Below are 45,246 nucleotides of genomic sequence, written 5' to 3' on the forward strand. Positions count from 1 at the left end.
AATCCTTTCCGGCTATGCTCCTGCCGGGCAATACCAGTCCATGTCATTGATCACTCCATCTCTCGCAGGACGGACTGAATCACAACATACTGGTATTGCTCAACAACTTTTGGGGCAGGCTCTGAGACTGCCGTTTGACCAAGCGGCAGGTGGGGCCGGAAGAGCGCTCTGCCCACGACCTCCCAGTCAACCGAAGGGGAGACAAAGCCAGTATCCACCAAGAGGGCCGCTTCTGAAGCAAAGGCAGTTAGATGGCCGCCCCTCCCGTAATAGCAGGGTGCGCCTCCGGATGGATCGCGCAAAACGTGGCATTTACCCGCAGCGCTGACTGCCGCCACGTAGCTTCCCCAGAACCGTTCAATCAGGTGGCGGCCTTCAGTTTTGAGAACGAGCGACGAATCTCCGTTTTCAAGCTGCCGGACCTGTGCGGGATTACCGTGACGATGAAATAACTTTCCGACAACAATGCTGTTACCGTCGGGCGATATCAGGACGTCGCTGGAGACGTTCGCAAACAGCACGAACCGGTTATGCTCGTATTCAATGCCCAGCTCACTGCTTTGCTTTACTCGCTGGACAAGGCCGTCGCCGATGCGATGGCCGTCTGAGACAAGAAGCAAGTATCTCAAGCTCATCATGCCACCAAAATTGGCGTGAACATTAGGGCGCGATCCGGCGTCTCATTCAAGACGCTTGATTCATTCTGTGCCCAGCAATGTGCAGCAAATGGGTTCGGCTGAACTCCAATGACCAATTTGCAGTGCAGGCCCCGCTTGCGACAGGTCGCCACCAGCGCCAACGAACGCACCAAGCATTGATCATGGCTGCCTAGAACTAAATCAGAAATTCTGAACGCTCGGACCATTTGCTTCAACGCCGCCTCGTTGCGAGGCGAATCGTTCAACGTAGCCGAAGTGGCCGACGGCCCAAGCACGTCGAGCAATCGGCTCAGCGGCCACCTCTTTACTCTCCGAGACCAGATGAAGCGGGCGACGATCGCATGCACTATGGGCGCTATCATCGGACGAAGTTTGCTTACATCGATTTTGGAGCGCGGGACCTGAACATCGGGCATGGACTGTGAAGCAGGCCGCGAGTTTTGCGGCTGTCGCGTGAGGATATTGTTGCGTTCTAGCCACAGCAGTTGGCTCGGGTCCCCATCGGTCGGCAAATTTCCGAGCGCCCAGCGGCGAAAAGCTTCTGCTTGAGGGGTTCGCAATGCAAAGTACCGGTTATCGGCGAGGTCAAGAAACACCACCCGGTCGCCGGCAGCGCAGAAGCTCAGTCCATCGCGAAGTGCGAAACCCATAGTCCATCTCACAGAGATAGGACACGCGCGCGACAGGCGCGCGCGTGTCCGGTTTGCTCACTCGTCGGAAATGCCGCCGCGCAATTGCTGCGGACCGAGGGTATCGAAGCCCTGCGGGCCGGGCCCCTTGGTTTCCTCGGTGACGGCGCCGAGATCGATGAGACCATCATTCTGTTCGTGGTTCATGAGATTCTCTCCATTCGCTTTCGATCGCTGCGGAGCGCAGCATTACGAATGTTAGTGAGGCGCTCCCTGATCAGCGACGCGATAAGGCCCCGGATATGGAAGCGCTTTCGGGCGGCCCGCTCGGATTACGTGGAACTGCTCACAGGCGCGGCTTCATTATTATTGCGAAATCAACACGAAAGATCGTCGCAGTGAGGACTCCCGACGGCCGCGGCAATTTCAATTACGCGTCGCTGACGCCGGCGATGATAGGCCCAAATCGACCGTACGAGGTCTGACCATCGACCCCGTACGGTCAAGGCCTGCACCGCCCTAAGCTCGTCCGCCACGCCGTTGAGAACCGCGGGCTCCCTCAACCTCGCTACGCTGAGTCGCTCCCCAGCTGAGGCGACGGCGCACGCAAGTTCGCTACTTGAAGAAACGGCCGCGATTGCTGAAAACAATCGAGCCGTGGCCGTCGCAATGCTGATCGGCGTCGTCAGCTCCGGAAGAGGATCGATGATCAAATGCACGGCTGGTTTGGCATCGATGCGTTTCGGATTCAGGGCGCTGCGAACGAGCTGGCCATGCCAAAAGTACAGGTCCCGCAGTTCGGCCACACCGACATTTGGTATTTCGTAGCCGCCCCCGGCGTGCAGTGAGAGCAGGCGCTCGCCAACAAGCTGGGAAGCGGCATTCCGGATCGGCGTTACGCTCGTACCATAGTCATCGGCCAGCGATCGCTCGATCAGCGTGGTTCGCGGCGCGAAGCGGCCACGAAGGATATCGTCCTTCAGGAGCGCGTATACGCGAGACGATGTGGCAGGGCTGGAAAGCATCATCGCGGAAACGCAATCTTGCCGAGACGATCGTTTGAAAACTCGATGCGAGCGCGAAAGGAGGCGGGTTGGACAGGCATCCTATTCAGTTTCGCGATTCTTCTCATGGTATGTTGACCGCTCTTCTCCGAATAAATCAGCGGAAGCCGCGAGGTCAAAAGAAACAGTCCTCAATTCTGGAGCAATTTCCTCCGTTGAACTGCACTCTCCGACCAATTTCTATTCGGGCATTTCCCTGGCTTGCGCGACCGCCTCGTCCAGTCGGGCCAGCGCGAGTCCTATCTGCAATTGCACTTGCGCAACATCTACATGCAGCTGCTCGGCGATTGCTTCATATGGAAGCCCGTCCAGCGCATGGGCGAGAAATATCTGACGCATCTCCTCCGGCATGTCAGCTACCGCAGCTTCGAAGCTTCGACGATCCCGCGTATCTGCTCGGGCGGGAAATACAGTCGAAATTTTCACCCAGGCACGAACCCAAGTCGTTCCGTCCGGGTTGACCTCGATTACCCGCTCATCCTGATCAATTCGGAGGAACGATGTCGTCGCCCATCGTTCCCGAGCTTCCCGTATTGCTGGATGCGCGGGTGCCGTCAGGCGCTTTAGTTCCTCTGTCACGCGTGCGGCGAGTTCTCGCCTTCGTGCCCGGCGCTGGAATCCCATCCCGACGAGTTCGCCGTTTTGCAGAGAATGGAGGAGTTGCTGGAGAAGCTCGATTATTTGGCGGGTGATCATGATATGGGCCCTTCGGAACGACAGACCGTTGGCAAAGCTGTACGGGTCAGCCTGGGATATGACGCGCGGTCACCGGAACGCCGGGCTCAAACTCGCTCGACATTCCACTGACCCCGCCTTTCGCTTCCCTCTCCCCTCCTTCGCGTCCATATGGACGCTGAAATCCTTGGGAGCCTGGCTCATCCGATGAGTCCCAGGCAGGGCGCATTGGGGCCTGCATGACTGACGAATTTTCGCTCGATCGCTTTGTGGAGGTTCAGGGGCTCGCCTATGCTCCTGCGCTCGCCGAAATACGGCGAGGTGCGAAGCGGACCCATTGGATGTGGTGGATATTTCCTCAGCTTGCGAAGCTAGGCCGCAGCTCGACAGCGCAGCAATTTGCGATTCACTCGGTGAGGGAAGCTCAGGCCTATCTGGACCATCCGATTCTAGGGCCACGTTATCTGGAATGCGTGACGGCTCTGCAGGACCTCAATACCAGCGATGCGGATGCAGTCTTCGGAGAGATTGACGCCAAGAAGCTTCGCTCATCGCTCACCCTGTTCGAGCTAGCCTATCCACATCCGCTATTCAGCGCTGCGCTTGATCGTTGGTTTAGCGGTGCGCGCGACCCGATGACGTTGCAGTTGCTCGGTAAAGCATGAACAGGCCAATGCTTGGGGTTGATCCTGTAATCCCGGGCATCGGCTCCCCTTCACCCGCCCCTTTCCGCGAGCCCGCTTGATCGATGGTCGCGCGGGCAGAAATTGTTGCGCGACGCGCGGAACTTAGTTTCACTTGATCAAAGGGGGAATCCGGTGTGGAAATATATTTCAGCGGCTTGCGTCGGGCTGTCAGCGGCGCTCTCAGGCCTAATCTGGTTGGCACGCACGTCGCCCGCCGCGTTCCTGCGGGACGCTGATCAAAACTTGGCCGAGTGGTTAAGGCGGGCAGGCGGGGATAGCCCGCCTCTGCACATTGCTTCCGGACTCGTCGATCACGCAGGCTGGATCATTATGGCGCTGATCGCGGTCGGCGGCATCGCTGCCTATATAGGCCTCCGCTCGCCATTAATGATCAGAGCGCTCGAAGTGGCCATCGACACCCCCAGTCAGGGCAGCAGCGCCCTTTGGCTGGCCGTGAAGAACCGGTCGCGCACAAAGATCGAGGGCGTCCAGACACACTTGACGCGGGTCGAACCTGAGGTCCCGGCATTCCCGGCCCAAGCGCTTCCGCCTTTCGAACTTTCGACAAAAAGTGCCCTCGAAGCACACCGGTCGCAGACCCAAGCGCCTCTATCAGTTGATTTCGTGCTGGCTGCCGGTGCTACCGATAAATTTGAAATCGCGTCGCTGGCAAGCGATGGCGCGTTGGAATGGTGCGTGACGCATCCCGCAGGGGATGCAACCTTCCTCCTCGACAAGACCTACATCCTGACTGTCGAGGTCACGGGCGGGCACCCGACCGCCAAGGCTCGGATTGAGTTGGCGCTCATCGACAACGAGAAAGGGAAATGGACCGCCGCATTGTTGAGAAACAACTGCATCGCTCGTGCCTGGCAGTGGCTGCAGGCGCAGCAACGGCAAGCGGAAGGTCAAGTCGCGTGGGGACAAGTGCATGATGAATTTGGCTGACATGTCCGAGATGGACACTTGCTTATACCGCACCGTCGCCCTCTGGAGATGCACGACCCGGTTGTGAGCCGCCCCTTTGACCTGGCAGGGTTTCGAGCCGCCTGCACGGCCGCGTCAATTTGGTTCAGACTCCGTGACGGAGCATGTGGACCTTCCGATCACGAAGCCAGCATGTCGATGTCGAGACCCCGTTTATTATTCGCTCTCCGGTCCTCAGCATAGTAGAAGATCAGGATCACCTGCAGCGCGTGGTGGCCAACAAGTCACGGTGCGTTGCTAGATCGGCGTAATGTCGCTTGCGCCTGCGAGAGGGGATTCATCGAGTTCGCTCTTCCCACCAGACCGCCTTAAGGCCTCACTTTTTTGGCGCGAAATTCGCGGCAAAATAGTCGATCACTTGGGCCGCTTGGGTGCCACGCCGAAACTGTTTCTGCGCCGCGAAGTCGACGCTTGGAATCAGGTGAATGAATTGATCCTCGGCATAGAGCGGCATCAGCTTCTCCGGGTCCAAGCCCTCGCTTCGCAAGCCTGTCATGACATTGGCCGCCTCGAGTGCCGCACCGATCATGACATCTGCCAATTGGACGGCCGGGCTCGTCTTTGAGTCGACCTGGACGACTTCTGTCAGCTTCAGCGGGAATTTGAAGCTGGCGATCTCGGATTGGCGAAGCTCGATCTCGCCCTCATGGTCAATGAAGCTGCACAGGAGATCATGATAGGTTGCGAGATTCTTCGACTGATCATGCTCGACGCGATAGGGACCATCGCTCATCACCTCCATGCGGGTGATGAGCGATTGCAGGACAACCAATGCCGCATCGGTCGTTACACCTTCGGTCGCGATCGCCGACAGGCATTCCGGGGCGGCATATTGGGCGAGCGGACCGATGGCTTCGGAAAATTCCTGCCACTTCGTCTTGCGCGCTGCTTGGACAAGGTCCGTAAGAGCCGCACGCGTCTTTTCCTTCGTGGCTCGCTGGAATGCGGCGAGCATCGCTTCGAACTCCGGCTTGCCGAGCAGCGTGGGACCTGCCGTCGCCAGCAGCGAGGCCATCCCATAATTCTGGCCGTCTTCATAGAAATTGCAGCCCCGCTCATAATACCATGGCTCGACGGCATAGTCGCAGAACATGAGGATCAGCAGGAACCGCTTGTCGCAGACATAGGTCACAGATTTATATGTGCGCAGCAGCTCGGCGAGGAGCGCAAGCAGGCGTGGATGGTTGCCGGCACGGCGCGAAAGTGCGCGATATTTCAGCTCGCCAGCCTGTAATCGCGGGAAATATTCCCTGATCAGCCGGGCGGCCTCCTCATCTTCGATTGCGATGGCGGCGGCACCCTGGAACCGCTGGTCACGGTTCAGGAGATCGAACCCGGTGTAGCCGCTTTCGTCGATCCGGAAGCATTCCATGGCTCAGAAGGGAATAACGTCAGTGCGATGAAGAGCAAGCACCTGTTTGGCGCCCGTATAATCTTGGCTTGCAAGCTCGGCGTGGATGCGCTCGGCGATGTCGTAGACCTTGTACCAAGGCGCATCGTCGATCAGCCGATGGACCTCATGCTCGATATTGCCCGGCGAACAATTATTGGAATCGGGTCGCTTGAGCAGCGCCTAGCAGCCATGCCGCGCATGCCGCCTGGTCCAATGCCAGCGGCACAACCGTGCATCAGAACAGCAGCTCGAACCTCCTCCGGGGCATCTCCTCTGGTAGTGATTTCAACATCGGCGCCGTGATAGCCGTGGCGTTCCGAGAATGAAGCTGAGCCCATCATGCGGAAGCGATAGCATCGCACTCGCAACCGCGATACAAATCCTTGGTCATTGCGCATAAATACCAAGGAACTATATCACTGCTATGGAAGCAGTGAGTCACCGCGATCGGGCCCTTGAGGTGGCACGTCAGTGCGGCATCGCACGCGGCCGCGATTTCGACGCGGCTGGTGTCACGCGCGCAACCGTGAAACGGCTGTGCGACCAAGGGGTTCTTCAGCAGATCGGGCGTGGACTTTATAAACTCGCCGACGCGCCGGTTGATAGCGGCACCAGCTTGGCAGAGGCTGCCCGGATCCAGCCGAGGGGCGTCATCTGCCTCCTCTCGGCGCTGCAGTTCCATGAGCTGACTACCCAGACGCCACATATGGTCTGGATGATGCTAGGGCAGAAAGATTGGGCTCCCGTGAACGCATCGGTCGCGCTCAAGATCGTGCGCGCGAGCGGTGAAGCGCTTACTGCCGGTGTCGAGACCCACATGATCGATGGTGTGCCGGTTCCGATCACCGACCCGGCAAAAACGGTCGCCGACTGCTTCAAGCATCGGAACAAGATCGGTATCGACGTGGCGGTCGAGGCGCTGCGCGACTTCATGAAGATCCGTTCCCGCCGCGACCTCAACCAGATTTACCGCTATGCGCAGCTCGATCGCGTTCAATCGGTGATGCGGCCGTATCTTGAGGCGATCGTGTGAGCGCAGTACCCAAGAATGTCGCGATCTCGGTCCGCGACCGGCTCGTCGCGCGGGCGCGCAGCCGGCGGGAAAATGCGCAGCTCCTGATGACACGCTATGCCATCGAGCGGCTGCTCTATCGGCTGAGTCGTTCTCAGCACCGCGACCGCTTCATCCTGAAGGGTGCGATGCTTTTCAGCCTGTGGGCCGACGCGCCGTATCGCGCGACCGGCGATCTTGATCTGCTCGGCGCTGGCGAGAACGCGCCAGACAAGCTCGCCTCAATATTTCAGGAAATCTTCGCCGTGGATGTTGAGGATGATGGAATCCTATTCCAGCCGGACACGCTAAGGGCCGCTGCCGCGCGCGCGGAGGATGAATATGCGGGCGTCCGGATCGACTTTCTGGCCGAACTCGCGGGTGCGCGGTTGCCGATGCACATCGACATCGGCTTTGGCGATGCAGTTACCCCAGCGCCGGTCGACATCCGCTATCCATCGATGCTCGTCCAGCCGATGGCGGAACTGCGCGCCTATCCGCCAGAAACGGTCGTGGCGGAGAAATTCCAGGCGATGGTAGCGCTCGACATGATCAACACCCGCCTGAAGGACTTCTATGACCTCTGGGTCATCGCGAATGCTTTCGAGTTTGACGGCACGGTGCTGGCGCGCGCGATTGCCGCGACGTTCGAGCGGCGCCAGACGAAAGTCCCGGCGCAGATTCCGGCCGCACTCACTGCGGCCTATGCCGACGAGAGGCAAGGCCAGTGGGCGGCCTTTCTCAGGCGCACCGAGATAGCGCTCGCGCCAGATCCGTTTCCGGATGTTCAGGCGCAGATCGAGCATTTGGTGATGCCGCCAGCAGTAGCCCTCGCCAGCGGCGCGGGCTTTGAGGGGCGCTGGCATCCCGGTGGTCCGTGGGATACCTGATTCATGGACGTGGTCAAGGCAACGCCAGCCGATCTCGCCGCAGTTCTCGCTTGGCTCGAACGAGAGTATGCGGAGGATGGCGAGGGCTTCTGGTGCAATCGGCGGATCATCGAGAATGCCCTCGAGCATGGCGACCTTTGGGTCATTCGCCGCGGCGTTGAAGCCGTAGCCGTGCAAGTGGGCGACTATGCGGCCGACATTGTTAGCGTCCGCAAGGATTGCCGCCGTCAGGGGCTCGGCGACGCGTTGTTTGCGGCGTCGTTGCAGCGGGCAATGAACGACAATGTGAATGTCTTGTCGATTGAATGTTCGCCGCGAAGCTCGTGGACCTTCTGGCAGCGTCACGGTTTTGAGCGGTACGGCGACCTGAGCGAGTGGGGCAAGATCACCGCGCGGCGAATCCTCCGGCGATCGTTCGGCCTGCCTGCCAACCTGCTCACCGCAGATATCGTGATCGGCTTCTATCCGGAGACAGCAACGTACGGACGCGGCCCAGTTCCACCGATAGCGTCCCATCGTATTCGCGGCAGCCGTCTCGATGATGGCACGATCATGCTGGAGCGCCGGGTCATCGGTCTTTGCGATGACGAACCGGAGGGAAAAGATCTTGCCGTCAAGATCGAGGTTGACGGTGAGGTTCGCTGCTTCTGCAAGGCGAAATATGAGGAAGCCGAGGAAGCCGGTGTCACGCGCGACTGGAAAGGCGGGGCATTCTATCTCGACGTGGTGGAGCCCACCGATAAGTAATTGGCCGACGCCCGCCGGCTCAATGAAAGTTACGGCTCTTGACGAGCTCGGGAGCGGGCATCTCCACCCTCCCCTTCTCCGCTCGCGGATCGGGTCCGCCGCCGCTCATTACCCCGTCGGCGCGTCCCAGGGCCAGGCGGAACGATGCGTCGCGCTGGGTGAGTGTGTCGAGCACGTCCGAAAGGTTCATGAGCTTCTTCACGATGACATGGACGACCTCACCTTCGCGCTGGACCTGCCCATAAATGCCGAGCAGCCGCGCCCCCATGACGACGCGTCGGTTTTCCTCGAACATGCGAGGCCAGACGATCAGATTGGCGATGCCCGTCTCGTCCTCGATGGTGATGAACATGACGCCCTTCGCCGATCCGGGCCGCTGGCGGACGAGGATTAGCCCGGCGAGCCAGACATAGCGGCCATCGCGAATCCCATCGAGCGTGCTGCAGGGAACCATCTTGCGGGCGGCAAGCTCGCTCCGCAGAAATGCCACCGGATGTTGCCGGAGGGTCAGGCCGACATGGCCATAATCCTCAACGACCTCCCTGCCCTCCTGCATCGGCTTGAGCAGCACCGGCTGCTCGACGATTTCATGGACGAAGCCATTCTCGCGAGCATCGGCTGCGGCGAACAAGGGAAGTTGCTCGTCGCGCAGCGCCTTGATCGCCCACAGCGCGTCGCGGCGCGCAAGGCGCATCGCGGCGCGGAAAGCGTCGGCTTCCGCCAGCCGGTTGAACGCACCCATGCCGACATCGGCGCGGCGCCATAGCTCCTCGATGCTCGCGAAGGGCTCGTCAGCGCGCACGGCGATGACCCGCGCGGCGTCCTGTTCATTTAGGCCGCGCACCATCCGCATGCCGAGGCGCACCGCGAAACGGTCCTCGCCTATCGATTCGAGCGTACAGTCCCAGCGCGAGGCATTGATGCAAACCGGCCGTATCTCGACCCCGTGCGCCCGCGCGTCCTGGACGATCTGCGCCGGGGCGTAGAATCCCATCGGCTGCGCATTGAGGAGGCTGGCGCAAAAAATCTCCGGGTGCCAGCATTTGAGCCAACAGGACGCATAGGCGATGAGGGCGAAGCTCGCCGCATGGCTTTCGGGAAAGCCGTAGCTTCCGAAACCCTCGAGCTGGCTGAAGGTCTTCTCCGCGAATTCGGCGGTGTAGCCGCGCTCGACCATGCCGGTGATCAGCTTCTCCTTGAACTTCGAGACCCCGCCGGTGTGCTTGAAGGTCGCCATGGCTCGGCGGAGTTGATCGGCTTCAGAGGGCGTGAAGCCGGCACATTCGATCGCAACGCGCATCGCCTGTTCCTGGAAGAGGGGGACACCCAGCGTCTTGCCGAGCATCCGTTCCAGCTCGGGCTTCGGATATTCGACCTTCTCGGTGCCGGCGCGGCGGCGAAGATAGGGATGGACCATGTCGCCCTGGATCGGACCGGGCCGCACGATCGCGACCTCGATGACGAGATCATAGAAGGTGCGCGGCTTGATATGCGGCAGCATCGCCATTTGCGCCCGGCTCTCGATCTGGAAGGCGCCCAGCGTGTCGGCCGCGCGGATCATCGCATAGGTGCGCGGATCTTCGGGCGGAATCGACGCGAGATCCATCGCGATGCCCTTATGCTCGGCGAGCAGATCAAAGCCGCACTTCATCGCGGTGAGCATGCCGAGCGCGAGGCAGTCGACCTTCATGAATTTGAGCGCGTCGATATCGTCCTTGTCCCATTCGATCACCTGGCGATCCGGCATGGCGGCGGGCTCGATGGGGACGAGCTCGTCGAGCCGGTCATGGGTCAGGACGAAGCCGCCGGGATGTTGCGAGAGATGGCGTGGTGTGCCGATCAGCTGGCGCGCGAGATCGAGCGCGAGCCGCAGCCGGCGATCGCCCAGATTGAGATTGAGCTCGGCCGCCTGCTTCTCGTCGACGCCCTCGTCGCTCCACCCCCAGACCTGACTCGACAAGGCCTTGATGAGATCCTCGGACAGGCCGAGCGCTTTACCGACATCGCGGATGGCGCCCTTCGTGCGATAGCGGATGACCGTGGAGCAGAGCGCGGCATGGTCGCGGCCATAGGTGTCGAACACCCACTGCATGACGGTCTCGCGCCGCGCATGCTCAAAGTCGACGTCGATGTCGGGCGGCTCCTTGCGCTCCTGGCTGACGAAGCGCTCGAAGAGGAGGTCGGACCGTTCGGGGTCGATCGAGGTGATGCCGAGGACATAGCAGACCGCGCTGTTCGCCGCCGATCCCCGGCCCTGGCAGAGGATGTCGCGGCTGCGCGCGAAGCGAACGATCGAGTTTACCGTCAGAAAATAGGGTGCGTAATCGAGTTCACCGATTAATCGGAGCTCGTGGACAAGTAGCCGCCGAACCTTGTCGGGCACGCCTTCGGGATAGCGGTCTTCGGCCGCCTCCCATGTCATGCGTTCGAGTGCCTGCTGGGCGGTGACGCCCTCGATGCCGGCTTCTTCGGGATATTGATATTTGAGCTCGTCGAGCGAGAAGCGGCAGCGATCGGCGATGTCGAGGGTTCGCGCGAGCGCTCCGGGATAGCGCTGGTAGAGCCGGTGCATTTCGGCCGCGGGCATCAAGAAACGGTCGGCATAGCGTTCGCGCCGTGCGCCGAGCGCGTCGATCGTGCAGCGGTGGCGGGTGCAGGTCATCACCTCCTGGAGCACGCGGCGATGCGGATGATGATAGAGGACGTCGCCCGTGACGACCGTCGGCACCCCATGGCGGGCGGCGAGGTTCGTCAGATCATGGAGTCGAAGCTGATCGCCCGGGCGGCGGCGCAGGGTCAGGGCCAGATAGCCCCTCCCCTCGAAGATCCGCGCGAAACGGCCCATCACGGCTTCAGTGTCAGCCATCTCTTCGGGCAGGAAGATCGCGAGCAGGTCTTCCGCGAACGCCTCGACATCCGCCCACCCGATTACACACTTGCCCTTCCCTCCCCGCGTCTTTCCCCGGCTGAGGAGTCGGCAAAGACGGGCATAGCCGGCGCGGTTCATCGGATAGACGAGCAGCGACTGGCCTTCGGAGAGGTCGAGGCGGCAGCCGACGATCAGCCGGACCCTGGCGAGCTTGGCCGCTTCATGGGCGCGCACGATGCCGGCGAGCGTATTTCGGTCGGTGATCGCAAGCGCGTCGAGACCGCAGGCTTCGGCCTGGGCGAACAGCTCGTCGGGCGACGACGCCCCGCGCAGGAACGAGAAATGCGACGCGCATTGGAGTTCGGCATATCTCATGCGAACAGCCCATGAAGGAACCAGCCCTGGCCCCCCGTGGCGCTGTCCATACCGTCGCCGTTCCGGAAGAGCCAATAGCGCGCGCCGGTTTCGTCCTCGACCTGGAAATAATCGCGAACGCCGAGAAATTCGGCGTCGCTCAAATGCCATTCGCCATAGATGCGCTCAGGACCGTCGGCGCGCGTCACCCGGCGCCGGACGCCGCGCCAGACAAAATGCACGGGCGGATGGTCGGGCAGCAGGGCCATGGTATCGACAGGCTCCGGGCGCGCGAAAAGCCGCGTCGGGCGCGGCCAGGCCGCCGGCCAACGGATCTCGGTGGATTCGGACATCGGCGCGATGCGGGCGACCGAACGTTCGGGAATATCGCTCTCGCGCGCGGCGACCCGGAAGAGTCGCCCTTCCCCTATCCGGTTCCCGAGCAGGTCGACGAGGGCCGCGACGTCGGGGACGGGAGCCTCGCCGAGATTTGAAACCATGTGGTAGGTCAGCGGTTCAGCCGCGGGGACGGTCAGCTGCATTCGCTCGACACCGAAACCCGGATCGATGGTCTCAAGCCGGGCGCAGAGTAGCCGTGTCATCTGCCTGCGATCGCGGCTCGGCTTGGCAAGTCCGGCCCGAATAGCCTCGATGCGGTTATCGACCCGGTGGAAGCTGAGGTCGAGCCGGCGCGCACCGACGCCTTCCTCCTCCAGACGCCGGGCAAGTTCGTCGACCAGCTTGCCCGTGTAGCGCGCGAGCGTTTCGGGCGCGCCGATCGGCTCGGCGAACCGCCGCTCGACGGTGATCGGCTCAGGCGGCTGGATCGGCTCGAAGGGTTCGGCGGCGCGGCCGAAGGCCTGGTCGAGGCGCTGGCCGGGCGCAGACCCGAAGCGCAGGGCCAGCGACGCGCGCGGCATCGCCTCGAGGTCGGCGATCGTCTCAAGGCCGAGGCGCCCGAGAGTGAGCACCATGTTGACGTCGAGGCGCAGCGCCGCGATGGGGAGCGCGCCGATCGCCGCCTTAAGGTCGAGCGGATCGACGACGCGCGCGGGATCGGCCCCATAGCGCGCAAGCGCGTGCGCCGCGCCATAGGTCGGCGCGCAAACCGCGCGCGCGGCCGTCCCCACCTCCGCAAGGCGTTGGACGAGATCGCGAAGGACGCCTTCAGGTCCGCCAAAGGCGTGCGCGGCGCCAGTGATGTCCAGCATGAGGCCATCGGGCGGATCGGGTGAGATGGTGGGCGCGTAGCGACGCAGCGACCAGCAGGCGAGCTTCTCCAGCGCAGCGCGATCGGCGTCCGGTTCGGCATCGAGGATCTGGAGATCGGGAACGAGCGCCTGTGCCTGCGCGACCGTCATACCGGGGACAAGACCGATTGCGCGCGCCGCCGCATTCGCCGCGGTCAGGAGACGGCGCTGCCCTTCCATCGCCGCCAGCACCAACGGCGCGTCAGGAGGCGGCGCGCTGGAGCCAAGCCTGCGACGCAGCCGATCGGTCGGCCAGGTCGGCAGGAAGAGCGAGATGACCTGTCGCATCGCAGCCTTCCACGAGAAAATCGGCGCTCTCGCCAGCCCGGCACCGGATGAGCTCGACAAACCAGCGCGGCCGCCCGACCCCGGGAACCGGGAGGGGCGCGGTCGGCACGCTGGTCACGCGCCAGCGGGTCGCGGCCGCGGTCGGTTGTCCAAAATCGGAGGCTTCGGCCGTCCGGCGCCAGCGGCGGATGGCGATGCCGATGGTGCCGGTGCTTTCGGCCGCCAGTTGCAGACGGCGCGACGCCGTCATCGAAAGCCGGGCCGCTTCGGCGACGACTCCGCCGAGGCCGCCATGACGAAGCCCCTCCTCGAAGCAACTCAAGAGCGAAGTCTCGTCGCGGGCTTCGACATAGATAACCCGGTCGGGATCGAGACCCGCGAGCGCGAGCGCCGGCGCGAACAGGTCGGACTGCGTCATGCACCAGAGTATTTTGCCTTTGACGCGCGCGAGAATGCCGGCGGTGAACAAGGCGGCGGCGGCCGCATCGGTCGCGCCTTGCGCGCCGCCGGCGACTTCATGGAGAGCGCCGAGCGCCAGCCCGCCACCGGGCAAGCGCCTGTCGATCGCGTCGAGCCCGAACGGCAAGGTGCCAGACGAGCGCCGTTCGGCGCCCTCGATCCTGGCGATCCGGGCGCGTAGCGTCGTCAGATGAGGGCGCGGCCCTCTCTCCGTCATGAAGGGCCTCCATGGCTTTGGCGGTTGGTTGTGTTCTATTTTTGTTCTATAAAGGCCGAGAGTCAACGGGCCGGAGTCGCCGCGACTGCGGCGACCCAGCCAAAGACAGGAAAGATCAAGGAAAATCGGGATGGAGAAGCGCAAGCCACTCAAGCTTCGCCTGTCGGGCGAGACACCTTCGGAGGCTGTTGGCACGGCGGAGAGCGCCATGCGAGACCGCGACTCGGGCGAATCGGCAGCGGTCCAGACACCGGATCTGGAGCCGATCACCGATAACGAGATTCCGTGGTGAGTTGAGGCCATGTCGCGGCTTCATGTCATCACGGCGAGCGCGAGCGATGTGGCGGCTTATTTCGAAGCCGAGCCGCCATCCGGCCTCACGACGCCCGAAGGGGACATCAAGGAAGGACTGACCGGACTCGTCATTTTCGAGAAGGACGGCCGCCGATTGCTGCGGCCCGTCACCTGGGGCTTTCCGCGCCTGACCCGCGAAATGCGCGAGCGCGGCGAGCCGCCGGGGCGCATCGGGCTTGTCGCTGACCTCACCAATCCGATGTGGGAAGAGATGGTGGTGGAGCCGCGCTATCGCTGTCTCATCGCGCTGACCCATTTCGGAAATCCCGACGGGACCCCCGGCGCGAAGACCCGGACCTGGTTTTCGGTGAAGGATCAGCCGATCATGTCGTGGGCGGGTTTCTGCCGGAACCTCCCGGACCAAGGGCCTGTCTATGGCGGCATGACGATGAGTGCGAATGCGGCGGTCATGCCGACTAACGACCGGATGCCGGTGCTCCTTGAGCGCGCCGAGTGGGATCAGTGGTTTCGTGGCTCCGTTCGCGAAGTAATTGGGTTCCAGTTCCGCCCGCCGTTCGCCGCCGAACGAATGATCGTCGAGCCGACCGATGATCGCTGGAACAGCGGCAAAGGGCCACCCGAGCCGCAACTCGCTTTGCAATGAGACGGGGATTGTATGGCACGTTGGATGCTCGCGCAGGAGGCTTCTCGCCGCTATGAGCATGACAATGGCCGATAGAGACATGCTGCCGCGCACGTTCCAGGCGAACGTTGACCGCTTTTATCAGCGCGTCATCCTGAAGACGCTTGGCGACCTTCCGACGCACGAAACGCTGGTTGTGGGCGAAGCGTCAGATATGGATGAATTCCTTGATCGGTGCGCCGCGCAAATCGATAACTACACGGCCAACGAGGCCGCCAAGGCCTTTGTCCTCACGCTCGACGGGCTGTTCGAACGCCAGCTCGCGCGGTGGGCTCGGGCGCACGGCGTGAAGTTCTCTGGCGCAACCGATCTGTCACGAGCAGCGCGGGAAATCGCTGCGATCGATGTGGGTGCGATCGGCGTGGCAAGCGATCTCCACGAAATGCACCTCGCCGCCAATGTCGCTAGGCATGGCGATGGCAGCGCCTGCACGAAATTGCTCGCGAAGGCCCCGCAACTCTGGACTCGGATATCCTTCGATTATGGCGATATCGCCCCCGCGCCGGTGCCGACGAGTGAGGAGCTGCGGATCGGTCAGGACGAACTTCGGCGCTATGCACGCGCCGTTGTTCAATTCTGGGGTCACGCCGATCCCCTGCCCGGTGCCGTGCTTGTTGCGCCTTATTGAAGTGCCACGCTAGCCCACAGCGCGAGCACCTTTGGCGTTCCCTCGCCAGCGCTTTGACGCTACGCACCTTCCCATGCACCGCTCCCAGCTCGGAAAGGGCCGCAAGCATGTGTAATCTCTATACGGAGCGCCTCAGCGCCGCTGAAGTCGCAGCACACTTTGGCGTAGACGTTCCGGACATCGTTGCAACGAATGCACCCTCGACGGTTCACCCCGGCGCGCCCGGCATGGTGGTCCGGGTCGAAAACGGTCGCAGAATTCTTCAATCGATGGGTTGGGGATTTCCGTTGAAGCTAGCCTCGATGAAACCCGGTTCAAAGCCCAAGGCGGTTAATAATATCGCGGATTTGCGCAAGCCAATGTGGGTGGGTCTCGCCCGTAAACCGCAGTGGCGCTGCCTGATTCCGCTAACGGCCTGGGCGGAACCCGCGGGGATAAAGGGAAGCAAGACCCGAATCTGGCTGAGCTTGAAAGACCGTCCGATTTTTGCATGGGGCGGCTTGTGGCGCGACAGTGCCGAATGGGGCCCAGTATATTCGGGCGCTATGACCGATGCGAACGAAGTCGCCGCGACAGTCCATAATCGGATGCCTGTCCTCCTCCACGAGGACGAATATGACCGTTGGCTTCACGGTAGCTTTGATGAGCTAATCGCATTCCAGGATCGCGTGTTTCCGAGCGGACTAATTGAGATCGAGCCGACCGATGAACCCTGGCTCGGTTGGCCGTCGGGCGCGAAGCCGGCCACTCTTCTTTAGTCGGATAATCCGATCCGGGTCTCTTCCGCGAGGCGTGTGACTGCAATCACCGACTGCTCATTCGAGCGCCGAGCCTTTGGGCAACACCCATTCGTAACCCGTTTTCTCCCTTAGTCTTTCCACCACCTTGTCCAGCCGATCGGCGATCAAGGCATCGAGGACCTTCACCAGCTCGTGCCACTCGTTCGCGCCTCCGATATAGTAGCCGAGCGAAAAGCCGAGCTTGATGTGAAAGCGATTGTCACCGAAGCCGATCTCGAGCGCGTCCGATGCCGAATGGTGACCGGCGCTATGCGCAAACCGCTTGTTTCTGAGCTCGATAATCTGGTCGTGACTTTCCCGAAGATGGGGCGGGAGCGCGTCGCGCGAGAAGCCGCTGCCGCTTCCCCCCTGGTGGAGGCGCACGTAGGTCACGACGAATGCCGTTGTAAGCATGTCGAGCTCCAGGAACGCGTCCATATCCGCGGCAAACTCATAGGCGGCGAGGCGCTTCTGAATGTGTTTCAGGACCACCATGGCTACCGAAGAGGCCGAAATCCGGGACAGCTGCGCCAGCTCGTTGTCGACCGACTTCAGGATTGCGCGGCCATTGTCGGCCATCGCCTGATAGTGGGTCCGCAACTCCTCGGGAAGGAACTGGAGCGCCTCTTCGGGAACCACATAATATTCTTCGGCCGCATCTTCCGGGTCGATCGCTTCGCCCTGCATTCCGCCCCTCCCCGTTCGCACAATCCGCCTTGATCGCTCCTGCCCGCGCGGCGCGCGAGCTGGTGCAGAAACGTCGCTCCTCATCCCTCGCGAATGACGGTCACCACTTCGACGAGAGGCAGCCGGGGACACGAAAGGTCCCGCTCGATCCCACGCGGATTTTCGATATGACGGCCCGGATCGTAGACGAAGGCGAAGAGCCGATGCCCGTCATGATCCTGCCCATAAAGCACGAAATCATCGGCCAATTCCTTGCGCAGATTGGCCGCCTTATATCCCGGTCGCGTCATCTTGAACTCGATGAGGATCTTGCGGTCCTTGAGATGGCAATCGACGCGCCCGGACCCGCCGGCCACGCTCGGCACGGCATCCTCGGGACGAATGTCATCGAACTCGAGTCGTAGCAGCGCCAGGAAAAGATACTGGACATCATATTCGTCGGTCATGTCGAGCGCCGGCTTGCCGCTCCGCCGTTTGGCCAGCTGCGCCACCACATCGGGAAAGCGCCGCGCAATGCGTTTCAGTATCTCCATGTCACTGGCAGGCGGGGAAGCCGAACTTGGCGGCACCAGCAAGCGGATGGCCTCGTCGACCGCAGCGAGACATTTCTCATACTCGCGGTAGATCGTGCTGACGGGGAAAGGGATCGTCTGCGAGGCCGCGCTGGCCTGTGTCATATGCTCCTCTACCCCCTTCAGGTAAAAATCGACCTGAGCGCGGAACAACCGGAGCCCTTTGAGCAGGTCTGCCCCCGAGGCAAAGTCTTTCGGCATCTCGAAGTCGAGAAACTGCTCGTCGGTAGCAGTGTAGAGAAACATAGCCGCGTCATGGGCATAGGAGACGTCATCTCCATCCCCCCAGCCCTGCTTGGGCGACAACTCCCGCATCAGCTCGGCCCAGTGCGCGATGTTTTCGCGCACGAATGTACGGAAATAATCCGCCGCGCGTTTAGTCAGTTTCCGCGATATCATTCACCCGCCCCTTCTTCGCCATCATCTCTAGATCGAGTCGAAGCCAAGATCGAGATTGGTGTCACGGGTCGAGGCTTGAATTACGACCCAATATCCTGCGAGAGCGGAGAAGTGGAGATCGGCATTCTCAGATCTATCGGAATGGCAATTGGCGAAACCGCTCCGACTTCAGCGGTCAATCACCGGAGCGTTTGCGCCGTTCGGCGTAGCGGACCACGAAGGCTTCCCATACCCTCAGCCACTCCGCGTCCGTCCGGAGCTTTTTTATATCCGGGAATCCGGCCCGGAACGCTTCGGCCATGGTATCGACGGCCCAAGGGCTGCCCTTATCGAGACCGATTGCCCGGAAGGCTGCTTCCCGGCTCCCATAGGTCAACGATCCGCAAGGAAATGGCAGCAGCTGTTCGGCTGAGTCGAGCTTAGCTTTCGCCGCTGCATTAGACACCGATGATCTCGGTGCCGTTTTGGCTGGGCGCGAATCCACAAGTCGCAGATGGGGACCGACCAGCTTGCGCTCCATCGGTGCGTGCGAGGGGTGCAGCACCACCTTCCGTCCGGATAGATCCACATTCGCGTTCGGATACACAGCCGAGACAATCTGCATTGTTTCACGAACAGTTTGCCGGAAACGCTTGCTATCCGCTTCATTGCCGAGGTGCTTGGCGAGCTGATCCCAAGAGATGATTTGTCCCTTCTCGCTGGTGATCCGCGGCAGACGGTAGGCGAGATAGGTGTAGAGATCGAGCGCGGTTGGGATACCCTTGAGCTCGCGAATTGCCACCTCGTTCAAAGGGACGGCATGATCTACCAAATGGCTGTAGAATGCCTCCGACATGCGAATTTCGCGCGCGAAGGCGCCATTCTTGTCGAGCGAACCTGCATATTCGTTTGAAATCTTGACGTCTCGGACGGCAAATGCGTTGTCGCCGGCATCCTGACCGTCCCACCGGATCTGCCATTCGCAAGCAAGTAGCCTGTCGACCTGCTCTCGCATGAGGTTGGCCGTACCGCGCGGACCATAGGAAATTGTTTGATAGCCAAGACGCCGCATCCACTCGGTAAAGTTGCGCCCAAGATAAACATCACGAGACTGTTTTGAGACGGCCTGTGAAAGGAGATAAATCAGGGCCACGCGCGGATAAGCACCGTATGGCACGCCCAGGCTTCGCATGACGGATTTACCTTCCACCGTTTGGAGAACCGGACGCGGGTTGATAGCCAAAGCGTAGCGACCATCTTCGCGCACGATCGGCAGCGTGTCATCCTTTGGTCGCTTGGTTGGAAGCGACATCGCGCAAAGCGCTGAGTGGAGGAAGGCCGGAACCGGCTCCTCGTCGTGGACACGGAGGAAGGCGTCCATGGTAAGCTGGGATCCGGCAGCGAGCGCCACCGAACGGACTTTATCCTCGCCGCCATCCAGCATGGCGAGCGCGTATTGGTGTCCGATCGGCTTCGAGCTATCCCCATTCATTGTGCGCCGCCCTTCCCCGAATCCGGGGCCTTTCCATGTCCCCGGTATCAACAGGTTTGGTGATGGAAAGCAAGCACGTTGGCAGTTTTGGTGGTAATCTGGGGCTAAAACCTCCAATTTGACCGATGAACTCGGAGCAGTTTGTGCAGGCGAGCCCCCTTCCCTACTGAAAATTGAAAAAAGCGATTCGCGAATCGGATTTCTATAGGGATTCAGTGAGTATAGGTATGCGCTCCGACATCATCGGTCCCCACGCACCGAGATCATCGGAAAAACGCACCGTAATCATCGGCTTGCACCGAGATCATCGGCACCCATTCACTCGCGTTACTGTTCAATGGGCTAGCCCAAGGCGACAGCGTCGCCCACGCCCAGTTCTCCACCGGGCAAGTGTTCAAAACGGCTCCCACATCATCGGTCTTGAATCGATTGACGGGGGAGAGCGATTCTGATGCGCCGAAAACGGCTCGGAGATCATCGGTCGAGTTGTAAGATTGGTGGTCAATTATTGCTCGAAACTGCCAACAGCGCTAATGTGGGGCACCAATCTCACAAGAAATGGCAGAAATGGCGACAGAACCCACCTTCGACGCGCAGACTGATGATCTCATGAGCGATGATCTCGGTACCCTCCACCGGAAAGCACTTACGATCCTTAAACGCATTCGCGACGGCGCGCTCGACCCGGAAACGGGCGCCAAGAAGGGGCCGACATTCCCGATTTCGAAAGCCGCGGCGCTGGTCGGTCGCACGGCGTCTGCCATCAGGGAAGCTGAACGGGATGGCCGCCTGCCCGAGCGGGGCCGTACGGGATCGGGTCATCGGGTGCATTACTCGCTCGAGGAACTCGACCAGATGCGCGAGGTCTTCGGAACGCGGCCTTGGAGAGCGGCGACCGACACGCCAGCGATCATCTCGATCTCGAACTTCAAGGGGGGTGTCGCAAAGACGACCTTGGCGCTGCACGCGGCTCAGCACTTTGCAATTCGGGGATACCGCGTGCTGCTCGTCGACTGTGACAGCCAGGCAAGCACGACAATGATGTTCGGCTATCGGCCCGACGTGGATCTTGGTGAGGACGATACGCTTTATGGGCATTTCCATAACCCGGAGCTGCTCGGCGTTCGGAAGATTATCCGGAAGACGCACTTCCACGGTCTGGATTTGATCCCGGCCAATCTGAAGCTGTACAATCTCGAATATGAGATTGCAGGCTATCTCGCCCAGAATCAGAGCTTCGATATCATCGATATGATTGCACAGGCGATCGAAGAGGTGGTCGACGACTATGACGTCGTGATCATGGATCCGCCGCCGGCGCTTGGCATGGTGTCGATGGCGGTGCTCCAGGCTGCCAACGCCATGGTCATTCCAATGCCGCCGAGCGTGATCGACTTTGCGTCGACTGTCTCCTTCATCGACATGGCACGGACGACCATGGCGCAGCTTGAGCGCCTCGGGGGGAGGGCGAAGCCAGCCTATAACTTCATCAAAATCGTCGCGAGCCGCGTGGATGACAGCAAGTCGATGCACCGAGAAATTCTCTCGATGATGCGGCAAGTGTTCGGCGGATCGATGATCAATTCGGTTCTTCGGACTAGCGCGGAAATCGACAATGCAAGCTCGCGCATGAAGACGGTTTTTGAACTTGATCGGCCCGTCACATCGCACGAAGTTCACACGCGCAGCGTCCGCCTTTTGACCGAAGTTTGTCAGGACATCGAAGCCGAGGTCCTGAGGACTTGGGAGAGCAGGGCAGGAGGCGATCGACGGTGAGTTGCCACGTGGCAACTGGAGACAAGCCAGGACGAAATACCGTTATAAACCAACCCGATAAGCTGGTTTACTAGGATGGTGTCGTTTCGGAAATTGGCGGTTGGTTTCTAAGCTGGCTGATCGTTCAATGGGTTGTCCGCCAGCTCGTGACGGGCGGAATTGAGCACGAGTTGCCACGTGGCAACAAGCGTCAATTCAGGGCGATCGGTAAAGGGTTTGAGCGTCCAGTTGCCACGTGGCAACTTGGCTCGCTTGAGAAGAGAAACTAGGAAGATGAATAATGGCAAAGGGTAACAAAGGGTTCGGCAGCAGCCTCACAGAAGGTCTGGACGATGAGGCGGAGTTGGACGTTGCCGCGCCCGCTGAAAGCATCATGGCCAGCAGGAGCCAGACGCTTGCCCGGATTGCTTCAGGAAAGATGGTCACCGACCGAACCGAATGGGTCGATCCCGCTAGGTGCCGCCCTTGGCGCCTTCACAATCGTGACCTCGATCATCTGACGGAGGAGAGTTGCCGGGACCTGATCGACGCATTCCTCGCGGCTAAGAAACAGCGTATCCCGGCGATCGTCCGGCGTCTGCAAGGCAACCCGGACTTCGATTTCGAAATCATCGCCGGCGTCAGGCGTTGGTGGACGGTAAAGTGGCTTCGTGAGCATCACCACCCGGAATATGATTATCTAGTCACGATCCAGAGCGTGACCGACGAAGAGGCGTTCCGAGTTTCAGACGTCGAGAACAGATCTCGGAAGGACATCACTGACTGGGAGCGCGGCATTGAATACTCACGGGCTCTGGCAGAATTCTACAACGGCTCCCAGAATGAGATGGCCGAGCATCTCAAAATCTCGCGATCCTGGCTCAGTCGTCTACTCGATGTCGTTCGACTACCTGAGGCTATCATCGCTGCGTTCGCAGATCGTCATGATATCACCGTACGCGTTGCGCGGGACATCAAGCCACTTTGCGGTGAGGATCGCTCGATGAAGCTGATGGTGAAAGAGGCTGCGGCAATAGTCGCCGAACGCGATGATCTCGGCATTCGCTTGACTGGTCCCGAAGTCGCAAAGCGATTGATCAGGGCGACCGTCAGCCAGCGTCAGAAGACCGGTGGCGAGATCGAGGTGAAAGGGAAGGGCGACAAGGCGATCTTGCGTTACAGCCATAGCCCGAGGGGCGGAATGACGCTGAAGATCCTTCCGAAGTCGGGAGCGTCGCGGGAGGAATTGCTACGGGCTATCGAGGGAATACTCGAAGCACGCTGACGCCAGCGGGCAATTCGGCTGGTGATCTCGGCCAGCGGGCCGGGCCTCGAGCTCGCTCACCCCGGGGTCCGGGTCCCGAACCGATCTGCGAATGATTGTGAGGCGGGGGATGCCGCCGGGCCAGCACCAGCAGCGCCGGGAGCGCGACAAGGCGCTACCCGGCGACTGTGACCGAAATAGAAGGCTCTCGGTTCATGGATTGACGCATAGGACTATCGCGGCGCGGCGAGATAAGAAACGGGGCTGCGCGCCTGTCATTATCGAGGCGACTGCATTATTTGGGCCGCCGTGCTACAAGCAGCCCGAAATTGTGATTGGCGATGGACTAGTAATCCACGGAGAAGCGCAAATTGCAGACGTATGGTTCATATCTCCCGTGCGTAACGGCGAAGCTTTGGCCTGCGAGTTGGCGAAGGAGTTTTGCAGCGCCGGCCTTCGTGCAGGGTAGTGCTCTCGCTAGCTGAGCAGGTGTTATAGAGCCGTAGGCGAAAAGCAGCATCCAAACGGAATGCAGCCGTGACTGCTCTCTCAATACAGGGAACGCCCCGGCGAACGCCGCCGCAGCGCGCGGCACCCGCGCCACGTCGCAGAGCGTCTCATACAGCGCATCGAGAATGAGTTCGCTGATGTCGTCGCGGTCGGGATCGCGATCGGCACGAAACAGCCGCCGCCGGACGAGACCGGGGAAGGGCAGGGGGTGCGCCGAAAGGCCGAACAGCGCGGGCTCGGCGACGGCGAACAGATTGACCGCCCAGCAGGGCGACGAGGCGGTGGCGGACAGCGGATCGCCGTCGACGTCGGCCGATCGCCGTAGACTGCGAACGATGGTGAGCAGACGGGCCGCTGGGTCGGCAGGCAGGTTCGGGCTCGCGGCGACGAGGCGCACGGCCTCGAGTTCTTCAAGCCCGGCGTCGACGATGACCGCGGTCGCCGCGGCCTCCGCGGCAAGGGGCCTAATGGCGGTATGTCGAACGCGCTGGTGTCAGCCGACAAAATAGGCTACATTTCAATAATATCATGTAATATCAATATATTACATCGGATGCTCTGCGAGTAATTCTGTCTAGGGCAATATACACGTCGCGGTGTTCGACAAAATAAGCTACATTTCGCGGACAGCAAAAATCATTGGGGAGCCCGTTCCGTGATTGAGCGCAAGCCGTCTCCAGCGCCCCGGCGGAGCCTCAAATCGCTTGAGGCGGGATTGGCTCTCTACCCCCATTTCCGGCGACATATATCGCTTTCCGGCCCGGTGACAGCGGCTCAGGTTCAGGCGATTTCCGAGGCAACCGGCCTTAAAGAGCGGCAGATACGGACACTGGCCGCGCGCTTCCGGGTGCATCCGGTCGCGGAAACGCTGGCTCCAAAACCGCGTGGACCCGCTGTTGGATCGCACAGGATCGATCCCGAGGTGAGGGCCGCCATCGAGACGTTGATCGACGAAATTGCGCTCAAGATGGTGCCGCCATCGCGTGCGGAAGCGGCGCGGCAGATTTGGGGCCTGTTGCACGCGGACAACGGAGATCATCGCTTTCCCGCCGATCTGATCCCAAGCGAGAAGACGATCGAGCGGCTTCTGGCTGAGATTCCGAGCCGTGTTTGGGCGAAAGCGACGATGGGATCGAAGACGCGGAGCGCCCATGAACCGCACCCCGGCGAATATGCAAGCGAGGGATTTCTCGACCTGGTTCAGATGGATCACACCAAGGGCGATGTCATCCTGGTCGATAGTCTGCGGCGCGAACAGCTCGGAAGACCGTGGATCACCTTCCTCATCGAAATCTGGACCCGGTCCATTCTTGGTTACTATGTCAGCTTCGGCGACCCCTCGATATTCCGGTGCGGACGGGCGGTTGCGAGCGCTGTGTTGCCCAAAGAGCCGGCCCTCGCCCACCTGGGCGTCGATGTCAGCTATCCGATGCACGGTTTGTTCCGGCGCTTGCATGCCGATCAGGCCAAACCGCATCGCTCCGAAGCCTTCCGGCGCGCCTGCGTCCGCAATGGGATTGGCCCCGATGTGCGGAGGCCCGGGCCGGCCCATCTTGGCGGGCATATCGAGCGGCTGATCGGCACGATGGTTGGAAAACTGCGGCTTTTGCCCGGTGCGACCGGATCGAACGTGGCGGCGCGCGACGGCTATGATGCCGAGGCGGACGCGGCGATGACGCTTGTGGAATTCGAGCGCTGGCTGCTGTGCCAGATCGCGATCTATCATCACGCGCCGCATAGCGCGCTGGGCGGCCTGTGTCCGGCCCAGATGTGGGAGCGCGAGGCGGCGAAGCACAGCCCGCTGCTGCCCGTGTCGGTCGATGCGGGCGAACTGTTCCGCCAGTTTCTGCCGTCGAAGTCGCTCACGGTCCATGCCAAGGGTATCCAGATCAGATATCGCCATTACTGGCACCCGATGCTTGCCGCCAGGATCGGCCAAAGGGTCGAGATCAGCTGGGATGAGCGGACGATCCAGCATATCTACGCCGACCTCGACGGCCGCTATGTCGAATTGCCGGTTGTCGGCGACTATCCCGACGTCTGGGAGGCGGATTGGGAGGCCGCCAGGGCAGGAGTGCGGGCGCTAGGCCGGGCCTACCAGGCCGATGGCGGTCGCGCGGCGACGGCGCGGGCGGTGGCCGCCGCCAATCAGGAAATCCACCGCGCCCGCGTTCGCACGAAGGCGGCGCGGCGCCAGGCAAAGCGCCGCGAAGGCGAGGGGACGACGCTCGCGGACCTCCGGTATGGCGAAGCGCCGGAAAAGCCGCCCATTGACTGGAAACCGGTCGCCGAGCTCAGCGAAGACGACTGGTTGCAGGAGCGGACATGAGCGCCGCTGCGACCGCGCCATCGCTGGCGCCCTCCTTCTGGATCGATTTCGAAGAAGCGCGGAACGCGGTCGAGACGATCGTCGATGTCGCGCATGACGATCCCGAGGAACGCCCGACCTGCATCGTGCTCACCGGACAGTCCGGCATGGGCAAAACCTCGATCCTGCGCGAAGCGCAGCGCCGCCTTGCCGAAGCCTTTCCCGAGCCCGCCGATTGGGGCGAGGCGCGCTATCAGCCCGTGCTGCGCACGGTCATTCCCTCGAGTCCGACCTCGCTCAAGATCAACCTCGCCCTGCTCTGGAAACAGGGCTGGCCGATCCGCACGAACACGCACAAAACCGCCGATTTGAAGGTCGTCGACCTGCTGGCCGAACAGGGCACGCGGCTGGTCGCGATCGACAATGTCCATGTGATCCTGACCGCGAGCGGCGTTGCGCGGCGCGATACGCTCGATGCGTTCCGCTTCCTGATGAGCGCGGGCAATGTGCCGCTGGTCGTGGCGGGCCTCGATGTCGCCCGGCAGATCTTCGCCGACGATGTCGAGCTGGCGTACCGCTCAATCATCCTCAAATTGCCGTTATGGGAGCCGGGCGAGCCCGCGCAGCGCCTGATCCGCGCGCTGGCCCGCGGCATGGGGATGGAGGAGCCCGACCATCTCGCCGAACCCGCGTTCGCCGAGCGCATCTGGCGGACCAGCGGCGGGGTCACCGGGAACTTCAAGCGCATCCTGCACTGGTCGGGAAAGGTCGCGCGGCGGCATGACCGCCGGTTCGTGACCCAGGACGATATCACCGAGGCGCTGCAATTGTTTACGCCTTATAGCCCGGAATGAGCGGGCGGGAGATCGAGCCGCTGGCGTTTCGGGTGAGGCCGCTGCCCGAGGAATGTTTCGAATCCTGGCTGCGCCGCCTGGCCGCGCGTCATGAGACCACGCCCAAAGCGCTGTTTCGCCATCTCGGCATCGACGCGGCGCTCGCCGATCGCGACCTGGCCGTGTCGCCCGTACCGGCCACGTCGCGCGTACCGGCCACGTCGCGCGCATCGGCTTGGTTGGCCGCGCCGGCGCCGGCGGTCGCTGGCGTGCCGGACCGCCGCCAGGTGATGGTAGAACGGCTCGCGTGGGCGACGATGGTGCCCGCGAAGGCGATTTCTAGGACGTTCGTCGGCTGTGGGCGCGGCGATCTGTTGCCGCTGACGCTGCGGTCAATCGGCTGCGCCCAGTGCTGGCTTGACTGGCTGGTGTCCGGCGCGCCGTGGCGGATCGAGCGGAGCTGGATCTTGCGCGTGACGACCTTCTGCGACCGTCATGCGCTGTTGCTGACCGATCTTGCGGGGATCAGGGCCCTGGGGCGGACGCAGGCCGCCGAGCGGGCGCTCGCGGCCCGGGTCGCGCGCACGCGCGCGCAAATGGCGCGGTTTGCCTTCGTCAAAACCCGAGTGCTGTGGAACGGGATGATTGCGCGGGAGCAAATCCGCGGCGCCCGCCCCGGTGACCGGGTAGGTTGGGAGCGGTACCGGGCGGCGCTGGTCGGCAACCGCTTCCACTACGCTCCGGTGCGTCATCTGCTGCTGGCGGCGTTCCACAGCAGTGACGGGCTGAAAGCCGGGCGATGGGAGCAAATCTTCCGCTTCGATGCGCAGCCGGCACGCCTGCCGCGAAAGGCGGCTTCCGGCGTCGGACCCCAATTATCGGATCTGGCGGAGGCGATCGCCAGGGTCGGCCTGCGGCAGCTCGACCGCGAGCGTCGCCGGCTCACCATGGTCTGCGAGCAGCTCGAGCAGGCCAAGCGCAATTATCCCCGTGCCCATTTGATGCAGGGGCTGAAGGCTCGCCGCGCGGCGCTGGCGCGCGCGGTACGAGACGCCGCCGCGACGGAGAGCGCGGCGATGTCAGCGCAGCGCCGTGGTTTCCAGGAGGCGCTGTTTTACCTGCAAGCATCGGGGATGGTGGGCGCGGCGATGTCCGCCGGCTGCGCCGAGCCGGCTTGCAGCGCGAATGGCGATCTGTGGCGGGCGCGGCTCGCCGCCTGCTTCGCCGCTCCCAGGTTTCGCATCCTGCTCGATCTGCCGGGTCATGGGCGCGGATGGTAAAGCCGGACGGCGACGGTCGCCCATTGGGCATTTCGCGCGAATTTGCCCTCAGGAGGCCCGTAGGGCGTGGTGGCGGCCTCTGGGCGCCCCCTCCTATCCGAGACCGCCTTTTTGCGCTCCCAGGGGCTTTTGCGCGAACTTTCCTTTGATCGTTCAAAGACAGGTCATGGCCTGAAACGGCGGCGCGAGTCCCGTATCGGGCGCGTCGATTTGAAGTTTCTGCCGGGGTTTCCTATCTTGCCGTGTTGCCGGGGTCATTCGCGCGCCGTCTCCATACGGGCGAGCACGCGCTCGACATCGGCCATGGCCGCGTCGAACGCGGCGAACGTCGCGCCGGAGCTGGTTTCAACGGATCTGCTTTCACCCTCGGCCGCCAGCGTGGCACGGCGCGCGCGGGGCAGGGCGCGGATGATCGTGTGATGTTCGTACGCCGCCCGCTCGGCGAGGCCCGCTTTGACGAGGGCGGCGACGAGATCGCGCACGCCGTTTTTCGAAACGCCAAGGGCCTTCTCGATCTGGAGCGGGCGCAGCGGTCCGAAGCCCGCGAGCAGCCGGTAGAGCAGCGGCGCGCGCGAGGTCGAACGCAGGACGGTCATCGCCTCATGCACTTCGCGCACGCTCGCATGGGCTGCATCGAGCTGGTCGCTCAGCCGCTGCGCAGCTTCGCCGGCGGCCTCGGCCGTGATAATGGCGCGCTCGCGGGACCAGAGCTCGGGTCTGAGCGCCTCGGCGCGCACGGCTCCGGGCAGGGGCAGCGGCCTGGTCGCTGGCGCGCTCCGCGCGATCAGGGCGCCGGCGAGGAGATCGAGCGCCCACAGCGGCGTGGCCGTCCGCGTCTGCTCGAAGGAGACCGGCCCGGCGGGCAGGGGGAGCAGCTGGTAGCTGCGCTCGGTGGGCGCGAAATGCGGCGAGGCGGCCGCGGCCCGATGCAGGCGATCGAGCGCGGCGAGGGGCCAGTCGTCCGCGCGATCGTCGGCGGGCGGCTCGGCGAGCCGCGCCGCTTCCGCTACGGCGAACGCGGGGGCATCGCCGCGCTCGCCTTGCGGGGCGCCCTCGCCGCGATGGAAATGCGCTGCGGCGCGGATTTGGATGGCCGTGTCGGCGAGCGGCGCCCAGGCCGACAGCGAGAGCTCGGCGAGCAGCGTGTCGGCGACCAGCGAGGGCGGGGCTGCGACATGGGCGGTGGCGTCGGGCACGGGCTGGAGGCCGGAAAACCATGCGGAAAACCAGCTGTTCGCGCCGGAAAAGCCGCTACCCGTGAGCGCTTCGACGAGGAGCAGGCGGGCGAGCGCGGCGCAGAATTGATGCGCAACTTGCGCGGGCACATGCGCTAAACGGCCTTGCAGCTGGCCCCAGGTGAGCGCCGCGCGCACCCTTGCCGTCATCAGGTCTTCGATCGGCGCATCTTCGTCCGATCGGAGCGGATGGAATCGGGTCGATGGATCGCAAAAATCGGGCATGTCGCAAGGGTAACCTAAACTGCCTTAACTGCACCATCCCTAGCACGCCCTTTTTTGCACTATCGATAATAGAGTGTTATCGATAGTGACTTCGGCGAAATCGGGGTTATAGTCCCCCGGTATGCGCGCCAAATCCGTCCTGTCGATCGCTGCACAGACAGAGCGTCTGCCCATGCCCAAGCGCTCGGTTTCCGCGGAGATCGTGACGATCCTGGCACCCGGCGAGGCGCCGCTGCCCCAGCGGCGGTCGGGCGCCGCGCAAGATCGCGCGGTCCAGCTCGTCGAGTTGCTTCAGGAGCTGACAGGCGAAGGCGCCAGCCTGGTCGAACTCAACTTCCAGAAGAGCATCGAGGCGCGGGCGCCCGCCAGCATCAAGGCGCTCGCGGTCGATCTCGATTGCTACGCGCGCTTCGCGGCCGAGCGCGGCGGGATCGGCCTGCCCGCCGACGAAGCGCGGCTTGTCGCCTATATTGACTATTGCGAGGCGCGGCGGCTCAAGCCGGCGACCGTGTCCCGGCGCCTGTCCTCGCTGGCGGTGGCCCATCACCTTCTCGACGTTCCATGCCCCGTCGGTGCCGTCGTGGTCCGCGATGCGCTGCGTGGGCTGCGGCGTCGGGCCGGAGTCCGGCAGCGCCAGGCCGGCCCGTTGCGGCTCGGCGAAGGGATCGGGCGGGAAGCCGTCAGGGGGTTCACGCTGTCGGTGCTGCTCGAGGCGTGTGGGCGCGACGTCGCTGGCCTGCGCGACGCGGCGATCCTGTCGCTCGGCTATGATGCGGGTTTGCGCGTATCGGAGCTGGTGGCCGTCGCCGTCGAATTGATGGAAGCGCAAGAGGATGGATCGGGGCTGCTCGAGGTGCCCCACTCGAAAACCGACCAGGAAGGGCAAGGGGCCTGGGTGTGGCTGTCGCCCGACACGATGCGGCGTGTCGCTCTTTGGCGCGAGGCCGCATCAATCCGCGCGGGCGCCTTGTTCCGCCGCGTAGCGGTGATCCGGACCAAACCCCGCGAAGCGCGCCGGGCGCTCGCGATCGAGGATCTGGCCTATCATGCCCGGGTCGATCGGGAACGCATGGCGGCGCGGCCTGCGCGCGCGGCCACGGTGACCTACGGAATTGGCGAGCGCGCGCTGACGCCGGCGGCGATGCGGCTGATCATCAAGCGCACGGCGCTCGCCGCAGCCGACCAGGGCCTGGTCGATCTCATGGGCGCCGATCTCGACCATGCGATCGATGCGCTGAGCACGCATTCGTTGCGCGTCGGCCTGACCCAGGATCTGTTCGCCAATGGCGAGGATGCGGGACCGATCGCGCAGGCATTGCGATGGACCTCGACCGCCACTGCACTCCGCTACGGCCGCAAGCTCGCTCCGTCGTCCAACGCGGCGGCGCGTATGTTGAAGGGTGTCAGGAAATAACGCCGGTGCAGAGAATTTTGTCGGTCAGGTGAATTGGCGTGGGGTGTCGGATGCAGTGTTCTTTGTCCGTTCACAAGCGGCGAGAGCAGCGAGTGCCGAATCGATATCCATATATCTAGAATAGCAGATACATCAGTCTGAGCTATCCAGAAGCATGTTCGATTCGGGGCGCTTTTGAGTTACGCGGCGCAGCCTGTGCTCCAGGCGGGAGCGGCAGCGCCGGCAGGCGCAAGGCATTCCATTAGCAGGGCTCTTAGCGTTCGCTCCAGTCAGCGATGAGTTCGATAACTCTGCACTGCAACGATTCACCGCCGGCGCAGCAAGTGACGACGGTTCTCAGCTCGCAAAAAATTCTTCGAAACCCCTATTGACCTTCCCACGATGGGAAGCCGCATCTTTCGATCTGTGAGATAGGAAGAAGGGTTTCGAGCATGACGACGCAGACCTCCACCGCGCTCGTTCCGGTCGCCGATGCGAAGGCATCGGAGACGAGGCAGGGCTGCTGTGAGACGGGCCAGAAGGGCGGCCGCATGAAGTGGCTGATGTTCGCGGCAGTGGCCTTGCTCGTGCTCGGCTTGGTCACAGGCTCAGCGGTGTTCGGCTTCGCGGCGATCGCGCCGCTTCTCTATGCGCTTCCCTGCCTCGCCATGTGCGGCATGTGCCTCTTCAAGCACGGCGGAACCGCGAAGAGCTAAGCCAGGGCGCGGAACGCGAACTTAGGCTGACCACACCTTCAGGAAAGGAACACTGACCATGAAGAAGTTTATCACGATCGCGGCGGGCACGCTGGCTGCTCTTGGCTTCAGCGCCCCTGCCTTCGCACAGGCGGGGAGCGTGCAGGGCGGGATGAGCGCCGAAGAGCATCAGCAAATGATGTCGGCCGGTGGGGCAACCGGGCGGGGGCAGAGGATGTCCGATCCCGATATGCACCGCCGGATGATGGCGATGATGGAGCGCTGCGAGGAGATGATGGCGAAAAAGGACAAGCGCGCCTCCGCCACGGGCCTTCAGAGCACCAGGAAGACTTCAGCCGAGAGCAAGTGGGCCTGGCGCCCGGACCCGAGGCAGGCGCCTGGCCCGAGAGCGCCGCTCCGTCCCCCTGTCCGGGTGTGGGTGCCTGCCGATAAGAGTTCAACCAACTAATCCGCCAGCCGATTTACCGACAACTTGGCTGGTGGATCACCACTCGCCTGGATCACAGGAGTATCAGACGTGAAGAGTATCAAGTTTCTCGCCCTCGGCGCCGCTGCCGCGCTCAGCTTCAGCAGTGCTGCGTTCGCTCAGCATGAGGGGCATGGTCAGATGACGGCAGAGCAGCACAAGCAGATGATGGCCGGCGATGGTGCTGCTTCTGAGAAGGTCACACACGCCACCGGCGTGGTGAAGGCCGTCGATGCTGCGAAGGGCACCATCACAATCGCACACGATCCAATCGCGGCCAAGAAGTGGCCGGCCATGACCATGACGTTCAAGCTCAACAAGGGCGGGCTCGGCAAGGTTCGGGCTGGTCAGCGGGTCAAGTTCTGTTTCGAGGGTGAAGGCTCTTACACCGTGACGAAGATGACGCGGATCTAAGGCTCACGGAGGTGCCTGCGCCTCCGAACGTCGTGAACGCAACGAGGAGAATAGAGATGAAGACCATGAAAGTAGCAGCCATCGCAATTGCCGCCACACTGGGCCTCGCGACCACGGCGATGGCCCAGCAGTCGGGCGGGTCTACGCCGGGCATGACCGCTGAGCAGCACCGTCAGATGATGTCCGGTGGGGACCAGAAAGGGCAGGGTGGCATGATGATGAACCACGCGGACATGGCCAAGATGATGGACCGCTGCGAGAAGATGATGAAGGAGATGGGCGACAAGCCCGCTGCGTCCACGACGAAGCGCTAAGATACCTTGTCGAAGCGTGGAGGGCGCCGCAGCATGTCTGTGGCGCCTTCTTTGTGTCCGGGTAGGAGAGAGCCTTAGGCTTCCTTGAGCACTAGTGCCGGAGGGCCATCCCTGCAGGAGCCCGAGGAACGAACAGTCGCAGCAGGATCACCGCTGTCAGACCATGTATCCGATGTCCGACGCGCCCGTGGGATACGCAAACATGGTGCTTTTGATGTCATCCGCCGTCAGTCCATGGCGCATCGCGAGTCCAAAGACATTGATGACCTCATCGACATGAGGACCGACGAGATGGGCTCCCAGGATGAGCTTCGAGCCCTCCTCGACCATCACTTTGAAGCCATAGACGCTCTCGGCGACGCGTCTGGCCGTGTACCAGGTCGAGGCTTGCTCAGACTTCAGGCTGAACTTGAACCCCTTGGAACGCGCCTCCTCCTCGCTGAGCCCGACCGATGCGATAGGTGGAATTGTGAAGGCAACGCTTGGGATGGCGCGATAATCGGGACAATACGTGTTGCCCTCGAGCAGATTGGCAACAACGACCTTGGCATCGTGGCTGGAGACTGGGGTCAGTGGCGGCCCTTGTGCCGCAGCATCGCCGGCGGCATAGACAGCTGGATTGGAAACGCTCTGTAGATGCTCGTTGAGCTTCAGGCGCCCGCACTGGTCCCGTTCAACTCCGGCCGCTTCAAGCCCGAGAGAGTCCAAATCCGGGATGCGACCGGCGGCGTGGACGACCAGATCAGCATGGACCGCCGCTGTCCCTCCGTCAGCAGAGCGGACACGTATGATATATCCTTCATCGGTCTTCTCGACGGCTTCCACTGAGTGGCCGGTCCGGACTTCGATCCCGGCGGCGTCGAAGGCTTCCATGAGCCAGCCCACGAGATCTCCGTCGAACTGAGGGAGGATGCGCTTGCCGCGCTGAAGGACCGTCACTTTGGCACCGGCACGCGCAGCGATGTGGGAGAACTCTGATGCGATATAGCCGCCGCCGACCATGACGATGCGGGCGGGCAGCTCGTCGAGCTCAAGGAACCCCTCATTGTCCATCAGGTGCTCCTCCCCAGGAAAGCCGAGGGGGACCGGGCGCGCTCCAGCCGCGATCAGAACGTTCGTCGCCTCGATGATGCCGCTACGCTCAAGTTCGAGACTGTTCGGTCCTGCGAAGCGGGCATGCTCGTGGTAGGTGTCGACGCCTTTTGCGGCGTAGTTCTTCAGCTGTTTGCCCGGGACGGGCCCCGTGAAGGTGCGCTTGAACTCCATGAGGTCGCGCCACTCGATGTGCGCGCCGTCCGCCGCGACACCGTGCCCGCGCATGCGGCGGATGTCGTCCATGACCTGCGCACCCGTAATCAGCATCTTCTTCGGATCGCAACCTCGCAGGGCACAGGTGCCGCCGAATGGCCGGTAGTCGGCCACTGCAACCTTCTTCCCTGCAGCCGCCATTCGGTTGGCCGCGACCATGGCGGCTGTGCCGCTGCCGATCACGATGAGGTCGTATGACTTGGTCACACCTCGAAACCGGCTGATGGGCCTCGGTGAGCGGGAGCTGCAGTGTCCTGTCGGTGGTGTGGACCCGATGTCACTGCTTCCGACGGAACGCAGGAAGCGCAGCGTCTCCTCAGATGCCAGATGAGTCCGGCCGATGCTGACAGGGCCGTGAGGGCTCCCACCACATTCGAAGACGGCATTAGGCTGTTTAGAGACACTCCCGAAGCCACCATGATGGGTATGCCGCAGCAGAGGAAGTGAAAGCCGCTCAGCAACGCTATGACCGTGCCCATCGGCGGCTTGGCGGCGAAGTCGGTCGTGTCGGCCGGATCAACCTCGTTGCCAGAGCTTTGCTGGGTCCCCATCACGGATTCCTCCTGCCTCGGCTGATCAACGAGCGCGTCGTTGCTGACTTGCTGAGCGCTTCAATCGCGAGGGGTATCCAGCGTTCGTGGTCGCCTTCACGAGCTCAGCCACGTTCGTTGCCTTGTCGTCGTAAACGACAGTGGCTGTCTTGGCCTCGACCGAGACTGCCACACGCTTCACGCCGCGAATTTGGCTGAGACTCTTCTTCACCATCGGGACGCAGGTGACGCATGTCATGTTATCAACGGCCAGCGTGACGGTGCGGACTGCCGCGAGGGCGGGAACACTCGTCGCGGCCAAGGTCGCGATAACCGCTGCTTTGATGAACTTCATGGATAGGCTCCTACTCAAACTCACAAGAAATAGACGGCAACGTACGGGAAGCTTATCGCTGCCAGAACGAGGAGGGTTGTGGCCCACAGCGCAATCTTCAGAAGCCGTTTAGAGGCCGGCTTGGCGCAGTAGCTGCCTTCCTCACAATCGGCCTGAGGGCGCGCGTAAACCCGAATGAACCCGAAAATGAGGGCGACGGCTGCCAAGCCGACGAAGAGCGGCTGGTAAGGCGCGAGCGCCGTGAGACTGCCGATCCAGGCCCCGCTTATTCCAAGCGAGAACAGCAGAAGAGGCGCGATGCAGCAGGAGGCAGCGCCCACAGCGCCAAGAACACCTCCGCCGACGGCGATCCAAGTCCGGCGGCCGGGAGCGGCGGCGGTAACGGACCGCTTGGCATCAGGGATTTTCAACACGATCAACCTACCTCTTGTTCATGCAAGCTCAGGGGCTACCACCTGTAGCAACTCCAGGTTCAAGCTGTTTTTTTTGGTTCACCCGGCGCAGCAGGAGAGCTTGCTGACATCCTTGTCGAAAGTCTGCGCAGCGAGCTTCAGCCCCTCCACCGTCGTAAGGTAGGGAAAGATCGATTCCGCCAGATCGTCGATCGTGAGGCCGCACCGGATGGCGATGGCCGCAGTCTGGATGCTGTCGGCGCCCTCAGGCGCGAGGATGTGTGCTCCGAGAAGCTCTCTGGTTCGGCCATCGGCAACCAGCTTGATCAGCCCCCGCGTATCCCTTGCCGCAAGAGCGCGTGGAACGTGGTCGAGCGTGACGATGGACGTCCTGACCTGGAACCCGGCGGCGCGGGCCTGAGCTTCGGTGAGCCCGACGCTGCCAACCTGAGGGTCTGAAAAAACGACAGCAGGCATTGCGCGGTTGCTATAAACCAGACTGTCACCGTTAAGGGCGTTCTTCGCCGCGAGCTTTGCTCCGTAGGCAGCCATGTAGACGAACTGGTCGCGTCCAGTGACATCGCCGGCAGCGTAGAAGCCAGCGCGTGTGGTCCGGAGCCGATCGTCGACCTTGATGCCGCCGTTCGGGGTTGTCTCAATACCGAGCTCTGCGAGCCCGAGCCCCTCGACATTGGGTGCCCGGCCAGTCGTGACCAGCACCTGCTCCGCCGCCAAGGTCACGCTGCGACCAGCATGCTCCACGTCGAGCTCGATGCGGCCGTGCACGTGGCGAATAGCCTGGTATGAGACGCCGCTGGCGATCTGGACCCCCTCGGCCTCTAAGTAGCCCTCCAACGCCGCCCCGATCTCCGGCTCTGCCTCGGGCAGAAGGCGTGATCGGAATATCAGCGTCACCTTCACGCCAGCACGCGCCAGGGTTTGCGCGAGCTCGACCCCGACATAGCCGCCTCCAAGCACGAGCAAGGACTTGGGAAGCTCCTCAAGCTCAAGGGCCGTGGTGCTCGTAAGGTACGGCACCTGCGCCACGCCTGGAATAGCTGGGACAGCAGGCCGCGTGCCGGTGGCGATGATCACCTTCCCGGCCGAGATGAGCCGGCCATCCACCTGAACGCCCCCGGGCGCGAGCTTCGCCTGCCCTTCGACGTAGGCGACATTGTTGTACGAAGGGAGAAGGTCAGCGTATTTCGCTTGGCGAAGCGATGTGACGAGTTGGTCCTTCTGAGCAACCAGCGCCTTCCAGTCGACGACAGCTCCTGCCGCCTCGACACCGGCGAACTTCGCGCTCGCCGCATTCGCGTGATACACGGCCTCAGTTGCCCGGATCATGGCCTTGGACGGCACGCACCCGACATTCACGCACGTCCCGCCGATGGTCCCATGGCCAATCATGGCCACCTGCGCGCCTTGCTCAGCGGCAGTGATGGCGGCTGAGAAGCCGGCGGACCCATTCCCTACTACGGCAAGATCGTAGCGTATGGCCTCGTTCGGGCGCGGCCCGCAGCAGTCGGTCATTGCAATTTCCTAATCGTTGATCGGTGGCGGCAGCCCGGTACGCGGCCCTCGATGACGCCTACTGTGCGACGCTGGTTGGGAAGCCAGCTTCAGTGACAGCCGCAGCAAGCGCAGACGGGGTGACGAGCCGAGGATCGTGGGCTACCCGGGCGGTCGCAGATGCGCCTGCCCGCTCTTCCACCGAGACATCGATGACGCCTCGAATGCGGCTGAGCGCCGCCTTCACGATCGGTGCGCACGTAGCACAGCTCACGTTGACGACGTTCAAGGTCGTGATGCGCTGTCCTGCCGACGGCTTAGGGCCCTGAGATGACGTCGGCGAGCCTGCCACGAAGGCGATCCCAAGTATGGCGGCCGCTGCGGCCAGCAACGTGCCAGCCACGCTTACGGCGAAGATCACCTTTCTCATTTTCGTGTCCTTGTTCTCGGCCACCAAAGCGAACGACGCTCGGCAGATGGGCGTTCTCGACAAGTATCCTGAGCGTTGTGGGGCTTCGGAAAACCATCTACACGAGCCATATAGGACCTGTAGTAGCTACAGGTACAAGGGCTAAAATGATGGTCGATAAAAAGATTTTGCACGATCTCGCCCCCCGGTTCACGATCGGGGTTCTGGCCCGGAAAACCGGATGCAACATTGAAACCATCCGGTACTACGAAAAGGCTGGCATCATCCCCCATCCGGCCCGATCGGACGGCGGGCATCGGCTCTACGGCACTGGCCACCTGAAGCGCCTTGCCTTTGTCATGAAGGCGCGCGTGCTGGGCTTCACCCTCTCAGAGGTGAAGACGTTGCTCCGGCTCGTCGATGAGCGGGACCGACCTTGCGCCGAGGTGCGCGACTTGGCGGCGTCGCACCTTCAGAATGTTCAGGCGAAGCTCGCGGATCTCCGCGCCATGGAGGTTGTTCTAGAAGAAATGGTGGTCACCTGCGATACCGACCAGTCGGCTGAGTGCCCTCTGATCGAGCGCATGTTCGACGAGCAGATCTCGATATGAGCCAACCTATCGACCGGCGCTCGTGCGTTGGAGCAAGCTCAAAGCAAGCCGCCGCTCGGATAAGCCGGCTTGAATCTATCCCGAATTTCTAGCCTCTGAGCTATGATCCGAGGGCGCCGTAGCATGTCTGCGGCGCATCATTGCATCTGAACGGCAGCCCTTAGGAGTCCTGCATTCTTGAGCCGGCGATCTGACGCTTTACGAACCAGACGAGCAGCAGGGGCAAGATGACCCATTGGAGAAACGGCGTGAGGCCGATCCCTAGCGCCGGCACGATCGGCATCGCCTCTGCGTATTGCCAGCCCCACTCCGGGTGGTCTGACACGATCGCCAGGCGCTCCAGTAGGACGGTGATCGCCACGCCGATCCCGATAAATGTGAGGATTGGAGTCCAGCGCGGCCTTTCGATCCACCAGCGGTCGCGGACCAGGAGAGCAGCACCCCAGAAAGCGAGCAGCATGATGACGCCGTCGCCGAGCGTTGCGCGCGTGCAGACTTGGATAGCATCCCAGTGGGCGGCTTCCGGCATGCCTTTGTAGAGAGGCACCTGCATGAGCTCCCATGGATAGTTCAGCAGGAACGCGAACACGAAGACGTTGAACTCTGGGAGGTCCGTCAAACGGAACGGGTTCGTTTCTCGCGACAAGTCGGCCACCTTTGCCTTGGTGCTGGGGGTCGTCGGATGGGCGACGCGTGCTTAGATGACAAGTGTCGGAGGGCCGCCGAGATCCCCGTGCTTAGAGGACCACTATGGTCGCGGCATCCGACGGACGGGGCCCAGGAGCAACCAAAGCGCGGTTAGGAATGCGACGGTGTAGGCGGTCGCACCCACAAGGCCCAGTTGCCACCGAGGCTCCATCACGACCAGCGCCATTGACCCGGCCATGAGCAACAGTCCGACGCCCGCTCGTCGGCCTCGTGCCAATGGAATGAAGCCTATCAACCCCCCGAGGCCGAGGAGCAGAACAAGGGCATGGGTGAGGAGCCCGACAAGCTCAAAAGGCGAGGACATTTTGCAAGGCTCCTCAGCTGCTGCAGTTGAGTGGGTATGTGCCCCTGAGATGCCGATCGCCCGAGCCGCTTCAGGGTGAACCGGGATTTGTCGCCACCTGATGCTAGTAGCCCATCAGAGCCAGGACTTCACGCCGACTGCGTTCGTCTTCGCGGAAGACGCCCATCATACGGCTGGTGGTCATCATCACGCCGGGAGTGTTGACGCCGCGCGCGGTCATGCAGGCGTGGCTCGCCTCGATTACCACGGCGACGCCCTGCGGCTCGAGATGGGTCCAGATGCAGTCCGCCACCTGCGCCGTCAGTCGCTCCTGAACTTGGAGCCGGCGAGCAAATCCGTGAAGCACCCGCGCGATCTTCGAAATTCCGACGACCCGCTGATTTGGCAGATAGGCGATGGCCGCCTTGCCAATGATAGGTGCGAGATGGTGCTCACAATGCGATTGGAAGGGTATGTCCCTCAGCAACACGATCTCGTCATAGCCGCCCACCTCGTCAAAGGTCCGGCCGAGGTGGTGGGCGGGATCCTGCTCGTAGCCCCGAGCATATTCCTTCCAGGCGCGGGCGACGCGGAGAGGCGTGTCGAGAAGTCCCTCGCGGTCCGGATCATCGCCAGCCCAGCGAATGAGTGTCCGGACCGCCTCCTGGACATCGTCGGGGACCGGTATCTTCGGCAGCCCGCGAACAAGGTCTCCGTCAATGGGTTCATCATGTCTGCTCATCACGGGCACCTCGGACTGGTGAAAATGGTGATCCATAGTAGATCGGACTTGGGTGTGGGGCCTCAGGGCTGCCGCTTGGAGGACGTCAGCGCTTGGGAGGAAGCCAAGACGCGGCTCCACACAATGCTCGCAGTAAGGGCTCCCATCGAGGTTGCTTCAGGCGAGGACCGTCAGGAGAGCCGCACTCGCCTCAGGCGAAGCGCATTTCCGATGACGGTGACCGAGCTCAGCGCCATAGCAGCTCCAGCGATGATCGGGCTGAGGAGGATCGCGAACAGCGGATAGAGAACGCCGGCCGCGATCGGCACTGCAAGCGCGTTGAAGATGAACGCGAAGAAGAGGTTCTGACGGATATTGCGCATCACGGCGCGGGACAGGCGCCGTGCCCGTACGATGCCCGTTAGGTCGCCCTTTACGAGCGTTACGGCCGCGCTCTCCATGGCGACATCCGTGCCGGTGCCCATGGCGATGCCGACATGGGCTGCGGCGAGGGCTGGAGCGTCATTGATGCCGTCACCGGCCATGGCGACCCGTGCGCCGGCGGCCCTGAGGCGCTCCACCACAGCCTGTTTCTGATCCGGAAGAACATCAGCGATGACCTCGTCGATCCCGCCGACCTGGCGAGCAACGGCATCGGCTGTTCCCCGGTTGTCGCCGGTGAGCATGATCACCCGGACGCCATCGTGCGTCAAAGCCCTGACCGCAGATGCGGCAGTTCCCTTGACGGGATCTGCAACCACGAGGAGACCCGCCATGCGGCCGTCGATCGCCGCGAACATGACGCCCTGGCCTTGGCTCCGGAGTTGGGCGGCCTGTTCCTGCACGGCGCCTGCGTTGACGCGTGCGGCGGTCATCATGGCGGCGTTGCCCAGTGCAACCTGTCGCCCGTCGACGAGCCCGGTGACGCCCTTGCCGGTGTGGGACTCAAAGTTGCTCGTGTCGGGAAGCGAGAACCCTCGCTCATGCGCGGCCGCGACAATCGCCTCGCCGAGCGGGTGTTCGCTTCCGCGCTCCAGCGCTGCCGCAAGGCGAAGCAGGTCTTCCTCGCTGGTGTCGCCCGTCGCATGGACGGCGACGAGCCGGGGTTTGCCTTCCGTCAGGGTGCCGGTCTTGTCGATGACGAGGGTGTCGATCTTCTCCATCAGCTCGAGCGCCTCGGCATTCTTCACGAGGACGCCTGCCTGAGCGCCGCGTCCGGTCCCGACCATGATCGACATGGGCGTTGCCAGTCCGAGGGCGCAGGGGCAGGCGATGATTAGAACCGCGACCGCGTTGACGAGAGCGAAGCCCATTGCGGGCGCGGGACCGAAGATCGACCAGATCGCGAATGACAGGAGCGCGATGAAGACAACGGCGGGGACGAACCAGCCTGAGACCTTGTCCGCCAAACTCTGAATCGGTGCCCGGGAACGCTGAGCGTCAGCGACCATGCGGACGATCTGCGATAGCATGGTGTCCTGACCAACACGCTCGGCGCGCACGAGCAGCGCGCCGGTTCCATTGACGGTCGCGCCGGTGACGGGATCGCCTTCCGTCTTTGTGACGGGGACCGGCTCGCCAGTGAGCATCGACTCGTCCACGCTCGAGCGTCCTTCGAGGACGACGCCGTCGACGGGCACCTTCTCGCCCGGTCGGACGCGGAGCACGTCGCCCACCTGGACGAGCTCCAGGTCGATGTCTTCCTCCAGACCGTTCTCCCGAACAATGCGAGCCGTCTTGGGCGCCAGCCCCAGGAGAGCACGTATAGCCTGTCCGGTGGCTGCTCGCGCGCGAAGCTCCAGCACCTGGCCGAGGAGAACGAGGGCGGTGATGATCGCCGCTGCTTCGAAGTAGATCGGGACTTCGCCCTCGTGCGAGCGGAAGGAGGGCGGGAAGGCGCCGGGGAACAGCGCTGCAAAGGCACTGTAGGCGTATGCCACTCCGACACCGATTGCGATCAGAGTGAACATGTTGAGGTTGCGCGTCTTCACTGACGCCCAGCCGCGCTCAAAGAAGGGCCACCCCGCCCACAGGACTACAGGGGTCGCAATCGCAAGCTGCACTAGGGAGGAAGTGCGAGGCGGAAGTATCCGCCAGCCGAACAGATCGGCACCCATGGTGAGCACCAGCAGCGGTAGCGAGAGAATGGCAGAGACCCAGAAACGGCGCGTGAAGTCAATCAGCTCAGGGTTCGGGCCCTCGTCCAAAGTGGGCTCAAGGGGTTCCAGTGCCATGCCGCAAATCGGGCAGCTGTCAGGACCGGATCGACGAACCTCCGGATGCATTGGGCAGGTCCAGACGCTGCCTTCTGCAGCCTGCGGGAGCGTGCCCATCGCCGGGTGAAGCACGGCAGGGTCAGTTCCGGCCGGATTGAGGTAGCGGTCCGGATTGCTGGCGAACTTCGCTTTGCAGCCGGCGCTGCAGAAATAGTATTTGGTCTCGCCGAGCTCATGCTGGTGCTTGGCCGTTGCCGGGTCGACGGTCATCCCACAGACTGGATCCTTCACCTCGTGAAGAGCTGTGTCTCGCGAGGGAGTCGCAGTGTTGGAAGAGCAGCAGCTATGATCGGCCATTTGATGATCCTTGGTGTCTGAGACACGAGATGCGGCTTCCCACCATGGGAAGGTCAAGGGGCTGTAGACCGCAAAATGAAACGCGGTGATCAGGCTCTGTGTCCAATGATCCCCATTGACCTTCGTCACGTGTTGAGTCGCCGTCGATTGGGAGCTCGCGGGGCAAACGAGGTGAACCAACCGACCGCTCAAGGCGTCACCTCAAGGTTTGTGCGCCAGACAACGATTTGGCGGACATAATGAGAACACTGGCTATGCCACGAGTTTGAGGCGGGCCATGGGATCGTTGAGGGTGCGGAACTCGCCAGGGGAGAGCCGGTTTGCCCTTTGCCACAGATAGTCGCCGGTCAAACTGATATGCACCCAGCCCATCGGCGAGAGATGGGCAAGCAGCGCATCATCGAAGGTGCCGCCGGATGATTGGAGATGCTGGGCGGCCCTGTCCATATAGACGGTGTTCCAGTAAGAAATCGCCGCGATCAGCAGATTGAGGCCCGATGCCCGATATTCCTGATTCTCGATCGAGCGATCGGTGAACCGCCCCTGTCGGTTGGTGTAGATCGCGGCGGCAAGGGTATGACGTGCTTCGCCTTTATTGAGGCCGGCCTGGCAGGCGCGACGCAAGTCGGGCTGTTCAAGCCAGTCGAGCGCAAATAGCGTCCGCTCGATGCGGCCGAGTTCGGCCAGCGCAAAATCCAGCCTGTTCTGGCGCTTGTAGGCGGCCAGCTTGCGCAGGATCGCGGAGGGCGCAACGGCTCCTTCCTTAATGGAGGCGACGATCCTGACGATGTCATCCCAATCGGCTTCGATCGCCGCCGTCTTGATCGTGCGGCCCATGAGGCTTTCGATGCCTTTGTAGGTCGAAGGCGCGGCGATCGAGCCGAGTTTCCGGTCGGCGATGTCGCGCAGACGGGGCACGAACCGGAAGCCGAGAAGATGGCAAAGGGCAAAGACATGGTCCGTCGCGCCGCCGGTATCAGTGTAATGCTCATGCAGCGGTAGCGCGCCGGCGCCGAGCATCAGGCCATCCAGCACGTAGGGGGCCTCGCCGGCGGTGGCCGACATGATCCGCGATCCGAACGAGGCAAAATGATCGGACAGGTGGGAGTAGATCTTCAGGCCCGGCTCGCTGCCATATTTCGCATTGATGTCGGCCGCCGCCGATCGGTTGCGGCCCGAGCGGAAGAACTGCCCATCGGAGGATGAACTAGTGCCGGCTCCCCAATGGCGCGTGAAAGGAAGATCATGGTGCGCGGCAACGATCATCCCCAACGCGGCCTGATAGTTTTCGGGCGACAAATACCAGTTGTGGGTCCAGGCAAGCTGGGCGTAGCTCACCCCGTCGCTGGCGTTGGCCATGCGCTCTAGACCCAGATTCGATCCATCAGCGAGAATGGCGGCGAGGATCGCGTGCGGGTTGTCATGCTCCTTGCCGGACCGAAGATCGCGAAATGCGCTCAGGAACCCGGTGCGCTCGGCCACCTCGACCAGGAGTTCGGTGATCCGCACGCGCGGAAGCAAGGCGTCGAGCCTGCGATCGAGAGCCTCCGCCTCGGGTGGAGTGATCGCCGGCATGGGTTGCAGCTTGAGCCGGTCGCGTTCGAGCGCCACGCCCGCGAGCCTGTTCGCCTTGAGTTGCTTGGCGAAACGGCGCAGCCGCCAGTCGATCGTCCTTGCCCGCTCCTCCAGATAGGCGGCCGCATCGGTCTGGAATGGCAGGCTGTCGGCCACCTTATCGGCATCGCGTCGACTCAGCAAATAGGTGTCGAAGCGGCGATAATTGCGGGTTCCTTCGACCCATATGTCGCCGGCGCGCAACCGATCGCGCAGCGTGGCCATGATGGCCGTCTCGTATCGCCGGCGATCGACCTGGCCACCTTCGGTGATGAGGCGCTTCCACTGCCGGTTGGCGAATGGGAGCGGAACGCCCTCGGGCAGGCTGCGGGCCTTGCGGGCATTGGTATCGCGGATGACCTCGATGGCCTTGACCAGTTGCGATCCGCTCCCCGATGCCTTGAACGTGAATGTATCGAGGAAAGCCGGGCTGAACCGCCGCAGCGTCGCATAGCGACCAGTCGCCGCGACAAGCGCATCTTCGCCCGCCAGCTCGGCCAGCGCATCGACCTGCGATTTGGCTGCGACCAGTCTGTGCCAGCCTACCGCTTCGTCGATCAGTTCGAGCGGATTACCGCCATGTTCGACCGCCTCTCCCAGCGCGGCGATCGTCGCGCCGAACAGCCGCATAAGTTCGCCGACCGAGCGGATGCTGTCCTGATAGCGCCTTTCCCGCCCGCGCCGCGCCCGTGTGAACAGGCTTCCGACAAGCCTGTCGAACATCTGGATCGCACCATCGGCGAGCCTGGCATCGAGGTCGATGACCGCCGCGATCAGCGTCGCGCGGCGCCTGTTAAGGCTATAATCGGAGAGCAGGAACGCCGGCGCAACGCCACCTTCGCGCATGAACTGCGCGAACCGGAAGTCGGGGATTTTCGCGCCGATCGCCGGGTCGATGCCGATTCCGCGCACATAGCGTAGCCGTTCCAGCAGCCCGTTGATGTTCGCCGTGGTGGGCGCTTCCTCGAAATTGCGCAGCCAGGCCAGCGGCGTCATGCCGAAGTCGCTGTTGTTGACGATCAGATCATCGATCCGCGCCAGTTCGGCATGACCCAGGCTTTCGACAATGAGCGCCGCCGCGGCTTTGCGGGCGCGTGCCCTGCCGGCGAGGCCCGCACGTTCGAGCGTGTCTGCCGATGGAAGAATGAAGCGTTCCTGCTTCAGCCCCTCCATCAATGCGCGGACAATAGGTTCGCCCCGATCGGTCCGCTCCGCAGCTCTTGCGGCGAGATCGAGCGCGAGCGGTATATCCCCTCGCCGAAAAGGGTGTAGCCCCAGATGCCGTGCCGCAATGTCGGCATGATCGTTACGTGTTTGCGCGCGCTGGCCATAGTCGGCGAACGCATCAACATCGACGAAGAGCTGGGCGGCGAGATAGTGAAGGACCGCATCGGGGACGTCGACGTCGGGCTGCAAACCGAAGCCGGGATGCCGCATAAGCGCGATCTGCGTTGCCAGACCGAGGCGGTTGGCAGGGCGATAGCGGCGACCGACCAGTTCGAGATCCTCGGCGGCAAGGGTATAGTGGCCGACGATCGCGGTTTCGTCATGGGGGATATCGAACAGGCGACGCCTTTCTTCTCCGGTCAATAATCGCCGCCGCGCCATCCTGCCTCCATCCCGAGTCGAGAGCGACAGGCTAGGCCGTAGACTCGTAAGCGTTGATCCAGAGTCGGGCTGCGAACAGTTTTACAGCAGCGAGGAAGTTGTCGGCGCGCTTGTCGTATCGAGTAGCTAAACCTCTAGCATTCTTAATCTTTCCAAAG

At 62.5% G+C, this 45,246-nt stretch carries 43 protein-coding genes; 20 read left to right on the forward strand and 23 right to left on the reverse strand.

Features of this window, described 5'->3' with window-relative positions; translation table 11 throughout:
- Window positions 1-50: 50 nt before the first annotated feature.
- The 5 genes from FG91_RS17815 to FG91_RS17825 form a co-directional block, all read right to left on the reverse strand.
- The gene (locus tag FG91_RS17815) at window positions 51-620 is read right to left on the reverse strand and encodes a hypothetical protein (RefSeq protein ID WP_152568170.1); all 570 of its coding nucleotides are present in this window, start codon (window positions 618-620) and stop codon (window positions 51-53) included.
- Window positions 621-634: 14 nt separating this feature from the next.
- Window positions 635-1,309: a lasso peptide biosynthesis B2 protein gene (locus tag FG91_RS21540; protein ID WP_081940664.1), complete on the reverse strand. Its 675-nt coding sequence runs from the start codon at window positions 1,307-1,309 to the stop codon at window positions 635-637.
- 57 nt (window positions 1,310-1,366) lie between these two features.
- Window positions 1,367-1,495, reverse strand: coding sequence for a benenodin family lasso peptide (locus FG91_RS21880; protein ID WP_152568171.1), 129 nt, complete (start codon window positions 1,493-1,495; stop codon window positions 1,367-1,369).
- Window positions 1,496-1,665: 170 nt separating this feature from the next.
- Window positions 1,666-2,316 carry a GntR family transcriptional regulator gene (locus tag FG91_RS17820; protein ID WP_052187853.1) on the reverse strand — a complete coding sequence of 217 codons (651 nt, stop codon included), beginning with the start codon at window positions 2,314-2,316 and terminating at the stop codon, window positions 1,666-1,668.
- 216 nt (window positions 2,317-2,532) lie between these two features.
- On the reverse strand, window positions 2,533-3,048 hold the full coding sequence (locus tag FG91_RS17825) for a sigma factor-like helix-turn-helix DNA-binding protein (RefSeq protein WP_052187855.1): 516 nt from the start codon (window positions 3,046-3,048) through the stop codon (window positions 2,533-2,535).
- Between the two features lie 218 nt (window positions 3,049-3,266).
- On the opposite strand from FG91_RS17825, the gene FG91_RS17830 reads away from it, so the two are divergent.
- Together FG91_RS17830 and FG91_RS17835 are read left to right on the forward strand one after the other, a co-directional pair.
- The gene (locus tag FG91_RS17830; protein ID WP_037517699.1) at window positions 3,267-3,692 is read left to right on the forward strand and encodes a DUF1810 domain-containing protein; all 426 of its coding nucleotides are present in this window, start codon (window positions 3,267-3,269) and stop codon (window positions 3,690-3,692) included.
- 153 nt (window positions 3,693-3,845) lie between these two features.
- A complete protein-coding gene (locus tag FG91_RS17835) occupies window positions 3,846-4,661 on the forward strand; it encodes a hypothetical protein (protein ID WP_152568172.1) in 816 nt (271 codons plus the stop codon).
- Between the two features lie 355 nt (window positions 4,662-5,016).
- On the opposite strand, the gene FG91_RS17840 is transcribed toward FG91_RS17835, so the two are convergent.
- Complete coding sequence (locus FG91_RS17840) at window positions 5,017-6,072, reverse strand: DUF3800 domain-containing protein (protein WP_037517704.1); 1,056 nt, start codon at window positions 6,070-6,072, stop codon at window positions 5,017-5,019.
- Between the two features lie 445 nt (window positions 6,073-6,517).
- Between FG91_RS17840 and FG91_RS17845 the strand changes: the two genes are divergently transcribed.
- The 3 genes from FG91_RS17845 to FG91_RS17855 are packed head-to-tail and all read left to right on the forward strand — an operon-like array spanning window position 6,518 to window position 8,781.
- A complete protein-coding gene (locus tag FG91_RS17845; RefSeq protein ID WP_037517707.1) occupies window positions 6,518-7,126 on the forward strand; it encodes a type IV toxin-antitoxin system AbiEi family antitoxin domain-containing protein in 609 nt (202 codons plus the stop codon).
- Entirely contained in the window at window positions 7,123-8,034 is a 912-nt protein-coding gene (locus FG91_RS17850; protein WP_037517710.1) for a nucleotidyl transferase AbiEii/AbiGii toxin family protein, read from the forward strand. The genes FG91_RS17845 and FG91_RS17850 overlap by 4 nt, the downstream gene beginning before the upstream one ends.
- Before the next feature lie 3 nt (window positions 8,035-8,037).
- Window positions 8,038-8,781 (forward strand): GNAT family N-acetyltransferase, encoded by a 744-nt coding sequence (locus FG91_RS17855; RefSeq protein WP_037517712.1) that lies wholly within the window; start codon window positions 8,038-8,040, stop codon window positions 8,779-8,781.
- 19 nt (window positions 8,782-8,800) lie between these two features.
- Here FG91_RS17855 and FG91_RS17860 read toward each other — a convergent pair whose 3' ends face one another.
- The 3 genes from FG91_RS17860 to FG91_RS17870 are packed head-to-tail and all read right to left on the reverse strand — an operon-like array spanning window position 8,801 to window position 14,218.
- Complete coding sequence (locus FG91_RS17860; protein WP_037517714.1) at window positions 8,801-12,025, reverse strand: error-prone DNA polymerase; 3,225 nt, start codon at window positions 12,023-12,025, stop codon at window positions 8,801-8,803.
- Window positions 12,022-13,542, reverse strand: coding sequence for a Y-family DNA polymerase (locus FG91_RS17865; protein ID WP_037517717.1), 1,521 nt, complete (start codon window positions 13,540-13,542; stop codon window positions 12,022-12,024). Before FG91_RS17865 ends, FG91_RS17860 begins: the two co-directional genes overlap by 4 nt.
- A complete protein-coding gene (locus FG91_RS17870) occupies window positions 13,457-14,218 on the reverse strand; it encodes an ImuA family protein (RefSeq protein ID WP_037517719.1) in 762 nt (253 codons plus the stop codon). The genes FG91_RS17865 and FG91_RS17870 overlap by 86 nt, the downstream gene beginning before the upstream one ends.
- Before the next feature lie 130 nt (window positions 14,219-14,348).
- Here FG91_RS17870 and FG91_RS22090 point away from each other — a divergent pair, with 130 nt between their 5' ends.
- The 4 genes from FG91_RS22090 to FG91_RS17885 all read left to right on the forward strand — a co-directional run bounded on the left by FG91_RS22090 (window position 14,349) and on the right by FG91_RS17885 (window position 16,601).
- Entirely contained in the window at window positions 14,349-14,510 is a 162-nt protein-coding gene (locus FG91_RS22090) for a hypothetical protein (protein WP_161785676.1), read from the forward strand.
- Between the two features lie 9 nt (window positions 14,511-14,519).
- The gene (locus tag FG91_RS17875) at window positions 14,520-15,176 is read left to right on the forward strand and encodes an SOS response-associated peptidase family protein (protein ID WP_037517722.1); all 657 of its coding nucleotides are present in this window, start codon (window positions 14,520-14,522) and stop codon (window positions 15,174-15,176) included.
- A gap of 79 nt (window positions 15,177-15,255) precedes the next feature.
- Window positions 15,256-15,843: a hypothetical protein gene (locus FG91_RS17880; protein ID WP_081940665.1), complete on the forward strand. Its 588-nt coding sequence runs from the start codon at window positions 15,256-15,258 to the stop codon at window positions 15,841-15,843.
- A 107-nt stretch (window positions 15,844-15,950) separates the two neighbouring features.
- Window positions 15,951-16,601 carry an SOS response-associated peptidase family protein gene (locus FG91_RS17885; RefSeq protein ID WP_052187857.1) on the forward strand — a complete coding sequence of 217 codons (651 nt, stop codon included), beginning with the start codon at window positions 15,951-15,953 and terminating at the stop codon, window positions 16,599-16,601.
- Between the two features lie 57 nt (window positions 16,602-16,658).
- Here FG91_RS17885 and FG91_RS17890 read toward each other — a convergent pair whose 3' ends face one another.
- From FG91_RS17890 to FG91_RS17900, 3 genes are all read right to left on the reverse strand, one after another.
- Window positions 16,659-17,309, reverse strand: coding sequence for a hypothetical protein (locus tag FG91_RS17890; RefSeq protein WP_037517728.1), 651 nt, complete (start codon window positions 17,307-17,309; stop codon window positions 16,659-16,661).
- Window positions 17,310-17,389: 80 nt separating this feature from the next.
- A complete protein-coding gene (locus tag FG91_RS21135) occupies window positions 17,390-18,280 on the reverse strand; it encodes a hypothetical protein (protein WP_052187859.1) in 891 nt (296 codons plus the stop codon).
- Between the two features lie 175 nt (window positions 18,281-18,455).
- Window positions 18,456-19,751 carry a replication protein RepA gene (locus FG91_RS17900; protein ID WP_037517731.1) on the reverse strand — a complete coding sequence of 432 codons (1,296 nt, stop codon included), beginning with the start codon at window positions 19,749-19,751 and terminating at the stop codon, window positions 18,456-18,458.
- Between the two features lie 567 nt (window positions 19,752-20,318).
- On the opposite strand from FG91_RS17900, the gene FG91_RS17905 reads away from it, so the two are divergent.
- Window positions 20,319-21,527 carry an AAA family ATPase gene (locus tag FG91_RS17905; protein WP_037517734.1) on the forward strand — a complete coding sequence of 403 codons (1,209 nt, stop codon included), beginning with the start codon at window positions 20,319-20,321 and terminating at the stop codon, window positions 21,525-21,527.
- A 280-nt stretch (window positions 21,528-21,807) separates the two neighbouring features.
- Window positions 21,808-22,791 (forward strand): ParB/RepB/Spo0J family partition protein, encoded by a 984-nt coding sequence (locus FG91_RS17910; RefSeq protein WP_037517737.1) that lies wholly within the window; start codon window positions 21,808-21,810, stop codon window positions 22,789-22,791.
- A 325-nt stretch (window positions 22,792-23,116) separates the two neighbouring features.
- Here FG91_RS17910 and FG91_RS17915 read toward each other — a convergent pair whose 3' ends face one another.
- Window positions 23,117-23,677: a hypothetical protein gene (locus FG91_RS17915; protein ID WP_037517739.1), complete on the reverse strand. Its 561-nt coding sequence runs from the start codon at window positions 23,675-23,677 to the stop codon at window positions 23,117-23,119.
- A gap of 258 nt (window positions 23,678-23,935) precedes the next feature.
- Here FG91_RS17915 and FG91_RS17920 point away from each other — a divergent pair, with 258 nt between their 5' ends.
- Genes FG91_RS17920 through FG91_RS17930 form a run of 3 tightly spaced genes read left to right on the forward strand, consistent with a single transcriptional unit; the run spans window position 23,936 to window position 27,701 of the window.
- A complete protein-coding gene (locus tag FG91_RS17920; RefSeq protein WP_048575063.1) occupies window positions 23,936-25,609 on the forward strand; it encodes a Mu transposase C-terminal domain-containing protein in 1,674 nt (557 codons plus the stop codon).
- A complete protein-coding gene (locus tag FG91_RS17925) occupies window positions 25,606-26,442 on the forward strand; it encodes a TniB family NTP-binding protein (RefSeq protein WP_030540651.1) in 837 nt (278 codons plus the stop codon). Before FG91_RS17920 ends, FG91_RS17925 begins: the two co-directional genes overlap by 4 nt.
- Window positions 26,439-27,701, forward strand: a complete 1,263-nt coding sequence (locus FG91_RS17930) for a TniQ family protein (protein ID WP_037517741.1) — start codon at window positions 26,439-26,441, stop codon at window positions 27,699-27,701. Before FG91_RS17925 ends, FG91_RS17930 begins: the two co-directional genes overlap by 4 nt.
- A gap of 254 nt (window positions 27,702-27,955) precedes the next feature.
- Here FG91_RS17930 and FG91_RS17935 read toward each other — a convergent pair whose 3' ends face one another.
- The gene (locus tag FG91_RS17935; protein ID WP_030538460.1) at window positions 27,956-29,161 is read right to left on the reverse strand and encodes a MarR family transcriptional regulator; all 1,206 of its coding nucleotides are present in this window, start codon (window positions 29,159-29,161) and stop codon (window positions 27,956-27,958) included.
- A gap of 121 nt (window positions 29,162-29,282) precedes the next feature.
- On the opposite strand from FG91_RS17935, the gene FG91_RS17940 reads away from it, so the two are divergent.
- The 5 genes from FG91_RS17940 to FG91_RS17960 all read left to right on the forward strand — a co-directional run bounded on the left by FG91_RS17940 (window position 29,283) and on the right by FG91_RS17960 (window position 32,464).
- Window positions 29,283-30,575, forward strand: a complete 1,293-nt coding sequence (locus FG91_RS17940; RefSeq protein ID WP_327195863.1) for an integrase — start codon at window positions 29,283-29,285, stop codon at window positions 30,573-30,575.
- Between the two features lie 431 nt (window positions 30,576-31,006).
- The gene (locus FG91_RS17945) at window positions 31,007-31,270 is read left to right on the forward strand and encodes a hypothetical protein (protein WP_004212971.1); all 264 of its coding nucleotides are present in this window, start codon (window positions 31,007-31,009) and stop codon (window positions 31,268-31,270) included.
- Window positions 31,271-31,328: 58 nt separating this feature from the next.
- A complete protein-coding gene (locus FG91_RS17950) occupies window positions 31,329-31,718 on the forward strand; it encodes a hypothetical protein (RefSeq protein WP_037517743.1) in 390 nt (129 codons plus the stop codon).
- 69 nt (window positions 31,719-31,787) lie between these two features.
- On the forward strand, window positions 31,788-32,150 hold the full coding sequence (locus FG91_RS17955) for a copper-binding protein (protein WP_004212973.1): 363 nt from the start codon (window positions 31,788-31,790) through the stop codon (window positions 32,148-32,150).
- Between the two features lie 56 nt (window positions 32,151-32,206).
- The gene (locus FG91_RS17960; protein WP_004212974.1) at window positions 32,207-32,464 is read left to right on the forward strand and encodes a hypothetical protein; all 258 of its coding nucleotides are present in this window, start codon (window positions 32,207-32,209) and stop codon (window positions 32,462-32,464) included.
- A 156-nt stretch (window positions 32,465-32,620) separates the two neighbouring features.
- On the opposite strand, the gene FG91_RS17965 is transcribed toward FG91_RS17960, so the two are convergent.
- The 5 genes from FG91_RS17965 to FG91_RS21545 all read right to left on the reverse strand — a co-directional run bounded on the left by FG91_RS17965 (window position 32,621) and on the right by FG91_RS21545 (window position 36,991).
- A complete protein-coding gene (locus FG91_RS17965; RefSeq protein WP_037517745.1) occupies window positions 32,621-33,979 on the reverse strand; it encodes a dihydrolipoyl dehydrogenase family protein in 1,359 nt (452 codons plus the stop codon).
- A gap of 369 nt (window positions 33,980-34,348) precedes the next feature.
- Window positions 34,349-34,657: a cation transporter gene (locus FG91_RS17970; RefSeq protein ID WP_004212976.1), complete on the reverse strand. Its 309-nt coding sequence runs from the start codon at window positions 34,655-34,657 to the stop codon at window positions 34,349-34,351.
- 20 nt (window positions 34,658-34,677) lie between these two features.
- Entirely contained in the window at window positions 34,678-35,070 is a 393-nt protein-coding gene (locus FG91_RS17975) for a mercuric transporter MerT family protein (RefSeq protein WP_004212977.1), read from the reverse strand.
- A 78-nt stretch (window positions 35,071-35,148) separates the two neighbouring features.
- A complete protein-coding gene (gene merA / locus FG91_RS17980) occupies window positions 35,149-36,582 on the reverse strand; it encodes a mercury(II) reductase (protein ID WP_037517746.1) in 1,434 nt (477 codons plus the stop codon).
- A gap of 58 nt (window positions 36,583-36,640) precedes the next feature.
- A complete protein-coding gene (locus FG91_RS21545) occupies window positions 36,641-36,991 on the reverse strand; it encodes a heavy-metal-associated domain-containing protein (RefSeq protein WP_152568173.1) in 351 nt (116 codons plus the stop codon).
- Window positions 36,992-37,137: 146 nt separating this feature from the next.
- Between FG91_RS21545 and FG91_RS17990 the strand changes: the two genes are divergently transcribed.
- Window positions 37,138-37,581, forward strand: coding sequence for a MerR family transcriptional regulator (locus FG91_RS17990; RefSeq protein WP_235212086.1), 444 nt, complete (start codon window positions 37,138-37,140; stop codon window positions 37,579-37,581).
- Between the two features lie 160 nt (window positions 37,582-37,741).
- On the opposite strand, the gene FG91_RS17995 is transcribed toward FG91_RS17990, so the two are convergent.
- The 4 genes from FG91_RS17995 to FG91_RS18015 all read right to left on the reverse strand — a co-directional run bounded on the left by FG91_RS17995 (window position 37,742) and on the right by FG91_RS18015 (window position 45,088).
- On the reverse strand, window positions 37,742-38,236 hold the full coding sequence (locus FG91_RS17995) for a hypothetical protein (protein ID WP_200878485.1): 495 nt from the start codon (window positions 38,234-38,236) through the stop codon (window positions 37,742-37,744).
- 460 nt (window positions 38,237-38,696) lie between these two features.
- Window positions 38,697-39,314 carry a GTP cyclohydrolase I FolE gene (gene folE / locus FG91_RS18005; protein ID WP_037517770.1) on the reverse strand — a complete coding sequence of 206 codons (618 nt, stop codon included), beginning with the start codon at window positions 39,312-39,314 and terminating at the stop codon, window positions 38,697-38,699.
- A gap of 170 nt (window positions 39,315-39,484) precedes the next feature.
- Window positions 39,485-41,866, reverse strand: coding sequence for a heavy metal translocating P-type ATPase (locus FG91_RS18010; protein ID WP_081940668.1), 2,382 nt, complete (start codon window positions 41,864-41,866; stop codon window positions 39,485-39,487).
- 252 nt (window positions 41,867-42,118) lie between these two features.
- Entirely contained in the window at window positions 42,119-45,088 is a 2,970-nt protein-coding gene (locus FG91_RS18015) for a Tn3 family transposase (RefSeq protein WP_081940667.1), read from the reverse strand.
- Between the last annotated feature and the right edge of the window lie 158 nt (window positions 45,089-45,246).

The organism is Sphingopyxis sp. LC81 (assembly GCF_000756375.1).
GTDB lineage: Bacteria > Pseudomonadota > Alphaproteobacteria > Sphingomonadales > Sphingomonadaceae > Sphingopyxis.

Excerpts from the sequence above, each read along its gene's own strand:
- FG91_RS21540 (WP_081940664.1), bottom strand. The coding sequence starts at position 1,309 with ATGGGTTTCGCACTTCGCGATGGACTGAGCTTCTGCGCTGCCGGCGAC.
- FG91_RS21880 (WP_152568171.1), bottom strand. The coding sequence starts at position 1,495 with ATGAACCACGAACAGAATGATGGTCTCATCGATCTCGGCGCCGTCACC.
- FG91_RS17820 (WP_052187853.1), bottom strand. The coding sequence starts at position 2,316 with ATGATGCTTTCCAGCCCTGCCACATCGTCTCGCGTATACGCGCTCCTG.
- FG91_RS17825 (WP_052187855.1), bottom strand. The coding sequence starts at position 3,048 with ATGATCACCCGCCAAATAATCGAGCTTCTCCAGCAACTCCTCCATTCT.
- FG91_RS17830 (WP_037517699.1), top strand. The coding sequence starts at position 3,267 with ATGACTGACGAATTTTCGCTCGATCGCTTTGTGGAGGTTCAGGGGCTC.
- FG91_RS17840 (WP_037517704.1), bottom strand. The coding sequence starts at position 6,072 with ATGGAATGCTTCCGGATCGACGAAAGCGGCTACACCGGGTTCGATCTC.
- FG91_RS17845 (WP_037517707.1), top strand. The coding sequence starts at position 6,518 with ATGGAAGCAGTGAGTCACCGCGATCGGGCCCTTGAGGTGGCACGTCAG.
- FG91_RS17855 (WP_037517712.1), top strand. The coding sequence starts at position 8,038 with ATGGACGTGGTCAAGGCAACGCCAGCCGATCTCGCCGCAGTTCTCGCT.
- FG91_RS17860 (WP_037517714.1), bottom strand. The coding sequence starts at position 12,025 with ATGAGATATGCCGAACTCCAATGCGCGTCGCATTTCTCGTTCCTGCGC.
- FG91_RS17865 (WP_037517717.1), bottom strand. The coding sequence starts at position 13,542 with ATGCGACAGGTCATCTCGCTCTTCCTGCCGACCTGGCCGACCGATCGG.
- FG91_RS17870 (WP_037517719.1), bottom strand. The coding sequence starts at position 14,218 with ATGACGGAGAGAGGGCCGCGCCCTCATCTGACGACGCTACGCGCCCGG.
- FG91_RS22090 (WP_161785676.1), top strand. The coding sequence starts at position 14,349 with ATGGAGAAGCGCAAGCCACTCAAGCTTCGCCTGTCGGGCGAGACACCT.
- FG91_RS17875 (WP_037517722.1), top strand. The coding sequence starts at position 14,520 with ATGTCGCGGCTTCATGTCATCACGGCGAGCGCGAGCGATGTGGCGGCT.
- FG91_RS17880 (WP_081940665.1), top strand. The coding sequence starts at position 15,256 with ATGCTGCCGCGCACGTTCCAGGCGAACGTTGACCGCTTTTATCAGCGC.
- FG91_RS17885 (WP_052187857.1), top strand. The coding sequence starts at position 15,951 with ATGTGTAATCTCTATACGGAGCGCCTCAGCGCCGCTGAAGTCGCAGCA.
- FG91_RS17890 (WP_037517728.1), bottom strand. The coding sequence starts at position 17,309 with ATGCAGGGCGAAGCGATCGACCCGGAAGATGCGGCCGAAGAATATTAT.
- FG91_RS21135 (WP_052187859.1), bottom strand. The coding sequence starts at position 18,280 with ATGATATCGCGGAAACTGACTAAACGCGCGGCGGATTATTTCCGTACA.
- FG91_RS17900 (WP_037517731.1), bottom strand. The coding sequence starts at position 19,751 with ATGAATGGGGATAGCTCGAAGCCGATCGGACACCAATACGCGCTCGCC.
- FG91_RS17905 (WP_037517734.1), top strand. The coding sequence starts at position 20,319 with ATGGCGACAGAACCCACCTTCGACGCGCAGACTGATGATCTCATGAGC.
- FG91_RS17910 (WP_037517737.1), top strand. The coding sequence starts at position 21,808 with ATGGCAAAGGGTAACAAAGGGTTCGGCAGCAGCCTCACAGAAGGTCTG.
- FG91_RS17925 (WP_030540651.1), top strand. The coding sequence starts at position 25,606 with ATGAGCGCCGCTGCGACCGCGCCATCGCTGGCGCCCTCCTTCTGGATC.
- FG91_RS17930 (WP_037517741.1), top strand. The coding sequence starts at position 26,439 with ATGAGCGGGCGGGAGATCGAGCCGCTGGCGTTTCGGGTGAGGCCGCTG.
- FG91_RS17935 (WP_030538460.1), bottom strand. The coding sequence starts at position 29,161 with ATGCCCGATTTTTGCGATCCATCGACCCGATTCCATCCGCTCCGATCG.
- FG91_RS17940 (WP_327195863.1), top strand. The coding sequence starts at position 29,283 with ATGCGCGCCAAATCCGTCCTGTCGATCGCTGCACAGACAGAGCGTCTG.
- FG91_RS17945 (WP_004212971.1), top strand. The coding sequence starts at position 31,007 with ATGACGACGCAGACCTCCACCGCGCTCGTTCCGGTCGCCGATGCGAAG.
- FG91_RS17950 (WP_037517743.1), top strand. The coding sequence starts at position 31,329 with ATGAAGAAGTTTATCACGATCGCGGCGGGCACGCTGGCTGCTCTTGGC.
- FG91_RS17960 (WP_004212974.1), top strand. The coding sequence starts at position 32,207 with ATGAAGACCATGAAAGTAGCAGCCATCGCAATTGCCGCCACACTGGGC.
- FG91_RS17970 (WP_004212976.1), bottom strand. The coding sequence starts at position 34,657 with ATGAAGTTCATCAAAGCAGCGGTTATCGCGACCTTGGCCGCGACGAGT.
- merA (WP_037517746.1), bottom strand. The coding sequence starts at position 36,582 with ATGACCGACTGCTGCGGGCCGCGCCCGAACGAGGCCATACGCTACGAT.
- FG91_RS21545 (WP_152568173.1), bottom strand. The coding sequence starts at position 36,991 with ATGAGAAAGGTGATCTTCGCCGTAAGCGTGGCTGGCACGTTGCTGGCC.
- FG91_RS17990 (WP_235212086.1), top strand. The coding sequence starts at position 37,138 with ATGATGGTCGATAAAAAGATTTTGCACGATCTCGCCCCCCGGTTCACG.
- folE (WP_037517770.1), bottom strand. The coding sequence starts at position 39,314 with ATGAGCAGACATGATGAACCCATTGACGGAGACCTTGTTCGCGGGCTG.
- FG91_RS18010 (WP_081940668.1), bottom strand. The coding sequence starts at position 41,866 with ATGGCCGATCATAGCTGCTGCTCTTCCAACACTGCGACTCCCTCGCGA.
- FG91_RS18015 (WP_081940667.1), bottom strand. The coding sequence starts at position 45,088 with ATGGCGCGGCGGCGATTATTGACCGGAGAAGAAAGGCGTCGCCTGTTC.